Below are 57,671 nucleotides of genomic sequence, written 5' to 3'. Positions count from 1 at the left end.
CAAGGGCGGCCGCGGCCATTGCCACGGCCAGATCGCAGGTGCTTGGCGCGCAAGCCGATGTGGAGGCGACCCGGGCGATGCTTGAGCGAATCCAGGCTGACCTTGATGACAGCGTGCTGAAGGCGCCGCAGAAGGGACGGGTGCAATACCGGGTGGCCCAGCCCGGCGAGGTGCTGGCCTCCGGTGGCACTGTCCTGAACATGATCGACCTCACCGATGTCTACATGACCTTCTTCCTGCCGACGAAGGCGGCCGGACGGATCGCACTGGGTACCGAAGCGCGTCTTGTGCTCGATGCCGCCCCGCAATACGTCATCCCGGCCGAGATCTCGTTCGTCGCCGACGAGGCCCAGTTCACCCCGAAAACGGTGGAAACAACGGAAGAACGCCTGAAGCTGATGTTCCGGGTCAAGGCGCGGATCGCCCCGGATCTGCTCAGAGAGCACCTCCTCCAGGTCAAGACCGGCCTGCCGGGCATGGCCTATGTGCGGCTCGACCCACGGGTGGATTGGCCGCCTGAACTGCAGACGAGGCTGCCGCAATGAGCCGGGACATACATGCACAGATCGAGGATGGCGTGAGTGCTGCCGCACCGGTTGCCCGCCTGCGGGATGTGTCCCTGCGCTACGGCAAGGTGCGTGCGCTCGACGAGGTCAGCTTCGATTTCCCTGCGGCCTGCATGGCCGGGCTGATCGGCCCGGACGGGGTCGGCAAGTCGAGCCTGCTGGCGCTGATCGCGGGCGCCCGCGCGGTCCAGACGGGGCAGGTTGAGGTGCTCGGCGGCGATATGGCCGATGCGCGCCATCGGCGCGCACTCGGCCCGCGTATCGCCTATATGCCCCAGGGTCTGGGAGGAAACCTCTATCCGACGCTCTCGGTGGCCGAAAACCTCGACTTCTTCGGACGGCTGTTCGGGCAGGATCGTAGCGAACGGACGCGCCGCATCGAGGCCCTGACCAAGGCCACCGGGCTCAGGCCGTTTCTCGCTCGCCCGGCGGGCAAGCTCTCCGGCGGCATGAAACAGAAACTCGGCCTCTGCTGTGCACTGATCCACGATCCGGATCTGCTCATCCTCGACGAGCCGACCACCGGCGTCGATCCCCTCTCGCGCCGCCAGTTCTGGGAGTTGATCGCCGGCATCCGTCGTTCCCGGCCCGGCATGAGCGTGCTGGTGGCCACGGCCTATATGGAGGAGGCGGCCCGCTTCGACTGGCTGGCGGCGATGGACGGTGGGCGGGTGCTGGCCAGCGACACGCCCGAAGGCCTGCTGCAAAGCACGGGGGCGGCTTCGCTGGAGGCGGCCTTCATCCGGCTGCTGCCGGAAGACAAGCGCCGGGATTATCGGGCGGTCGAGATTCCGCCGCGGCCGGAAGACGATGGCGATACCGCGATCGAGGCCCGGGATCTGACCATGCGCTTCGGCGAGTTCACCGCGGTCGATCATGTGAACCTGCGTGTCCCACGGGGTGAGATCTTCGGTTTTCTCGGCTCCAACGGCTGCGGCAAGACCACGACGATGAAGATGCTGACCGGTCTCCTGCCGCCGAGCGAAGGCCGGGCCTGGCTGTTCGGACACGAGGTGGACCCGCACGACCTCGCGACCCGCCGCCGCGTCGGCTACATGTCGCAGTTCTTCTCACTCTATACCGAACTGACGGTGCGACAGAACCTGACGCTGCATGCCCGGCTGTTCCACGTGCCCGCTGCCGAGATTTCAGGGCGCGTGGACGAAATGGTTGAACGCTTCGATCTGACCACAGTGATTGACAGCTTGCCGGGCCGGCTGCCCCTCGGCCACCGCCAGCGCCTGTCGCTGGCAGTCGCCATGATCCATAAGCCCGAAATGCTGATTCTCGACGAGCCCACCTCAGGTGTCGACCCGGTGGCGCGCGACACCTTCTGGCGCATGCTGGTCGAGCTCTCGCGCCGCGACGGGGTGACCATCTTTATCTCCACCCACTTCATGAACGAGGCCGAACGCTGCGACCGCATTTCGCTGATGCATGCAGGTCGGGTACTGGTGACTGACGCGCCTGCCACCCTGGCAAGCAAACATGGCGAGAACAGCCTGGAAGAGGCTTTTATCACCTATCTGAAGGATGCCGAAGCGCAGAGCGCTGGCGAGGCACGCCAACCGGACGCAAGCACTTCGCTCGATTCAGTCGAGGCCTCGCCAAGTCATGTCGAACCACAGGGCTGGCGGCGCCGATTCGACCCCCGGCGCATGATCAGCTATGCCCGGCGCGAAGGGCTGGAGCTGCGCCGTGATCCCATCCGGTTGACGTTGGCCCTGCTCGGCAGCGTCATCCTGATGTTCGTGATGGGCTATGGGATCAGCCTCGATGTGGAGAATCTCACCTTCGCGGTGCTGGATCGCGACCAGACCACCGTCAGCCGCGATTATACGCTCAACCTCGCCGGCTCCCGGTACTTCATCGAGCGGGCTCCGATTACCGGTTATGCTGATCTCGACCGGCGAATGCGCGAAGGCGACATCAGTCTGGCGATCGAGATCCCGCCGGGCTTCGCGCGCGACATCGCACGGGGCCGGCGGGTCGAGATCGGCGCCTGGATCGACGGCGCCATGCCGACACGGGGAGAGACCATCCGCGGCTATGTGCAGGGGATTCATGCCCATTGGCTGGCGACCAAGGCGCGCGAGGCTGGGCACGGCGAGGCTTTGGCGGGGCTCGTGAATATCGAGACCCGGTTCCGCTACAACCCGGATGTCAAGAGCCTGGTGGCGATGGTGCCGGCGGTGATCCCGCTGCTGCTCATGCTGATCCCCTCCATGCTCGCGGCGCTCAGCGTGGTGCGCGAGAAGGAGCTCGGCTCGATCACCAACTTCTACGTCACGCCCACCACGCGGCTCGAGTTCCTGCTCGGCAAGCAGTTACCCTATATAGTGCTGTCCTTCCTGAGCTTTCTGTTGCTCACCCTGCTCGCTGTGACCGTCTTCGGCGTGCCGCTGAAGGGCAGCTTCCTGACCCTGGCGGCGGGTGCGTTGCTCTATGTCGGCGCCGCCACGGCCGTGGGGCTGCTGATTTCCACCTTCATGCGCAGCCAGATCGCGGCGATCTTCGGCACGGCGGTACTCACCATCCTGCCGGCGGTCAACTTCTCCGGCATGATCGATCCAGTCTCATCGCTGGAAGGAGCGGGCCGGCTGATCGGCCAGATCTACCCGACCGCCCATTTCCTTACCATTGCACGCGGCACCTTCTCGAAGGCGCTCGACTTCTCCGATCTGCAGGCGGCCTTCGTCCCGCTGGCGCTGGCCGTGCCGATCCTGATCGCGCTCGCCGCCGCGCTGCTCAAGAAGCAGGAGCGATAGTCCATGCGCCCGGCCAACATCCTTCATCTCGGAATCAAGGAGTTGCGCAGCCTGATGCGCGACCCGATCATGCTGGTGCTGATCGTCTATGCCTTCACCATTTCGGTCTACACGGCGGCAACGGCCATGCCGGAGACCCTCAACAAGGCGCCGATCGCGGTCGTCAACGAGGATCGCTCACCGCTGTCGTGGCGCATCGTCAGCGCCTTTTACCCGCCTTATTTCGTGACCCCCGAAATCATCGACCACGCGGAGATGGATGCCCGCATGGATGCCGGCCTGGCCACCTTCGCCCTGGATATTCCGCTGAACTTCCAGCGCGATCTGCTCGCCGGGCGCCAACCCACGATTCAGCTCAATGTGGACGCCACACGGATGAGCCAGGCGTTCACCGGCAGTGGATATATCCAGACCATCGTGAGCGACGAGGTGCGCGCTTTCGTGCAGCGTTATCGCGAGGTGCCAGCTCTGCCGGTCGATTTGGTGCTGCGCGCGCGCTTCAATCCCCAGCTCAACAAGTCATGGTTTGGCGCCGTCATGCAGGTCATCAACAACGTGACCATGCTCTCCATCGTGCTAACCGGCGCGGCGCTGATCCGCGAGCGCGAGCACGGCACGGTCGAGCATTTGCTGGTCATGCCGGTCACGCCATTCGAGATCATGACGAGCAAGGTGTGGGCGATGGGGCTGATCGTCCTTGCCGCCACTGCCACGGCACTCACCGTCGTCGTGCAGGGCTGGCTTTCCGTACCGATCCAGGGCTCGCTCGCGCTGTTCCTGGCCGGCACGGCGCTGCATCTGTTCGCGACCACCTCGATGGGCATTTTCCTCGGCACCGTCGCCCGCTCCATGCCGCAGTTCGCCTTGTTGCTGTTGCTGGTGCTGCTTCCGCTACAAATGCTCTCCGGCGCTTCGACGCCGCGCGAGAGCATGCCGGAGGCCGTCCAGTACATCATGCTCGCCGCGCCCAACACGCATTTTGTGATGTTGGCTCAGTCGATCCTGTACCGGGGCGCTGGCCTCACGGCGGTCTGGCCGCAGTTCGTCAGCCTGGCCCTGATCGGAACGGCATTGTTTGGTTTCGCGCTTGCGCGATTTCGGAAAACCATCGAGACCATGGGATGAGCAGAATGACGGCAGCCCCGATGCTCACCATAAATCCCGGAGTGATCCACCCGGGAAGGAGAATCGCCGCCATCCTGATCGGCATGCTTTTGCTCGCGCCCACGGCGGCCTTCGCCGCCGAGAAGGCGGAGAAGGGCATCCTCAGCCTGGTCCTGGAAAACGACCTGTTCTACAATACCGACCGGAATTACACCAACGGGGTGCGTGTATCCTGGTTGTCTGCCGAAGACAAAACTCCGGAGTGGGTGTTGCGCCTGGCCGACAAGTTCCCTTTGTTCCCTGTCGGCAAAGCCGTGCGGGCGAGCTACGCGGTCGGCCAGAACATGTATACTCCGGAGGACATCACTTTGCGGGACCCCCCGCTCGATGACCGCCCTTATGGCGGCTGGCTCTATGGTTCCGTTGGCTTAATCGCCGAAACCGGGCAACGTCTTGATCAACTCGAATTGACCGTGGGCATGGTAGGCCCCGCCTCGCTTGCTGAACAGACCCAGAAGCGCGTTCATTCATTCGTGAACGCGGATGAACCGCGAGGCTGGGACACCCAACTCAAGAACGAGCCAGGGTTCATCCTGGCCTATAGCCGCAGTTGGCGTAGTTTGGTTGCGGAATCACTGCTGGGCATTCCCTTCGACCTGACTCCGCATGCGGGTGGCGCCCTGGGCAACATATTCACCTACGCCAATGCCGGCTTAATGCTGCGCTACGGCAAAAACCTGCCGCTCGACTATGGCCCTCCCCGAATCCAGCCCAGCGTGCCGGGCTCAGGCTTTTTTATTCCTCGGCACGGTTTCGGCTGGTATCTGTTTGCAGGCATTGAGGGCCGGGCCGTCGCCCGCAACATCTTTCTTGACGGCAACACCTTTCGCGACAGCCGCAACGTAGACAAAGAACCGCTGGTGGGAGACCTCCAGTTCGGTATCGCTATTACCTGGCGGAACCTGCGTTTGGGTTATACCCATGTGCTCAGGACACGGGAGTTCAAAGGCCAGGGCGACCGCCGCGATGATTTCGGGGTGCTCAGCCTTTCACTACAACTTTGATAGTGCGCGTTACGAGTAATGGATCAGTTGGTTACTTCGCTATCCTGCCTGGTCTTTTTGAAGCCCGACTGACGGGCACACCAAAGTAGGCGAAATGACCTTGCACAACAGATCGTAGCCATCTCCATCTGGCAGGGGCTGCGGAAGAAAGAGGATGCGCTGGGAAACGAGATGGAGCAGGAACTGGACGTTCGCGCCATGCCCATCCGCCGTGCGGTCTTCTGGTTGGTGGTGGGGCTGGCGCTTTTAATTGTCAGCTCCCGTGTACTGGTCTGGGGCGCGGTGGAGATCGCCCATGGATTCGGAGTCAGCGATCTGATCATCGGCCTGACCGTGGTCGCGGTCGGCACCTCGTTGCCGGAACTGGCTTCATCAATCATTGCAGCCAGGAAAGGCGAACACGATATCGCTCTCGGTAATATTCTCGGCTCCAACCTGTTCAACACCCTGGCGGTGGTGGGGATCGCCGGTACGATTCACCCGCTGGCCGTTGGGCCGGAAGTCTTCAACCGGGACATGCTGGTGATGGCCGCACTGACCCTGTCGCTATTCGTGATCGGCTATGGATTCCGGGGACCAGGACGTATCAACCGCATCGAGGGCGCGGTGCTGTTGGTCTGTTACGTGGGCTATACGGCCTACCTGATCAGCACGGTTTTTGGCGGGCAGGCATAGGTCAATTCGATTCCGTTTTGGGAACCGAACCGGCGTCCGAAAACTGGATTCGAAGTTGTTGCTGCTCGACGCCAGGTATCCGGTTTTACTGCAAACCCGTCACCCTCGTCCGGTGCCGGGAAATCAGGGGAGAAAATCGTTTCTCTGGTCGGGTTGTTGGGAAGTGGTTGTGTAAGATGACTTCGGCGTTTATTATCAAGGAGTTACGAGGAGCGCGGGCTTTGAGACTGTTTTGCGGTAGGTCGGCGTTCCCTCCACCAACAACAAAAATTTGCCCACGAAAGTGGGCTTTTTTTGTGCCTTCATTTCAATACTAGGGATAAGTCTTGGTTCTGCTCGAATTTTTACACACTACCTGACATCCACCCCGCCTTGACTGCTTCGGCATAAGGTCTCGATTATGGGCAAGGTGGACATGAATGGGCAGCCTAATGTGCGCAGTGTCGTATCATCCTGCAGTTCTCCTCCCTCGAGACTGGAATGGAGGTGGAAGGGCAGACCTTCCCACTGGTCGGCTATGTCGGGAACAGCCCGCGGACGGGACACGACCCTCAAACGCATGAAGGAGAGCCGGGCTCTCCTTCATGGTGTGCGTTGCGTCCTGCACGAGGGTTCGGAACCATCACGCGAGAACAAACTGGACACTACACTTTCTTGACTTGTTTCTCATTTTTTACTTGAACTTTTTTGGTATCCTTGGCCGCTTTCTGCTTCTGCATTTTTTCCTTGTCCTTCTTTCCGCCCTTGTCTCCCATGATACGCTCCTGGTGTTGAAGTTCGTAAAGATGTGGCGACCCGGAAGTACCGGCCGGCAAAGCCGGACCTGCCACGGGTCAAACCGGCTCGAACGGGACTGTTTGCAGATGGGGATAGCACGTTTCGCGGGCGTCTGCAACGTGGAGGGCCATGCCGCGGCGGATATCTTCAATCATTCGAAGGGTTGCCGCGGGACGCCCGAGACTGCGCCGCCGCAAGCTGCTCGAAGACATGCGCGACGTATTGGCTACTTCGCACGGGCGCCACGGCAGCCAGGCATTCGGCTGTCCCGGCTTCATGAGCCAGGGGACGGCCGTAAGCGATTTCAAGGGTGCATGGCTTCGAGGGCGACGCGCAGCACGTCCCTGATGTCCATGGGTTTGGCCACGTAGCCGTTCATGCCCGCGGCCAGCATCCGTTCCCTGTCGCCGGTCATGGCGCAGGCGGTCAGGGCGATGACGGGGATGTTCCGGACCGCCTCTCCGGCGTGGCCGTCCCGGATGCAGCGGGTGGTTTCGACACCGTCCATCCCGTTCATCTGCACGTCCATGACCACGAGGTCAAAAGACTCGCCGTGCAGGGCGGACAAGGCTTCCTGGCCGCTCCTGACGTGGGTCACCTCGGCCCCCTGTCTGCCCAGAAGGGCAACTCCGGCCAAGGCGCTGACGGCATCGTCCTCGACCAGCAGGACGCGCGTGCCCCGCAGGGATGCTGCGCTCCCGGCGACCCGGGATTCCTTGTCGGCCACTGCCCGGCAGTCTCCGGCGAAGCTCAGGGTGAACGCGAAGGTCGTGCCGCGCCCGGCCTCGCTGCTCACGGACATGTTCCCGCCCATGAGGTCCACGAGCCGTTTGCAGATGGACAGGCCAAGCCCGGCCCCCTTCCGACCGCGGACGCAGCCTTCCCCGAACTGGGTGAACGGGTCGAAGAGCGACTTGAGCTCTTCATCAGGGATGCCTACGCCGTTGTCCGTGACGGAAAAGTACACGCGCGCCGACCCGGGACTCAGCTCCGGCAGGGCCCAGGCCTCGACGCTGATCCGACCGGAGGTCGTGAACTTGCACGCGTTGTCCACGAGATTGATGAGAATCTGCTGCAGCCGGACCGCATCGCCGTCCATCCGCCCAGGCAAGGCCGGGTCCAGGTCGAAACAGAGCTCGACCCCGCTGCCGGCGACCAGCGGCGCGAACAGCTCCCGGACCTGACCGAAGATGTCCGCAAGGCTCATGGGCGCGGCCACGATGTCGAGCCGGCCGGCCTCCATGCGGGAAAAATCCATGATATCCGTCAGCAGACGGACCAGACGGTCGCAGGACCGCACGGCCATGTTCACGAAGGAGGCCTGGTCCGCGCTCAGGTCCGAGGACTGCAGCAGCTGGAGCATGCCCATCACTCCGTTGATGGGCGTGCGGATCTCGTGGCTCATGCTGGCTAGGAAGGCCGACTTGGCCCTGTTGGCGTTTTCGGCCTGCTCTTTGGCCTTCTGCAGGGCCTCTTCGAAGCGCCGACGCTCCGTGATGTCCTCGCCCGAACAGACCACGTACTCGACCTCTCCGTCGGGCCCGAGCTTGGGAGATTTGAGGATGGACAGTAGCCGGCGTTCGCCGGAAAAATGCGGCACCCACTCATCGGTGCGTACCGGACGCCCCGTGACGAAGACCTCGCTGTTGCCCTGCCGGCAAACCTGGGTGACATCCTCCGGGTAGATGTCGCCCAAGTTCCTGAACGCCATCTCTTCGATGCTGCGACCGTTGAAGGCCGCATGGGCCTCGTTCACGGCCCCGTAGGTCTGTTCGTCCTTCAGGTACCAGACCTGCGTCTGGATATGGTTGAGGAGGATGCCCTGCTCTTCCGCCGCCTTGGCCAGCAGGCTCTCGCTGCGTTTGCGCTCGGTGATGTCCATGGCGATCCTGACCCTGGCAGGGCGGCCGTCGAGCCAGGAGACATGGCGGTCGAAATACAGCCGCCATGTTCCGCTCACGGGATCGAGTTCCTCCCAGGTCGTCACTCCGTCGGGATGCGGGCAGGCTGGCGCAGCCGTCTTGAAACCGGAGGTGCCCCATGCGCCGAAACAAAACTGGTCCGGGGCATCGGGTCCGAGGCTCTCGCGCAGGGATGCGTTCACGAAGAGGATCGCCTGCGTCGCCTCGTCAATGACGCAGATCTCCGCAGGGACGCTGTCGAGGATGGCCCGCAGGGCGGTGTTCCCGGCTTCGAGTTCCCGCTCCATTCGCTTCTGCACGGTCACGTCCCGGGCCGATCCGACGGTCCCGATCATGACGCCCGCATCGTCGACCAGCGGCGCCTTGCGCACGTCCAGAAACAGGAACTTGCCCATGACGTTGCCGTACTCGTCGAACTGCCTTTCCGTCCCGCAGTCCATGGTCATCTGGTCCGTATCGCGGCAGATTTCCCCGAAGCTATGCCAGTCCGGATTCTCGGGATGCCGGGCTCGTTCGCGTTCGGCAAAAAAAAGGTCCGTCCTGCCCACGGGCTCCGCCGTGTCCGAGGCCCCCAGCAGCTTCTCGCAGATGGCCTTGTTGGCGAAAATATACTTCTTACCCAGATCCTTGGCCCAGATCATGTCCGGCACGTTGTCGCAGATGAGCCGCAGCATCGTGTCGAGCTGCTGGCTCTTGCGCTCCATGGCCTTGCGAGCCGCGACCTCCTCCTTCTGCTGCGTGACGTCCGTGGCCACGCCATGCATCACCAGCCCGCCGTTCTCGGCGACCACCACACCCCTGTCGTGCAGCCATTTGTAGCTGCCGGACCCGTCGAGCACGCGGTATTCGACGTCGTGCCCCCCGGGTTGGGCCCGCTTCTCCAGCGATTCCCTGTACAAGCCGACATCGTCGGGGTGAATGCGGTCGCTCCAGAAGCCGCTCTCGGATTCGCCAGGCGGGAGCCCCAGAACATGCCGGATCTGGGGCGAGCAGTAGTGCCCCCCCGTCCCGCTCAGGTTTCTGGAGTAGACGATGGCCGGGATGGTCCGGATCAGGCGTTGCAGGTCCTCATGAGCCCGCTGGGCAGACCTCTCCGCTTCATGACGCAGCGCCAATTCCCTGTTCGCTTCGGCCACGGCCATCGAAAGGGCGGCGGTCCTTTCCCGGATGGTTTCGCTCAGGTCCAACTGGGTGCAATGAAACAGCCGCTGGGCCTCGATCCAATCCGTAATGTCCCAGAAGACGATGCACGCCGTGTCGCCTCCATTGGAATTCAGGATTTCGGCCTGAACCTGCATATCCCTGCGCACACCCTCCTTGCGCTCCACCTCGACCACCATGGGTTCCGGCGGGTCGCGGTCGAGCACGCGCTGAAAAAAGTCGCGGAAGGCGTTCGCCCCGGCGTCGCTCACATGCCGGGAAAAGTACTCAAGGGACGGGAGGCGGACCGATGAGTGGCCGAGCATCCGGCAAAAGGATCTGGACCATGTGTGCCGCCCGGTGCGGATATCGACGGTCCACAGCCCGCACCCGGTGAGGGGCTGGAATTGCCATGCGCCGGCGGGGTTTGACTTGGGGTCGATTTCACCAGGGGCTTGACCATGGCCGAGAAAGAAATTGGCCACAGGGGTGTTCAGGGCTGTGGCCGCCTTGGTCAGAAAATCCAGCGACGGCTTGCATTCCCCGCGTTCGATCTGACCGAGATGCTGCTTCGAAACGCCGATGGCCTCGGACAGGCCCTCCTGAGTCAGGCCGCGCAGCTGGCGAAACAACCTCAGCCGTGTCCCGACACCTTTTCGAACCATGATACCTCACCGCATGCGAACGACCTGTGGAGAACGAAATTCCGGGGCAATCCTGGGGACCGCCCTAACCTGCCAACATCCCAGCTGAAGATTTACCCGACGCGTGGAGATATTTGAACAAGGCTCCATCTTGCTTTTGCAAAAAAATTTAGGATTGGCGTTTTGCAGACAATATACGTGAAGAAGCGGGCACGCGTAATGTCAAAAAATGTCTTACACGAACCTTGCAGTGATACGTTTTTTGCCGACGTCATACAGTCGAGCGAAACGTATTAAGAATACATGACTTTGAACGAGCAGAGCGGATTGTTTCACGAAACATTGCCGCAGAAATTTCCACGCGGCACGAATGCACAAGACGGGTGGAGACTCGGGAGCGCTGTTCAGCGCAACCGGGGAGCGGATTCGGGGCAGGAGGCTGACAGGAAGACGACGAGGGCCGAAGCCCTCGTCGTGGGGGCAGGGCAGGCTATTTCAGTGCGTCGACAAAGGCGCGGGCGGCGCGATGCAGGTTCTCGGACCAATCTTCGGCCAGGGGGTCCAGACGCACGACAGTGGCGCCGATCTGCTGGGCGATGACTGCCGCGCTCTTCTCCGAAAACTGCGGCTGGACAAAGACGACCTTCGCACCCGTCTCCCTGCCCATGGCGATGATACGCCCCAGATCCTTGGGACTCGGCTCCTTGCCCTCCACTTCGATGGGCACCTGCTCAAGTCCGTAGGCCTTGGCGAAATAACCCCAGGAGGGGTGGAAGACGAGGAACGCGCGGCGGTCCGGGGGAAGGACGGACAGCGTCGCTCGTATTTCGGCGTCCAGACGGTCGAGTTCCAGCATGAAGGCCTCGGCGTTGGCGGCGTACTCCTGCGCTCCGGCCGGGTCGGCCTTGGACAGCCCGTCGCGGATGTGGCCGACCTGGATCTTGACCAGGGCCGGGTCCAGCCAGATGTGCGGATCGAGGGTGCCGTGCCCGTCCGCATCGTCAGCCCCTGCGCGGCCGGTCTGCGCCGCATCGTTATCATGCTCACCGTGACCGCCATGGGCGTGCCCTTCGTCTTCGGCGTGATGATGGGCGGTCATGGGGATCTTCTCGATGCCATCGGCCGTGTGCACGACGGCGATCCCCGGACTCGCCCCGACAATGCGCCCCAGCCAGGTCTGGTCGAAGGCGTCCCCGATAGTGAAGTAGACGGACGCGCCGGCAAGGGCGGCCATCTGCCTGGGACGCGGCTCGTAGGCATGGGGGTTGGCGCCGGGCGCGACCATGACCGAAACGGACGCCTTGCCGCCGCTGACCTTGTCCACGAAATACTTCTGCGGCGCGACGGTCACGAAGACCGACGGCGCGGCCAGGGCCGCTCCCGCGCACAGGACAAAGGCAAATGTCAGCAGCCAGATGCGATTTCTCATATTTCCCCCATGATTTTGCAACGATGTTTATGCAACAGACTTGCATCCAGTCAAGGGGAGCGCAACCCTGTTGCATAACGTCAATTCAGGCCGGCCGCGGGATGGGCTTCTCGGGAAAGCCGATCAAGGGGCGCGCCGGACCGCAGCCGCCGACGCGTGGGCTGCATGGCTGCGGCCTGCCGGTCTAACGCAGTTCGTTGATGTCCACATGCCGCCCGCAGCACGGACAGCGCATGGGTGAGCCGAACCGGGCGTTGACGCTGTAGACGTGCAGGATGCCCCGCTTCGTGATCACGTACGCCACCAGGATCGGATGCCCGCATTCACAATAACGCTGTTGCATGGGATACCTCCTTGAATTCGTGAATTAACATTTGTTAATCATGATGACAAAAAAAACTACGCGTAGTCCCGGCCGCACCACAGCACGCGCCCGATGACCCGCAAGGTGTCCATCTCGTCGCCCTGCAGGGTGACGGGGGAATAGCGCTGGTTGGTGCTGAAAAGGATGACGAGACCCGGCCGGACCTGGACCCGCTTGACCTGGATGGTTTCGCCCAGCCCGATGACGTAGAGCCGGTTGTCGGCAACGTGGGACTGACTCTGGTCGATGAGGATGGTGTCACCGGGTTCGATTTCCGGGGACATGCTGTCGCCGACGACGTCCATGGCCACCATCCTTGCCGGGTTGCCCTTGCGCGCCAGCCAGGAGCGCTCGAAGGGCAGCTCGTCCACCACGGCGTCGCCGAGCTCCAGGGAGCCGCCGCCGGCGCAGGCCCTGGCCGCGACCTTGGGCACGAACACCGTCCGCCCCTGCTCGTGCTGGTGCACGGGCCCGGCGCCCGAACGGAGCCACTCGGGGTTGAGTCCGAACTTCGCGGCCAGGCTCAGGCCCCAGGACTTGGGCACCCCCCGCGACTTGGCCAGGGTGATGGCCGCAGGGTCGATGCCCAACAGGGCCGCCAGTTCCTTCTGCGTCCCGATGCCGGTGGCCCTGACCACTCTCTGGAAGAATTCGTCGAATTTCATGCGTGCTCCGTGCCTGCATGATTAACATAAGTTAATTACACGTCAAGCAAAAAACTGCATACCTGTCGGTAACAGCTGTGATTCTCAATCCTTTCAGGATGTTCGAAAAAACACTTGACCTCGGACACGACCGCGCCTAGTAAGCGATCTCCCGATGCGCCCGTAGCTCAGTTGGATAGAGTGCCTGACTACGAATCAGTAGGTCGCATGTTCGAATCATGCCGGGCGCACCACGAATTCAAGGGAGCTGGCCGCTCCCACCCCCTGAAACCCCCTTCCCGCGAAAGCGGCTGGGGGGTTTTCGTTTTCCGGAACCCCACGAGCGCCTTGCCGACCTCGAGTCCGGCGAGAGCCAACGACGAAAGGTCCTGTCGCCCCCCGCTCGTTCCGGAGGGCGATGGACGAGCCTTGCAGAAGCGCGTCCGGAAAAGCTATGTGGGCACGCGACCGGTCAGGCAACGTACCGGCGTCGCGCACTGTGCACACGAACGCTGTGCCAGGAAGTTGCGCTCGGACGCGGCTCGTCCGCCCCTTTATCCCTTTGAAGGAACACTACGCGATGACGAATGAAACGCCTGAGCCCGGTCCGACCTCACTTTGCCCGACCGGCCCCTTTTCGGAAGCGGACCTGCCCATCGACGCCGACGGGCGCATCTACCATCTGCAGCTGAAGCCGGAGCAGCTCGCCCCGGACATCCTGCTGGTCGGGGATCCCGGCCGGGCGGAGTTCATCGGGTCGTACCTGCTGCGCGAGGTGGAGGTCGCCCGGGAGCATCGCGGCCTGATCACGGTGACGGGAACGGCGGAGATCACGGGCGCCCGGACGACCGTCATCTCTCCCCTGCGGACCACGGTGGCCACGTCGGGCATGGGCACGCCGTCCCTGGAGATCGTGCTGAACGAACTGGTCGCCCTGCACGAGATCGATTTTGCCACGCGCAGGCGCAAGGACAGCTTCCCGACCTTGAACGTCATCCGCGTGGGCACGTCCGGCGCACTGCAGGCCTCGACCAAACTCGGCACGCCCATTGTCACGTCATACGCCGTGGGCATGGACAACACCGGGCTGTTCTACGAGGCGCCCTGCCCCGACGATACATGCGCGCGGCTGGAGCGGGAGCTGACCGCGGCCGTCCGGGAAGCCATGCCCGCAGGCTCGCGCTTCCGCGGCCACGTCCGGCCCTACGTCTCCCGCGCCGAACCGGTCGTATGCGAAGCCCTGACGCAGGCCGCCACAAGCCTCGGACTGCCCGTCCGGCGAGGCCTGACGGTTTCCAACAGCGGTTTCTTCGCCCCGCAAGGACGCGACGTGTCCCGCCTGCGGCCCAGCGTGCCGGAACTGGACCGCCTCTTCTCGGACTTCGACCCGCGCCTCGGCGACCAGCGCATGGAAAACATGGAAATGGAGACAAGTTTCCTCTGCCACTTCCTCGGCGCCATCGGCCACCGGGCCGGGGCCATCTGCCCGGCTCTCGCCAACCGCCGTACGCAAACCTTCGACCATGACTATCTGGACGCCGTGGAAAACGCGACCCGGATCGCCCTGCTGGCCCTGGCGAACCTGCGGGCGTCGTGCCCCGGAGCGGACTGAAAAATCTCTCCCCCTGCGCCATCATGCGCCGGAGCGTTCTTCTCCCGTGCGCCAAAACCGCAACCGGCCACCGCCGGTCCCGTCCACGGCGATCGGGCACCCGGCTCCGCAGGAGTTGTCACCTCAAAAATCCCGCGCATGTTCCGCCTCCGATTCCCCTTCGGCCCCATACCTGCTATGCGGTAACCCTGCCGAACCGCGACCGGGCGGGGGCAAGGCTTTGGCACACGTCGTCGGCGCATGGTGGCGGCAACAGCTCGCGGCAAGGAGGTCGCCATGAAATTTTTTTCCCGCAACAGCGCGCAGGACAAGGACCCCATCGTGACGCGCATCGCCAACCGTATCGGCGCCGACAACGCCCTCGACATGTCGGATGCGAAATGCGCCGACGCGCTCGCCGAGGCGGTGCAGGCGGCCTGCGCCTACGTCCGCGCCATGGTCGACGAACTGGGCGAGCCCTTTGCCCTGGACCGCGCCAAGGGAACCGGCAGCGCCCTTGGCCCCATTCTCTTCGACTCCCGACAGGATGCCGTGGGCGCCTTGCGCAGTGCATCCAAAATAAGGCAGGTTTTTGCCGATCCCCGTGTACGCCAATGCGTCTTTCTCCTGACCATGCACCGCAGGGAATACGTCATCTTCGGCACGGAAATCGAGGGGGAAATGGTCCGGCGGGATGTCATGCAGGACGCGGTGGAATTCAGGGACCACCATTTCTCCGCGGCAGCCCCGTCACTGGCGGAACTGCGGGATCTGCTGACGGAGAACGTGGTCCTCTTCCTGGCCGACCTGGCGCCAGAACGCCTGCGGCGGGACGAGAGAGTGCGGACCGAAATCCACCATTCCGAAGAACTGCTCAAGGCGCAGATGAAAACGCTGAATTACGCGCTGCGGGAAAGCAGGCCCTTCGCCGCGCCCGCGCCCCTGCAAGCCAAGGTTTCGCAGGGGACAAAGGAGATGGAGGGGCTTTTGGCGAAGCTTTCGGCCCTTTCAGCCAAACCGGATCCGGAGAAATGCCTGCAGGAAATCCGCGACATCCTCCTCGCGCCGCAACGCCATGTGCGCCTGGAACAGGTGGAAATGCGGGTGGGTGATTTCGGGGTCAAGTCGAAGACCGGAAAATTCGTCCGCTTCCATGAATGCATCCTCGGCAACGAGGAGCGGCTCGCCGTCTTCCTGGCTTCCATGGACCGCGACAATGCCCTCTATCTCTGGCCCGACCTTGAGGAGAGCTGATTCCACAATACCAAGATCTACTGAATACCCTCGTGCTCGTTCACGATCTCTTGCACTGAATGCACCTCAGTTCGTTCCAAAGTTCGAACGTGCCTTACGTGCGAACAGCATTCTGCAGATACTCACGTAACGCGATGGCATGATTGAATTCTTCATTTTTGCTCGCATATAGGAGCGTCACCTTCCCACTCCGAACCAATCGGACAATCCTGTCGACGGATTCAGGGCGGCCATCCAGCTCGGCAAAATATCTTCTCGTGAACTCCGGCCACTTCTGAGGCTGATGGTCGAACCACTTCCGCAACTCGGTGCTCGGGGCGATCTCCTTGACCCAAATCCCCTGCAGAGCCTCCTTGCTCACGCCGCGCGGCCAAAGACGGTCCACCAGGATGCGCGTCCCGTCGTCACCAACGGGATCATAAACCCTTTTGACGGCAATACCCATATCGAACACACCCGGATCGCATGGAGGGGCGAGCATGTCGCCCCTCCATGCAGTTTTACGATTGTATCAGGGAATTCGAACGGACACAGCAGAAACGGCAGCACCGAAAAGACCTCACCGCAAAAATCATATCCGTCAGCATGCCCTGTCAATCGCGGAAACCGCTTTCGCGATGCTTCGCGGCAATGGCGTCCGCCATTCTGTTGAGCGCTTCGAGGGTTTCCTCTTTCGGCAGCCCCTTGCAAAGCACCGGCTCCAGCACCTCGACCTTGAGGTTCGGGATCATGCCGGCCAATGTCTCGACGGTCTTGCCGCCCCATCCGTAGGAACCAATGATGGACAGGTACTGCGCCTTGGGCCGCAGGGCGTTGGCCAGGAAGGCCGCATAGGCGGCCAGGGGGTGTGGCCCGGCCAGTACCGTGGGCGCGCCGACGATGATGGTTCCGGCATCCACCAGGGACATGGCCAGCTTGCCGATGTCCGTCACCGCCAGGTTGAAGAGTTCGACCTGCACGCCCCTTTCGGCCAGAGCCGCGGTCAGGTGGTCGACCATGCGCGCCGTGCTGCCGTGCATGGACACGTACGGCAGGGCCACGAGATTGCGCGGCGGAGCCGAAACCCATTCCCGGTAGGCCTCGATGATCCAGCCCGGACTGTCGTAGATCTGCCCGTGGCTTGGCGCCACCATGGCGATGTCGTACTCCGCGAGCTTGTCCAGATTCTTGGCGAGGATGTGGCGGAACGGCATCATGATCTCGGCGAAATAGCGCTTGGCGGCCTCGTGCACCCGGCACTTGTCCGTGACGAAGAGGTCGCTGCTGGCGATATGCGACCCCAGAAAGTCGCAACTGAAGAGAATCCTGTCCTCGGCCAGATAGGTGGACATGGTCTCGGGCCAGTGCGCCCAGGGCGTGTGGATGAATTTGAGGGTCTTGTCGCCCAGGGACAGGGTTTCCCCGTCGGCCACGACCACGAACTTGTCTTCCGGGATGTTGAGCAGGTCCATGAGCATGGGCTTGGCCTTGGCGGTGACCATGACCTTGGCCTCGGGAAAGCGGGCCAGCACCTGCGGGATGGCGCCCGAATGGTCCTGCTCGGCATGCTGGGACACGACATAGTCGATGCGCTCGACGCCATCCAGGTACGTCATGAGCGTCTGCACGAACTCCGGGTCGACAGCGTCGATGAGCACCGTCTTTTCAGACCCCTGGACCAGGTAAGCGTTGTACGTCGTTCCATCCGGCAACGGGACAAGCGAATCGAACAGCCTTCTGTCCCAATGGACCACCCCAACCCAATACACCGACTCTGCGATTTTTCTCATTTTTCACTCCGTTGACGTGTGTCACCATCAAAAAACAGATTTACCCATTCCAGTTCTTCCATGACAAGCATTTTGGAAAAAATAAACCAATATCGGAACAATGGGATTTCGCGTCGGCTTCCACAACCCGACCAAGACCATTTATGAACGATATCAGGATGCTGATTGAGCAAATGGCGAGAGCTTGCTTCGCCAGGGCATGTGAAATAGCATTTTATGCAGGAGGACGACCTCCCCCGCTTCGGGAAGAATGCCCAGGACGGCCTGGCCCTTGGAACAAGGAGGGCTCATGTCCTGGACGTATCTGCTGCTTGCCGGAGTTCTCGAAGTGGTCTGGGCCTCTTCGATGAAGCTGTCCCACGGCTTCACCCGGCCTATCCCGTCACTCGTCACGCTGGTCACCATGGCAGGCAGCTTCTGGCTCCTGGCCATCGCCATGCGCGCAATCCCCCTCGGCACCGCCTACACTGTCTGGACAGGCATAGGCTCGATCGGGGCGTTCATCGTCGGCGTCACGTTCCTGGCCGAACCGTTCAACGCGGTGCGAATCCTTGCGGCCGGACTCATCGTGTCCGGCCTCGTCCTGATGAAGCTCTCAAGCTCCTGAATTCCAGAACATCGTGCATTCAAAACAGCGCTCGACACTTGAGGCCCGCCGGCAGGGCCAGCTTCGGGTTGGGCAGCTCCAGGCGCACGCCGAAAGTACCGCTGGCCGCGTCGACGACCTTGTCGACAATGACGACCCTGGCTTCGTATTCGCCGCCCACGGGTTCGTCCGGCAGGATCTTGGCCGTCATGCCTTCCTTGATGGCTCCGATGAACTGGACCGGGATGACCAGCTCGACGTTCAGGGGGTCGATCCGGGCCACGGTCAGGAAGGGTTCCTCGCCGACATACCCGCCCGGAGCGCCCGTGCGCTTGACCACCACCCCGTCGACGGTGCTGCGGATGACCCGCAGCTCAAGCTGCTCCCGGGCCTCGCTGACCTGCAGCCTGGCCAGCTGCAGCTCCGTCTCGATCTCGTCCTTCTCGTGCACGGAGATGAGCTTCTTCTTCGTCAGCTCCTCGTTGCGCTGGGACTTGCGCTGCCCGAAATCCACCTTGGCCTCGGCCGACCTGAGGGCCGCCGCCTCGACGCCGGACTTGAGCCTGGCCAGAACCTGGCCCGTCGAGACCCTGTCGCCGCGCTCGACATAGACCTTCTCCAGGATCCCCGGCACCTGACTGCCGAAATTGACGATCTCCCGGGGTTCGATGAGCCCCTCGAAAGCTGGCATCCCGCCGGCGTGGACCGCCGGGGCCAGCAGGAAAAACAGCACGAGCACGAAAGCCTGTCTCATTGTCCGCTCCTTGCAGTGTTGCGCCGTCCCCGGCCGCGGCCGTATGCCGCGGTCCGGACGACCGGCCCTATTCGAAACGCCCCGCGAACGACATCAGGCTCCCCTGGGCCTGGTCCCGCCGGAAAAGATCACGGCGGATGCGGGCGTGATGCCTCTCGACCTTCCGCTGCATGAGCCGCAGCAGCCACCTGGCGGCGAACTGCGGCGTCCCGGTCCGGACCACCACGATCCGGAGCACGCGGATGAACGGGTCCCCCCATTTGCCCTGGAACAGAAAGTCCTCCAGCGAGAGGATGCCCTCGAAACTGCCAGGGTCCCCCTGGCGGCCGCAGCGGCCGGCCAGCTGTCTGTCGATGCGCGCCGCCTCGTGACACTCGGTGATGATGACATGCAGCCCCCCAGCCTCGCGCACCCCGGGGGCCAGGGCGATGTCCGTGCCGCGTCCGGCCATGTTGGTGGCGATGGTGACGATTCCGGCCCGGCCCGCGCCCGCGATGACCTCGGCTTCGGCGGCGTCCTGCTTGGCGCTCAGCACCCGGTACGGGACTCCGGCTTCCCGTGCCTGCGCGGCCAGTTCCTCCGCGGCTGCCACGGTGCGCGTCCCGACGAGCACGGCCCGTCCCTGGCGGCGAAGTTCCCCGAGCCTGTCCACCACTGCGGCCCACTTTTCCAGACGAGTCGCGTGAATCCTGTCTTCGAACCGGCGACGGATCACCGGCCGGTGCGTCGGCAGGCGCGTCGTGGCCAGCCCGTAGACAGCCCACAGTTCGTCCCGCACTTCCCGCGCCGTCCCGGTCATGCCGGCCAGTCGCAGGTAGCGCCGGAAGAAACGCTGATAGCTGATCTTGGCCAGGGGTTCGCGCCGCTGGGTCAGTTCGCAGCCCTCCTTGAGCTCGATCAGCTGATGCAGGCCCTGTTCCCAAGACCGGTCCGGCATGACGCGGCCCGTGAACTCGTCGATTATCTGCACCTTACCGTCGCGCACCAGGTACTGCTCGTCGCGCCGGAACAGGTGCAGGGCCGTCAGGGCCTGATGCACGACGCCTTCGCGCCGCACCATGCCGCTCCACAGGGCGCCCAGACGCCTGGCCGACTCTTCGATCCGCCCGCGCCCCACGGGAGTGAGGAGGATCTGCCGGCGCGCGTCGTCCAGAAGGAAATCCTCGCCGCGCACGAAATCCTCGGCCAAGGCCAGGGCCTGCTCCAGAAACTCCCGTTCCTCCCTGATGCCCGATGAACCGGAAATGATGAGCGGCGTCCTGGCCTCGTCGATGAGCACGCTGTCGGCCTCGTCGACGATGGCGAAATGCAGGCCGCGCATGAGCAGACGATCGGTCCGGCCGCCCCGCCCCCCCAGGACCTCCGCCTGCACCATGATGGGGTCCGGCCTGTCGGCCAGGGTCAGACGGTCGCGCAGGTAGTCGAAGACCAACTCCTTGTTCGTGGCGTAGACGATGTCGCAGCCATAGGCCTGCCGCCGCTCGCCCGGGCTCTGGCCATGCACCACGCAACCCACTCGCAGCCCCAGGGCCCGGTACAGGGGGCCCATGCCCTCGGCGTCGCGGGCGGTCAGGTAATCATTGACGCTGATGATGTGTACGGGCAGCCCGGCCATGGCCGCCGTCGCCGCGGCGAGGGTCGCGGTCAGGGTCTTGCCCTCGCCGGTCTCCATCTCGGCCACCATGCCGCGCAGCATGACGAGAGCGCCCATGACCTGGCTGTCGTGATGCCTCATGCCCAGCACGCGCCGGGACGTTTCGCGGATCAGGGCGAAGCTGTCGGCCACATGCGCGGGCAGCAGCCCGTCGGTCAGAAGCCGCACCCGCAGGCCCAGCCTCTCCTCTCGCAGCCCGTCGTCGGTCATGCCGGCCAGACGCCTCCCGGCCTGCTCGACAGCCTCCGCTTCGCGCCGCACCCACCCGCTCCCGGACATCCGTCCGATGCGCCCGTGCAGCCGGTGCACCTGCCGTTCGAGCCACGTTTCCACCCGGTCGGGCCTCTCGGCCCGCACGTCGCGGCTGGCTGGGGGATGGGTCAGATAGAGCATGGGTGTTTTCCGATGTTCCCGATCACCAGGCGAAACGGCTGAGCAGCAGCCGCCTCAGGGCCCGGTACGCCCGCCACGCCAACGGCTCGGGACTGTGCTCGAACCGGACGAAGACGCGTTCCTCGACGCGGGCCGCGACGGGTTCGTCGGCCACCAGATCGAACTGGAAGAGACGCTCCAGCACCTGCGGGGCGTCCTTTTCACGCGGGTCCAGCGCGAACTGCCCGCCGCCGTCCAGGCTGAAGGCCAGGCTCGGCAGCACCCGGCTGGCCGCAGGCACCTCCCGCTCCACGTGGGCGCCCATGACCCGTCCGATGCTCTCGGCCAGGCGCACCTCGACGCCCCGAACATCCGTCCGCACGCGCTCTATGTCGGCCTGGGCGACCAGCACCCTGATCCGCATGCGCCCCGGATCGACGATGTAGCCCACGGGCTCGCCGCGCCGCAGGTAGCGTCCGGGCAGGTCAGCCTCGTCCTGCAGCGCGAAGGTTCCGGCCGCAGGGCTGCGCGTGACCAGGGCGGCCCGGCGTTCCAGGGCGTGGGACAGTTCCGTCTCGATGCTCCCGAGTTCCTCGTCCAGCATGGCCGTCTCGGTCCGGTCCCTGTTCATGCTCAGCTGGCGGCGGGCCCGGTACTCCTCGCGACGGGCCAGCAGCCCCCTGATCTGCGTCTCCAGCAACGGGTCGGAACTGCGCACGAGCGGGTCGCCGGGCTCGACGATGGACCCTCCCGGCGCGACGACGGCCTCCACGAACCCGGCGGCCGAGGCGAAGACCCGCGCATCGTCGGATACCCAGACCACGCCCTGGCAGCTCGTGTAGAGCGGCACGGGCACCGCCGTCAGGCCGGCCGCCAGCAGCAGGAGCGGGACAAGGACAACAAACGTCACGCGCATGCGTCTGCGTTGCATATGCACATCCTTGAGAAGAAAAAGGCCCACGCGCCACGTGGGCATGACGAGCATCATCGCCAGGGCCCACAAGGCCAGGAGTATGCCGATGAAGAAGAACCGGCCGGCGACGAAGATCACGATCTGCAGCGAGATGATGATGCGGTAGCAGAAGGAGGCGACGGCGTAGGCCAGCAGCCAGCGCGCCTCCCCCGGGTCGAGGGTCGGCGGCTCCGCCTCGCTCACGCCGAGCAGGCGGCGCTTCAGGACATACCCCAGATATGCCCTGCTGCGCTGGGCGAGGTTCGGTATCTCCAGCCAGTCCGACAGTACGTAATACGCATCAAAGCGCAGCAGCGGGTTGCCGTTGAACAGGATCGTCGACACGCCGGCCACGAGCATTGTCTTGTAGGCCAGGGCCCGCACGGCCCCGGGCTCGACGTTCAGCCACACGAAAAGCATGACCGCGGCCACGAAGAGCTCCACGATGATGCCGGCGGCGCCGACGAGCATGCGCCGGTGCTTGTCCCGGAACGCGGCCGATGAGGACGCATCGACATAGGGCAGGGGCATGAAGACCAGGAACATGACGCCCATCTCATGCACCTCGCCGCCCTCCTTCCGGACCAGATAGGCGTGACCGAGTTCGTGCAGGACCTTGAGGACGGGGTAGATGAGGCTGATCAGCGCCAGGTTTTCCATGCCCAGCAGCGCGTCGGAGAAATCGCCGCGCAGCCCGTCCCAATGCAGCACGGCCAGAATGGCGGCCCAGCCCACCACCACCGCCCACACGGCAAAGGCCTGCCAGCCGAGAAGCGGGCGCACGTACGGCAGGGTCCGTTCCAGGAAGCGGTCCGGGTCGAGGAGCGGGATGCGCAGGGAAAGCGGCGAGGCCAGAAGCGTGAGCAGACGGTGACGCCTGCCGCTGACGCTGCGCCGGTGCAGGTCCGAGAAGTCCAGGTTCGCGCCGGTCTGCAGCAGGTCGGCCTGATAGAGCCTGGCCAGGAGGTCGATGACCTCGTCCTGTGTCGGCATGTGGTCGCCCAGGCGGGCACAGGCCGCCTCCCAGATCTGGTCCAGGGTCCTGCGGCCGTCCATCATGCCCACCAGCTGGTAGGCCTCGGCGGAAAAGCGGTGGTGACGGCCCGTGAACCTGTCCTGGATCACGTACCAGTCCTGGCCGCGGTACTCGTGGCGGTCGATGTGCACGTGGCTGCGCAGGCGCGGCGCGAGGGGCGCGACCCGGTACCAGGACGGACTCAGCAGCGAAACGCTCATCCTACCCGCCCAGGCGCCTCAAGGCAGCCACTTCCAGAAGAAGAGGGTCAGCCACTCCCGCATGTCCCGGACCCAGATCCCGGCCAGCCTGCGGCGGTCGACGTCGACCTTGGCGACGCCCTCCATGCCGGGCCGCAGCGTCGCGTCGACGCTGTCGAGGGCCGCCTCGACGCGGAAGAAATTGCGCCCCTCCTCGGCCTTGGCGATGGGCGTGACCTTGGTGACCGTGAAGCGGTATTCCTGGCCGGGCAGGGAGAAAAGCACCAGTTCCCCGCGCTGCCCTTCCCGCACGTCGGCGATGCGCCGCTCGTCGACCTTGAGGATGACCCGGTAGGAGTCGAGGGGGGTGAGTTCGAAGAGCACGTCCCCCTGCCTGACCGCGCTGCCGAGGCGCTGGCTGAGGTCGCCGCTGACGATGAGACCGGGAAACGGCGCCGTGAGGCTTGTCCGCGCCAGCTTCGCGTCGGCCAGGTCCAGCTCGGCCTGGACCTGCTCCAGCTGCGCACGGACGATGCTCGACTGGGCCCGGTCGTGGACGGACATTGCCTCCTGGTACTGCTGCTCCAGCTGCCGGTACCGGCTGGCCGTGACCATGCGGTCCAGGCGCAGGTCGCGGTCGTCGAGCCGGCAGAGGAGATCCCCTTCCCCCACCATATCCCCGGCGCGGCGCTGCGCCTGCTGGATGAACCCGTCAAAGGGCACGGTCACCGCCCGCCGCACGGCCCCCTCCAAGGCGAGGTCAGCCCGCAGCCGGTACTCGCCCTCGGCGAAGAATAGGAACAGCGCCAGACAGACGATCCCCCCCAGGGCGAGCTTGCGGCCGTAGTGCAGGGGGCCGAACAGCCGGCCCGCGGCCTGGCGCAGGCTGGCGCGCAGGTACTCCGCCAGGGAGAGGCCGGCCTGCCGCCTGGCTTCCAGAATGGGGCCGACCAGGGCCGCCACGGCCCGGAAAAACTCGACGTCGCGCTCCGTGAACGGCTGATCCGCCCCCCTCTCCGCGGTCAGCGCCCCGTAGTAGCGGCCCTGGCCGTACAGGGGCAGCGTGACGACCGAGGCCATGCCCTGCTGTCTGGACAGGGCCTCGTGCTCGCGGCAGATGAGGGTCGCGTCGTCTGAGGGGTGCACGATCTCGCGGCGCTGGAGCAGGGCCTCGTCCATGACCCGCTCGATGGCGCGGGTCAGGTTCATCTTCAGGTTGACCTCGGCGCTATGGGAAACGGCCTCCAGGGTCACGGACCTCCCGCGCACCAGGCCCAGGCTGACGCGCTCGCAGCCCGAGGCCGCGGCCAACTCGGTGACGAAGGTCATGGCCGCCTCGCCGCACGACGAGCGGTCCAGGGTCAAGGCCAGCATGTCCACGGCCGTCCCAAGGCGCAGCAGGCGGGCCTTGTCCTCGTCGGCCTCCTGGCGGCGCAGCAGCAGCTCCAGCCACGAGGAACCCCACTGCAACTGCTCCATGGCCCGGTTCAGGTCGGCCTCGCCTTCCGCCGCCAGCTCCATGGCCACCACGGCGAACAGCCTGCCGTCCACCCGGACGGGGTAGACCATGGCGTACCGGTCCGCAGCATCCAACTCCAGCACCAGGCCGCGCCCGTCCTCAATGACCCGCTCCAAAGCATCGGCCAGCCGGACAGGGTCCGCACCGCCGTACGGCCACACCGCCGCGGGGGTGAACTGCCCGTCCTCCCCTGCAGTGACCAGAATCCCCTGGATCACGCCCGGAATCATGGCGCTCTGCAGCCCGATCCAACCCTGGCAGTATTCCCGCGTGCTCGAAGCAGAGGAGAATTCGGCCCATGGCAGGGCTTGGGCTGCATCGGCCGGCGCGGAACCCTGTATGGTATTGTTGCTGCTCATAATGGTGAAACCTGACCAAATGCAACGGAGAAACCGGTGCAGGAAGAATGCCCAACCCCTTTTACGTACTTAGTTAACCAGCTATCTAGTCAAAAAACAAGGGGAAACCCGACATCAGACGCATCAGGCCCGACACGCCACCGTGCCGGGCCTGATGCGAAAGGCTGCGTTCCCACCTATTGCGGCGTGACGTCGGGCATTTCGAGATTGATCACGCCGAAACGCTTCTCGTACTCGTTCATGGTGTTGGCCAGGAGAATGGCCAGGCGCTTGGCCGCGTAAGGGTTGATGATGATCCGGTCGGAAAGCTCGATGACCAGGTCCTTCTGCGACGGGTGCCAGTTCTTGTTGACACCGAACATGAGCGCCACTTCCTCGCGCGTGCTCGATACGTTGCAGACGTTGGCGTACGTGGTTTGCATGCGGCTCCCGTCCCAGCGGATCTGGGCCGCCTGTTCTTCCGTCTTTTCCTGGGGCGTCCTGTCTTCCATAGTCACGTGTGCACTCCTTGTATGTTGCGGGCTCCGTATGAATAAGGGCGGACTATGCGTCCGCGTCCTGAAGTTTCTTCTCGAACATGAATTCCGTTACATTGACCAGTCGCACGGACGAAGAGCCAGTCTTCTCCTTGTCGCGCAGCCTCTCCCCGTCCCAACTCCAACTGCGCGCCTTGGGCCTGGCGAAACGCTCCAGTTCCTCCGAGGCCAGCCGGCGCTTTTCATCCCTGCTTCGAGACGACAGCGCGCCCATGCAGGTCAGGCCGGCCACGGCGCCTTGGAGGCCCGTCGACTCAAAGATTTCCCGGACCGCGGCCAAACCGGCCCGGTCATCCGCCAGCGCGGACGGCTCGCCTCCAGGCTGGCGCGGGCCGAAAACGGCGGGTCGCGGCCCGGCCGCATCCTCCGCCGGAGCCCCTGGCTTCGGGGCCGGACCTTGCGTCGGGGCGGCGTCCTTTCCGGACTGCGCCCGGACTGCCGGAACCGACTGGCCCCCATGGTGGCTCACACGACGGGCGTAGCTCGATTCGGACCGCACCTGTTCGATCTCCAACGCGTCGGACGCGGGTTCCGGGGTGAGGGACACGCCTGGCGCGACCGTGCGTCCCCTGGACTCGCCATGCGTTTCCTCGACGCTGTAGAGATCGACCATGGTCATGCTGATGAGGTCGCCCATGGCGACAACCTCGTCAACCTTGCCGCCGCTCAGGGTGACCTTGCCGAACTCGCCGGCCATGACGTCCTCGGACAGGTCGCCGTAGAACAGGTCGCTGCCGCCGCCGCCGAACATGAAGTCGTTCCCCGCGCCGCCGACGAGGGTGTCGCTGCCGTCTGAGGAACTGTACCGTCCCAGCGTCCCGGCCTCGTGCAGGGCGCCGCTTCTGAAGGTCACCCGGCCGGCGTCGCCGATAAGGACGTCGTTGCCTGCGCCGCCCTGCAGTTGATCGTCTCCGCCGCCGCCGACAAGGATGTCGTCGCCGAGACCGCCGATGAGAATATCGTTTCCGTCACCGTCGGGCGCCATGGATTCCACGGAAAGCAGGGTTTGCGGAGTCTTCGACCCTCCTCCCGTGTCCGATCCGCCGTCGCCGAAGAGGATGGCCCCGTTGCTCCAGGCCGAAGCGTCGAGAACATCGGAGCCGCCCTCGCCGAATGCGATCAGCAGTCCGTCGCCGCCGGCGACGGCGTTGTTGGCCGTGACCGTGTCGTCGCCCGCGCCGGCCCTGACCGTGACAACCCTGCCGGACAGAACGCCCTCGACGGTGATGTCGTCCGCCCCGGACCCGAAGAGGAGATTGACGCCGCCGCTGAAGCTGCCGTTGAAGGCGATGACCCCGGAACCGCCCGCGTCGCCGGTCATGCCGGAGATGTCGTGGTCGGTGACGACCACGCCGGTGCGGCCTGTGGTGTTGCCCCGGTCGCTCGCGTTCAGGGTGTTTGTCCCCCCGCCGCCGTCGAGGACCAGATCGCCCCGGATGCCGTCCAGGTTGCCCTGGTTGACCGGCGCGTCGGAGGAGATATTGAAGGTGTCGTTTCCATCCCCCATGGTCAGGAACGTGGTGGACCCGGCTGCCGTGCCTCGCACATTGACGACGTTGTCGCCGCTGCCGAAGGCGACGTTCAGATTTTCGATCTCCACGTACCGGATGGACCCGGCCATGCCGGTCATGGTCAGCGTGGTCCCGTCGAGAATGCAGCTGTTGCCGCCCGTATTGCCGGAATCATCGATCACGAGGGTGTCGCCGTGCCGGTGGTCGCCACCGTATATGTCGAGCAGGGCCGTGATCCCGTCCATGGTTCCGCCCGTGCTGCCCGACGCGGTGGCGTTGCTGCCGGTGTAGATGACGTCGTCGCCGCCGCCGGTGCGGATCGTGGTCGCGACCGCGATACCGGGAACGACCACCGTGTCGTCGTCATCGCCGACTTCGAGCAGCACGGATTGAGCGGTGATGGTTCCGTGCAGGTCGATCAGGCTGCCCGCGCCGGAATCCGCATCGCCGTGATCGCCGACGATGCGCACGGTCCCGTCGGCCATGATGACGCTGCCGCTGTGCAGGATGACGTCATCGCCGGAGAGGAGAGTGACATTGCCGCCGACGCTCTGGATGATCGCGCCGGAGAGGACGGTGATATCGTCTCCGGGTCCCGCGTGATCCGTGGATGTGATGGTGATATCCCCGTCGTTGGTCACACCCGTCGAGACGACGTCGGCCTCGATGGTCACCGGACTGCTTGCCGTTATCCGGATGCCGCCGCCGGCCGAGGTCAGCCCGCTGGTGCCGTCGCCGGCGTTGCCTACGACCAGTGCGCCGTGGTTGTGCACCCACATGTCGCCCGATACGGACCCCTCCAGACGTTGAACCTGAATGTTCAGGGCGTCGTCGGACTGTCCGATGTTCTGGTCGGAGCGGAAGATGACCGCCCCGGCGATCACGGCGTAATCGCCAGAGGAATTGGCGCCGAGAATGCTGCCCTGGGCCGCGAGATAGGCCTTCTTGTTCAGTGCCGTCAGCAGGACCTGCTCGAGGCGCAGGTCGCCGATCGTCTCGATCAGGTACACGTTTTCGGCCGAGGAGATGTTGACCAGGCCGTCGGCCGTGACGGACGAATCGATGTCCAGGTCGTTGCCGGCTGCGCCGATGCCTCCGAGCTGGGTGTTCAGGGTGATGGAGTTGGCGATGACATCGGGGTCCGGATCGTCGTTCGCGTCCAGAATGGACACGGCCGCCGCCAGGGAGGCAGTGCCGCCGGCCCGGACGCGGCCGATGTTCATGTCGCCGCTGACCTCGTTCACGAAGATGTCGCCGCCCGCGGTCATGTCGATCACGCCCAGGCCGGGCTGCGCGGCGTCGAGCAGAGGCAGTTCGGTGTTCAGGGCGTTGCCGTCCTGGCCGATGGACCCTGCGGCGGTCAAGATGACGGAATTGGCCCGGATGTTCCACTCGCTGTCGTTGTTGCCGTTGAAGATCGAACCTGTGCCCGCGACCACGACGGAGCCATCCTGCGAATATATCCCGTCGATGAACAGATCGTGCCCCACAGCCGATAGATGGATGTCGCCCGTGGCTCTGGCGGTCAGATTGCCGGCCTGCAGGTCCACGGAGACGGGCCGGGCGGAAGTGCCGATGGCGGCGTTCGCCCCTTCGAGAATCACCCCTCCATTCGTCCCGCCGCCGGTCACCGCGGTTCCTCCGCCCACGGAGTAGATGCCCTCTGCGCCCTTGATGCGGATGGCGTCCCCGCCGGACACGCTGTCGATGTTGATATCCTGCTCGCTGCCTAGGTAGACATGAGTATCGCCCGTGATGGAGATGCTGCCCCTGGCCGCAATATCCACATCGTCATGAAGCAGAACCTCCAGGGTCTTCGCGTTGCTGCCGGGGTCGAAGATGTTGACGATATTGCCGGCCGCATCGCGGGCGATCATGTCGTCGCGCTCGGCGGCGGCCAGGATGAGCCGCTGCTGTTCCGTCAGGGAATCGGCATTCATGGGCAAGGTGAACGTCGCATGACCGCTGATGCCTCCCATGCCGCCGTTTTGAACGACGACGGAAACGTTCCGGGCCGTGATGTTGGCTTCCTCTATCTTCGTCTCCGTGTCCGTCTTGGCCCGCAGCAAGGACGGATTGAAGGTCGTGCCCAGTTCGGCCTCGGTCCAGGCATGACCGGCCATGAGGGCCTCGTATTCCGAACTGCCCACGACCACTTGGTAGGCATAGCCGGCGATGCGTGCATCGCCCAGGGCGCCGTAGACCGCGTGCAGATCGTGATACTCCAGCGTCCGCTTGGCCACCAGATCCGCGAGATCCTCATCGGTCCAGCCGACGGACCGGTAGTAGTCCAGTTCCAGATCCGACAGCCGGACCTCGAAGGCAGAGTCGTAAACCGACGGAACGGCCTGCTGCTCGCGGTAGTTCCAATAACTGTGGTATTCCCTGGTCTTGAGTCCCTCGTAGGCGGCGATGTTCTGCTGCGCGGCTTCGCCGGCGCCCGTCGCGAGGGTCAGGCGCATGCTGCTCCACAAGGCCTCCAGGTCGGCGATGGCCCGTTCGTCGCGGGTGTCGTTGCCGTTGGCGTCGGTCAGGTTGCCGTCGAGCACCTGGATATACACGTCGCCGCGCACCGATCGCACCGTGTTCAAGCCCAGGTCGCCGCTTGTTTCCGCAAGATGGACGTCGTCCATGGCCGAGACCGTCAGGCTGCCCGACCCGGAGATGCCGCTGTCGATGCGCAGAGACTGGACGGCCGAACCGATGCCGCCCGCCCGGGAGGACAGGTTGATGGAGTTGCCGCTGACCAGCGATACCCCGCCGGCGGCGGTAATGGAACCATAGGCGCCGATGGTCACGTCGCCGTCGGACGCGTCGACCGTGCCGACGTTCAGGGCGCCGGTGAATCCTTCGATGAAGATGTCGCCTGCGCTGCTGACCGCATCCAGAACTCCTCCCGCAAGATCGACCTGCAAAGCCCTGTCGGAGGAGCCGATGCCCGTGTCGCCGACCAAGTCGATGTCCTTGCCCTGAACCTGGCCGTACTCCGTGCTGGTGACCGTGCCGTCACTGGTGATGGCCGTCGTGCCGGCCACGTTGACGAGGGAGCCGGCCACGATGACATCCGTCGCGGAGTTGATGGTGATGCCGCCCGCATCGTAACCGATGAACTCGATGTCGATGGGATAGTCGGCTTTCATACTGTTGTTTGAATACGTCACAGATCCCTGCGCGTAGACGAGGACATTGTGGTATTCTGTAGTGGAAAAGATCCACCACCCGGTCGTCGTTGTGTAGCTGTAACCGTACAGATACTGCTCAGCAGCGAGGTTGACGCTCAGCGGGGTGATCTTCGTGGGCGTGCCGGTCAGCGAGGTGTTCCATTCCACGAAAGTTCCGCTTCCTGTCGGCACAGGCCCCCCCACGTTGACGGTCCAGACCTTGTCAGGCTGCTGGCCGGGATCAGGCGACAGCCAGTCGATGCCCCAGAAACTCGACGTGATGTATTCCTTGTAGATCTGACGCAGTTGCGTCTGCCCCGTCACGTATACGTAGCGCTGTCCTGCCGCAGGAGTGTAGCCGTCGGTCAGCGTCCTGCCGCTGGAGTCCGAGGTCGAAAGCAGCGTCCCGCCGCGGGTCACCGTCTTGCTGATCGTGTCGCCGATCCGGGTGTACGTGGTCACGGTGGGCTCGACACCAGGTTGAAAGACGCCGGCAGGAGAGTACGTATCGACCGTGTCGACGATCTTGATGATGCCCTCGATGCCGTCCCCGCCGGTGTCGATATCGTTGACGATGACGGCGTAGCCGGTCTTATTGTTGATGGTGACGCGACCGAAGCCGTCCACGGACTTCAGTACCGCGTTGGCGTTGGTGTTCATGATCTGGCCGGTCAGCAGCATGAAACCGCCCTCGATGGCGACGGAGTCGACGACGATCGAGTCCGTATCCCGGTCATAGCGGACCTCGATGCCCTGCCCCTTGCCGTCGTCGCTGGTCAGGGTCAGGTACCGCCCCGCCAGGGCATTGGCCTTGAACGCGGCGATATCATCATCAAGGGAGGTGTCCAGCGTCACGGAGCGGTCGGGTCGACCGCTCTGCACGATGCCGTTCAAGTTCAGATAGCGCGCGGTGAGGAAGATGTTGTTGCCGGCGACAGTGGGCGTGTTCTGCGAGCCGTAGGGCTCTCCGGCGGTATTGTAGAACCCTTCGCTGGTCAGCACGAAATCGCGGCCGGCGGAAATGTCGATGGTCTTGGCCGCCACGGCCGTCTTGCCGGCCTCGCCTTTGATGAGCACGCTGCCCTTGGAGTCGTGAATGGTTACGCTGCCCAGGCGGTTCACGATGCTGCCCGAAATCTCGATGTCCGGAGCGGTGATGCCGCGGAATTCCTCCTGCTCCGGAAACGTCGGATTGAAGGTACTCCTGATGGAGATGGCGGGTTCGGTTTCCCCCGCGTCCGTGCCGATGGCCGCGAATTGCGGAGTTGGACTGACTTGGCCGGAAGCGTACAGGAAATCGTAGACACTCTCGATGTCCGCGTTGCTCGTCACCGGCAGAACGTTGAAGAAGACCATACCTCCCTGGTTCGTGGGGATGATCACGTCGCCGACACGTAAATAGTACGGGCTGGCATTCTCGATGACCACGCCGGTGTCGTTGTTGGCGTAGAGATTTCCGGTGCCGGTCAGGGTTCCCGCCAAAACCTCGATGTTTCCGGAACTGGCCTCGATGTCGGACACGACGATGTAGGTAACCAGCAATTCCTGCTTCGGGGACAGAGGTGTGTTCTCGTTCAGCAGCCCGGGATCACTCGCGTCGATCAGTCCGAGTTCCAGCGCCTGCATCTTGAGCTGGGTGATTTGGGCGTTGTAGCCCGCGATGGCCGCGCTATTGCCGTAATGCTCGGCCTTGAGTTTCTGCAGCCGGTCGATCTCCTTGGCGATGTTCACACCCAGATCCTCGACGCTCAGCGAATACGAGACGCCGGAGGAAATGCCGGAGCCGCTGACGGACACCCCGCTCACCCCGGATGCCGAGGCGAGCGTGTCTTTCATGGACAGTCCGAGGGTCAACCCGTCGGCGCTGATGGTGGCGATCTGATACACGCCGTCGTTCGCACCTGAACCGGAAACCGTGATGGTCTGCCCTTCCAGGAAGCCGTCGGCCAGCCAGCTGCCCGTCGAGCGGGTGATGGTGTCGCGCCCGCCGTAGACATTGGCGAAGGTCAGGTCAGGAGCACCCTGCACGGTGGTGGTGTGAATGGTGATGGGCCGTGGGTTCGAGCTGGTGATGGCCACCTTTTGCGCGGTGCTCTGCGCAGCGGAAAGGGTTTCGTTGATCAGCGTATGTTCTTTGGCCAAATACAGGGTGTTGCCCGATATGCTGTCGATCCTGAAGGAGGAATTATTGCTGGTCGTGTTGCTCACATTGATGAACATGCCTGCTTCGAATCCGTCATCCGCCCACGCCGCGTCCTGGCGAGTGATGGTGTCCCGTGGATCGGTGTGTGTCAGGCCGAGGTCGACGGTGGTCACGATGTCCTGCAACGTCGCGGCCACGATGGTCACGCCGAAAACCTGGCCTTCATCCGTCAGGGAGTCGGTTTCCACCAGGGTGAGGATCGAACCGCTGACCCCGGCGACAGTGAAGAAGCCGGCATTGTGCTGCGAACCCGTGACCTCGATGATCTGCCCTGCGGAAACGCCGGACCAGTCCAGTCCGTCGTTGCGAGTGATGGTTCGAGCTGCGGCGTCAAAGGACATGGTCCGGGAACCGAGCTGGACCGTCGCGTAGTCCTCATAGGCCTTGATCGCGGATGAAACGACGCCGGATGCGTCGGCCGGCAATGGCTCGTTGAGCGTGAGGACATTACCGGCAACTTCCTTGATCGTGTAGATCCCGGCATTGGCCGTGCCGCTGACGATCAGGGTTTGACCCGCGGCAAATCCGTTGCTCACGAAAGTCTGGTCGCTGGTGGAGCGCGTGATGGTATTGGCCGATGCGTCGAAATTCAACGTCACCGAATCCGTCGCCATGACCGTCATGGCCTCCGCATACGCGAACATGATGCCGGGATTCTCCCCTGACGAATCGCTGAACCAGTCGAAATTGCTCGAGAATATGGTCAATCGGGTGTCGGTCACCCCTGTTATCAGATAGGTGCCGTCATTGTCGCTGTCCGACGAACCGGATATGCGCAGATGCTGGCCGACTTCAAAGCCGTCGTCGATGAAGCTGCCGCTGCCGCCAGGTCGGTCAATCCATGCTACTTCCCCTTGGGACTTAATATCCAGCAACGGATAGACACTGCCCTCAACCGCGACGACGGGTTCGGCCGCTCCCCGGATCGTCGCGCCGAACACGTTCTGCGCGTTAGCTGCGAGCTGCGACGATGACGCGTTCAGATACATGATCACACCGTCGCCCGAGAACCCGGAAATCTTGTAGAAGCCGCTGTTCGCTTCGACACCTTCAACAAAGATCCACTGGCCGGCCAGGAACCCGTCCTCGACGAAGCTGCCGGAGCTGCGGGTGATGGAGTTGTCCGCCGTCTTGATCGTCAGTTTCGGAGCACCGGTCATGACAAGGTGCGAAATGGTCACGCCGGACGCGGACACGGTCCCGATCACAGGTTCATTTTCGCCGCCCAGGGGCGTCTCGGCGTTCAACGTGATGGTCGAACCCGTGATGCTTTTGATCAGGTAAGCCCCGTCCAGATTTTCGGCTCCGGAAACCTGAATGTACATACCGGCGCTGAAACCGTCTGTAGCCCAGTTGCCACCATCGGTGCGTTCGATGCTGTCCTCGCCCGAGGTGCTGGTGAAGACCAGCCCGGGGGTTCCGCTCATGGCAGGATTGTTGGGCTCGCCAAGAGACCCGTCCACGACCAGGAACTGCTTGTTGTTCAGCCCCGCCTCGACCGTGCCGTCGATGTTGACGTTCCGGTCCAGATTGTCCTGCTCGCTGCCGCCGCTCTCCTTCAGGGACACGGAACCGCTCGAACCGGTGAAGAGGGAGATCAGACCGTTGGCGATGTCCTCGGCCAGGCCCATGTAGGCGTCCTGATAGTTCCAGTTGCCCGATACGGAGCGTGTCCCGCCATCGACCGTCAGCAGCACGTCCTGATTGCTGCCGATCCATGCATCCTCGGCCACATCGATGCGGGACTCCTGATTGACGACGGCGTCGGCCGTGGGGTTGGACCTGATGGGGAAGGCCGTCTTGTTCCAGAGATCGGTACGGGCGGAGACGGAGATGGCCGAGCGCCGCAGGTTGTCCGCGCTGCCGCCGACCGTGATGGCTATGTCGCCCGCGGCCTCGATGGCTGCCCCGTCCATGATGGTCACGATGTTCTTCGGAGAGGCGTGCGCCACGGAAATGCCCTGCGCATAACCGGCCGCGCCATAGGTCTTGGCGTCGGCCTGAGCATGCAACTCCAGATCGGTCCAGTTGGACACGGCGATGCCGCCGCCGGCCTGCAGGGTGGCGTCGCCGACAACGATCTCGGCCGTGTTGGTATCGTTGTAGATGTAGGACTCGGTCCTGGCCGTGGCCACCGCGCCGCCGGCGTCGATGGTGGCCTTGTCCCTGGCCGTGACGTCGTTGTGCACGGAAAGTCCGATATCGCCGCCGCCCGCTCCGTCATTGACCAGGACGCTCGCATTGTCGCCGATCCTGACACGCGTTTCGTTGGCGATGGTGGTCGTGCTCGCCCCGGCCGGGAAGGCCCCGACTCCGCCCGAGGCGGAAATCAGATTGTAGCCGAGCAGCCAATCCTTGAGCACCGTCGTGTCGGCCTCCACGGACAGGGCCTTGGCCGTGACGGCCGCCCCCTCGCCGATCCGCGCTTCGACGTCGATGTCCGTCGTGTTGCCGATTTTCGCGCCGGGAGCGTCGACAACGCCGCCAGACGAACTGTCGGCGGATCCGTTGAAGAGAGCTTCATGGTCGGCGATGATGGTCAGGCTGCCCACGTTGATGCCGGTTCCGCTCCCCTTGGCGCCCACCGCGGCCAGGGTTGTGTTCGTGCTCGAGGTGTGGACTTCGGATGCGGACACGGAGACCACGCCGCCGGAGCCGGAAACGGCCGCGGCCAGATTTTTCTCGGTGCCCCCGGCGTCGACGGACAGCGCGCCGCCCGTGACGCTCACACCGTCGGCCAGATACGAACCGACGTTCGTGTCACTGGAGGACGTGGCCGTGTTCCCGCCGACTGCGACGATGCCGAATGACTTGCCGTTGGCCGTGCTCGTCTGGAAACTGTCGAGATCAGCCTGAATGTGCGCCGAGCCGACTATATTCAGAACGCTGTCCGCATCGAGGTATGCCGCGACCTGCCCGTTGCCCCTGGCCGTCGCTTCCGTGGCGTTCACCCCGAGAAGCAGCCCGCCGCTGGAGCCCGTGGCCGACGCCGAAGCGGACGTCCCACTGCCGGGCAACTCCTGCCGGGCGCTTAGCACGAGATTTTCAGCCGCGATCCGGGAGCCTTCCCCGGCAAAGGCTGAGATGACCGGTGCGACCGTGGCCGTAGCCGTCGACCCGCCTGCGGCCGCGCCGCCGACATTGACACCCGAAGTCGCGGCTACGGCCTGCGGCGTCGCGGACGCACCGACCGTCACGGTTCCACCGGCCTCGACCTCGGCTCCGGGGGCAAGCTTGGCTGTGACCACCGGCGTGACGGTCGCAGTGGCCTTGTTCACGCCGACCGAGACCAAACCACCCGTTGCCGCCTTGACGTCGGCATCGGCCGAGCCGTGGGCATCGGCCTCAATGGTCAGATTGTCATGCGCGAAGACGAGAGAGGAATCGACATGCGTGGTCACGCTACCGCCGCTGACCGCCGTGGCCACCATGGCCCCGACCCCGATGCCGCCGATGGTGACGCCGTTGCCGTTTGCCCCGGATTTGTTGTTGGCTGCGGAGGAAACGACCAGGTCGCCGCTCGTGGTCGTGACCTCGGCCCCGGCGGCAATGCCCGTGTCGACGATGGCCGCGGCCGTGGCCGTGGCCACGGCGCCGTTGCCGGCGACCAGGCCGCCGCCGGAAGCCCCGGCATACGCCTCGGCGCCCTGATCGACGAGACTTCCGTCGACGTTCACGTTGTGGCGTGAGCGGAGTTCGATGGAACCGGCTGTGACGTCGGCGCCGCTACCGATGTACGTACTGATCTCGGGCGAAAGCTCCGCGTCGGCCAGGATGACTCCAACTCCGGCGATGCCCGCGGTGATTCCCTCGCCCTTGGCCTTGGCCTTGCCCGTGGACGCCGACGTGACCGATAGCAGGCCGCTGACGGCGATGATGGCGCCGTCTTCGACGAAGGCTTGTATCACGGGCGTTACGACGGCATCGACATCCGCGCCGTTGCCCGCGAGGACTCCGCCGCCCGAGGCGTTGGCGTAGGCGTTGGCGTCGGCAGTAGCCGAGGACTGAACGGACAGGCTGGCCGCCGTGATGTCCGCATCCCCTTCCACATATGCAGAGACCGCGGAGCTGATTTCTATGTCGGACAGGGAAGCGCCGATGGCCAGCCCGCCCACACTGAGGCCAAAAGCATCGGTTTCCGCCGTGATCGTGGCGCCGGCAGCGACGCCGACCGCACCCGCGACATGGACGTCGGCGTCGCCGATATGCGCGTCCACGGCCGTGCCGACGGTCGCGTCGGCGGAGTTCACGCCGCCGGAGAGGATGCCGCCGCTCAGCCCGTAGGCGCTGGACGACACATCCACGGTGGTCTGCGCGCTAATGGAGACGTTGCCGACCGTTCCGCCGATGTCGGTGTAGTCGCCGATGTACGCGGAGGTCGTGCCGCCGATGGAGTTGGAGACCACGGAACCGCCGGCAGCCGCAACGCCCACGGTCGCGCCCAGACTCAGGCCCGAGACCGTGTAGTCCGAAGTCGCCGTGACGCCGAGCGTGTCGGCGGCGGTCACCGCGGCCTTGAGGCTCGCGGAGGCGCCGTCGATGCCGGCCAGGACCGTGTCGGCGACGGTGTTGACGACCACCGCCCCGCCCACGGCGGCGTACCCACCGGCCAGGCTGAAGGCCAGGGCGTCGATGGCGGCCGTGTCCGAGGCGTCGACCGTGACGTCGCCGTCCGCGGAAAGCGTGGACTCGCCGACGATGCCCGCCTGGATCGTCGAGGTCAGCGTATTGTGCACGGCCGAGGCGTTGGCCGCGACGCCGGCCGAGGCGCCGAAACCGGCGGCCAGGCTGGCGATGGCCGTATCGGATGCGGCCGAAACCGTCACGGATCCGCCGGTCGAGGTCGCCGTGGAATCGACGATCTCCGCCGTGACGGTGCCGTGGATGGCGTTGTCGGCCACGGCCGCGCCCAGGGCCGCCACGCCGCTGACCGAGATGCTGCCGGCGAAGGAGACGATGTTGGCGTTGGCGTTGACCTCATTTCCATTCAGGGCAGAGGTCAAAGTGGAGACCATGCCCGCCGGAGCGGCGATGGCCGAATTGAAATCGGGCACCACTGCGGGAGCCTTCTCCGAAGCCCAAAGCGAGATGTCGCCCCCGGCGGTGACGGTCGAATCCTCGACCTTTGCCGTGACGGTGCTGCCGAGATCGTTCAGGGTCAGGGAAGCGTTCGCCGCCCCGAGCCCGGCGCCGGCCACGCCGATGGCGTAGGAACGGATGATGTCCGAGGATTCCGCCTCAAGGGAGACCGCGCCGGAGGCCGTCACTTCGGAACCCGAGATGGTCGCGCTCACCTCGTTGGCGATGAGGTTCTTGGAAATGGCCGCCCCGCCTGCCGCAAAGCCCGAGGCCGACAGGCCCATGGCCACGGAGTCGATGGTCGAGGCGTCCGTGGCGGTCAGCGACAGGGAGCCCGCGGTCACCGTGGAGCCTCCCGCAGCGTCGTCGACAATGGAGGCGCTGATCGTGTTTTCGATCTCGTTGATGGTCAGGGACAGTTGCGCCGCAACCAGGCCCGAACCCGCCACGCCGCCGACGAAGCTCAGCACGTCGGCTTCCGATGCCGCCAGAAGACTGGCCGCACCGTTGCTGGTCAAGCTCGACCCCGACACTTCGGCGGTGATGGAATTGGTGATGAGGTTGTAGCCCACCGTGCCGTTAATGGCCACGCCGCCGGAACCCGCCAGGCCGAGGCCGATGGAGGTGATGGACGAGGAGTCCGTGGCCGACAGGGAGGCCGTGGTGTCGGCAGTGACGTTCGAGCCGTTGCTGATGGACGCGTCCACGGTGCTGACGATGGCGTTGCCGAACCCGGTGATGTTCAGGGCCACGCTGCCGCTGACGCCCACGCCGGCGGTCAGGGCGGTGATGCCGGACGAACTGGATGCGTCCAGGGTCACGCTGCCCGCGCTGGAGGTCACGTCGGCGTCGTCGATTTCCGCCTGCACGCTGTTGGTGATGACGTTGCCGGTCAGAGCGCCGCTCGCGGCCACTCCGCCGCCGGCCACACTGACGTTGACGGCCAGGATGTTGGCATCCAGGTCGATGGGGGAATCAGCAAGGCTCGCAGCAAGAACCGCCTGGTCTTGATCAGGAACGATCCAGGGAAGAATGTCGCTCGGCGCAACGTCCTGCGCGGAAACAAGGATATCGCCGGCGGCCGTGACAGTGGAACCCGTTATGGCCGACCTGACATCACTGGTAACCGTATTGCCGAGAACGCTGAGATTGACGGCCACACCACCAGCACCCACGTTGACGGCCAGGGAGCGGATGCTTGCCGAGGACTCGGACAAGACTTCCAGCGAGGCGGCATCGGTCACGGTCGAACCGCTGATCAGGGCCTCGGTGGTATTGACGATGACATTGGCGGAGAGCGCCGCGCCGACTCCGACACCACCGGCTCCGACCCCAAAGGCCAGGGCGTCGATGGTGGAGCTGTTGACCGCCTCGATGGTGGTGACGCCGCCGGACTCAAGTACCGACCCGGCAACCACTCCGGCCATGGTGGTGCCGGTGATGATATTGGCGGAAAAACTGACATTGATTTTTTGGTGGCCTATCCCTAGGGCTCGAATGGCCGCCTCGTTTTCGGCGGTGATCGCCACCGCTCCGCCGGCATCAATGACGGAACCATTTTCAACCGTTGATCCGACGATGCTGGTGATCACATTGCCGTAGCCGACCACGTTGACGGCCACGGCGCCGCCCCCCACGCCCACGTTGAACGAGGTGATGCCCGATTCGGAGGCGGAACCCAGCGCCACCTTGCCGGTGGTCGAAGTGACGCTGGAGTTGTCGATCCTCGCTTCTGTGGTGTTGACGACGAGGTTGCCCACCAGGGCCACGTTGACACCGACGGCTCCAGCGCCAACGTTGATCGTGGCCGAGAGGATGTTGGCATCCAAGTCGATGGGCGTGTCGTCAAAAATCGGCTCAAGATCCGCCTTGTAATCAGCCGGAATGATCCAGCCGGGAATGCTGCTTGGCGCCTGATCCACGGCGGAAATGACAAAATCCCCGTCTGCCGTGATGGTGGAATCCTCGACGGTCGCCCGGACGTGATTGGTCAGCACATTGCCGAGCACGTTGACGTTGACGCCGACGGCGCCCGCGCCCACGTTGACGGCCAGGGAGCGGATGATCGCCGAGGACTCGGCCAGTACGTCCAGCGAGGCGGCATCGGTCAGGGTCGAATCGCTGATCAGGGCCTCGGTGGTATTGACGATGACATTGGCGGAAAGCGCCACGCCGACTCCGACAGCGCCTGCTCCGACACCAAAGGCCAGGGCGTCGATGGTGGAGCTGTTGACCGCCTCGATGGTGGCGGCACCGCCGGACTCGAGTACCGACCCGGCAACCACTCCGGCCATGGTGGTGCCGGTGATGATATTGGCGGAAAAACTGACATTGACCCCGACCGCGCCCGCGCCGACCGAGCCGGTGAGGGCCAGGATATCCATATCCGAGTAGGCGCCGATGTCCAGGGTCGTGCCGCTGGACATCTCAGAGGCATCGACGCTCGCCGCTGTCGAACTGACGATCAGGTTCCCCGCCGCCATGACGCCGACGGCGACGGCGCCACCCGCGACACCGATCCCCAGGGCACGGATGGTCGCGTTGTTTTCGGCGGTGATCACCACCGCTCCGCCGGCATCAATCACGGAATCATTTTCAACCGTCGATCCGACGATGCTGGTGATCACATTGCCGTAGCCGACCACGTTGACGGCCACGGCGCCGCCGCCCACGCCCACGTTGAACGAGGTGATGCCCGATTCGGAGGCGGAACCCAGCGCCACCTTGCCGGAGGTCGATGTGACGGTGGAGTTGTCGATCCTCGCTTCTGTGGTGTTGACGACGAGGTTGCCCACCAGGGCCACGTTGACACCCACGGCGCCGGCGCCGACATTGATCGTGGCCGAGAGGATGTTGGCATCCAAGTCGATGGGGGAGTCGTCAAGTATCGCCTGGTGCTCGGCCGGAACGATCCAGTCGGGAATGCTGCTTGGCGCCTGATCCACGGCGGAAATGACGATATCCCCGTCTGCCGTGACGGCGGAATCCTCGACGGTCGCCAGGACGTGATTGGTCAGCGCATTGCCTTGAACGTTAACATTGACGCCAACGGCGCCCGCACCCACGTTGACGGCCAAAGAACGGATGATCGCCGACGATTCGGAAAGAACACCGAGTGATGCATCACCGGTGACAGTCGACCCGCTGATCAGAGCTTCCGTCCAATTCACGATCATATTGGCGGAGAGCGCCACGCCCACTCCGACGGTCCCCGCCGCAACACCAAAGGACAGAGCATCAATGGAGGTGTTGTCCGTCGCTTCCACGGTGATGGCGCCAACGGTCACGATGGTTGCATCTTCAGCCTTGGCCGTTGTCCTGTTGGTGACCACGTTGGCCGAGAGCGAAGTCATGACCCCAACAGTCCCTGCTCCGGCCACACCTCCGGTAAAGGCCAGAATGCTGGTCATGTTCGAGGCGGACAGATCCAGGGCGTCGCCGCTGGATACGGTGGAACCGAAAATGAACACGTTCACATCGTTGACGATGACGTTGGCGCCGACCAGCACGGAAACGGCCACGCTGCCCGAGGCCGCCACGCTCAGGGCCAGGGAGCGGATCTGGGACTGATCCTCGGCGGTGACAAAGGTATCGCCGCCGCTGGCCAGACGTGTCGTCGTGGCGTTGGCCGTGAGGTCCTCGACCAGGGCCGAGGTCCGGTTGGTGATGACGTTGCCGAAGCCGCTGGCCTGCACGGCGACGCTGCCCGAGGCTCCCACACCCACGCTGAGGGCGATTATGCCGGCGTCACTTTCGGCCGTGACGGCGATGTCGGATTCAACGTCGAGCACTTCTCCGTTGTCCGCCCTGACGCCGGCCAGGACCGTGGCATCGCTCGAAACCTTGGCCTCGACCGTGTTCTTGACCACGTTGCCCATGACCGCCGCGCTGACCGCCGTGCTGCCCGAACCGGCCACGCTGACGTTGACGGCCAGGATGTTGGCGTCCGGATCGATGGGCGATCCGTCCAGGGCGTCTGCTACGGCCGCAACCTTGTCCTTCGGGAGCATCCAGGTGGGCAGGCCCGTCGGCGCGATGTCCCGCGCCAGAACCGTCACGTCGCCCGCCGCACGGACGGTCGCTTCGTCAACCGTGGCCGAAACCGTGTTGGCCACGCCGTTGCCCAGGGCGGACACGGAAATGGCGCCCGAGCCCCCGCCCGAGACGCCCAGGCCCAGGGCGCGGACGATGGCCGAAGATGTGGAGCCGATGAGAATGGCCGCGTCGTCCCCGTCCGTGGCGATGGCCGTGCCGGCATCGTTCAGGCCCGCGCTGACCGTGGAACCGTCCACGAGGGTAGTGATGGAATTGGCGATGACGTTGGCCGAAACCGCCCCGCCGCCGGCCCAGGAGCCCGCTCCCGCTCCGCCGAAGGCCAGGGCGTCGATGACGGAGGAGTCCATGGCGGTCAGGGCCACGCCGGTCAGGGCGCGGACAATGGAACCGTTCGTGACGCCGGCTTTCAGGGTGTTCTTGACCACGTTCACGGAGATGCCGATGCCGCCCGCATACTGGCCCGATCCGGCCCCGCCGACAGTTACGCTGACGATCTGCGAACTGACGCTGGGCGGCAGGTCGATGCCGGAAACGCCCAAGGGCAGGTCGGCGAGATTCATGGACGAACTCGGGGGAGCGATGCCCGCGGACAGCAGCACCGCACCTCCCGTGGACGTCACGGTGGACGCGTCGATATCCACCTGCACCGCGTTGCCCTCGTAGACCGTGGACAGGGCCGCGCCCACTCCGGCTTTGGCCGCTCCGGCGAACCCGCCGGCGATCATGACAACGGTCGTGCTGTCGGCGGCCGCAATGCCAATATCCTTGGACGCGGTCAGCGTCGATCCGGAGATAACTTCGGCTTCCACCGTGTTGGCGACGATGGACCCGGAAACGGACCCGCCCAGGGCGAACTTCTCGCCGCCCGCTCCGCCGAGGGTCACGCTGACCATGGTCTCCCGGGCCGAGGCGTCCAGGTCGACGGTCGAGTCCGCAGACGTGATGTCCGAAGCGCTGACCGTCGCGGACACGGTGTTGAAGGACAGGTTCAGCCCGATGGCCGCACCGATGGCCGCCTGACCGGTGGACACGGCCATGCCGCCGGAGAGTGCCGCGCAGACTTCCGTATCCGTGGCCGAGATCGTGACCGCATTGCCCGCGGTGACGGCGCTGTTGACGATCTCCGATTCAATGGTGTTGACGAACAAATTGAAGGCGGTGGAACCGGCCAGGGCCAGTTTCTCCGCCCCGGCGCCGGCCACGGTCACAGCCACGACCACCGCCCCCTCTTCGGCCTCGGCAGTGAAAGCACCGCTCGTTTCCAGGTGCGAATCCTCGACCCTGGTTCGCACCGTGTTGGTCACCGTGTTCACCGCGATGGACGCGCCGCCGCCAAAGGTCTTGCCCACGGCCAGCGCGCCGGCGAAGCTGAAGATGCCCGTGAAATCCATGGCGCTGATCAGATAATCGCCGGCCGAGGCCAAGGTTTCCGTGGTATCCAGAACGTTGGCCTCGACCGTGGCGTTGACCACATTGACGGACACGGTGCCCGCGCCGCCGAACGTGGAGCCCGATCCGGCCGCGATGCCGGCCGAACCGGTCACGGCCACGATGGTCGTGGCGTTGTCGGCCTGCACGGTCAGGTCGCCCCCATGCTGAAACTTCTTCACACCGTCGATTTCCGAACGCACGGTGTTGTCGACCACGTTCACGCCGATGGCCAAGCCCACGCCCGCCTTGCCGCCGAACCCCGCGGAACCGCCTACGGCCACCAGGACCGTATCGTCCTTCGCGTTCAGGATCACGCCGGATTCCGCCACGGTTTCACCGGTAATGTCACGCAGTCCGGTTTCCGTGCTGTAATCGATGACGTTCACGCCCACGGAACCGCCGATGGCCACGCCCTTGGAACCCGTGGCCACGCCGATGCCGGCGGCCATGGCCACGGTCCAGCCCGTGCGCACGGCGTCGAGAACGAGATCGTCGACATCAAGGGTGGTCACGCCGTCGATAAAGGCGTTCGTGGATCCTTGGAGCACATTCAGACTCAGAGCTCCTCCGAAGCCCACGGCCGTGTTCGACCCCTTGCCCAGGGCCACGGCCACTCCACCAGCCGCGGAAATGACGCCCGTGCTCGTGGACGCAGCCACGGCCAGGTCCGCACCGTCCGCCAGCATGATCGGGCCGGCGTTCCTGATGTAGGCGAGGGCGTCCTCGTCGACCCAGTTGACGGCTGCGGACGCCGAGACGCCGATGCCGCCCTTGGACTGGGAGTTCTTGGAAACCGTGTCGGCCGTGTCCGAGGCCAGCTTGGCCACGTCGCTGTTGACCGCGGCCTTGCCGCTCTTGACGAATTCCTGCAGCACGTTGCCGTACCGACCCTGCCAGGATGAAAGATCTGCGTTGCCTTGCGTGGTGCCGTTGGAACCCTGGGTGCCGCCGGTGCCGGGGTTGGTCGCCCCACCAGCGCTCGTGCCGTTGTCGGAGGCGGCCTTGCCCGTGCCGACCGCGCCTGATGCGGCCACGGACAGGATCACGCCGGAATTGGCCGCGCGCACCCGCACATCCCCGGCGGAGGAGATGAAACCGCGCGCACCCGGCGAGGTTTCGCCGTCCAGGTCGCCCATGACGGCCTGGGTCTGACGGACCACGACGTTCGTGCTGACCGATGCGCCCACGCCGATACCGCCGCCCACGCCCACGCCGCCCATGATGTCGAACAGGGAGGTGGAATCCGTGGCCGAAACAAGCAGGGAACTGTCCGCGTCCGCCGCGGTCGTCCCGGAGCCGACGGTGATTTCGGCCCCGTTCTCGATCCGGGCCAGGGTGGCGTTGCGGACCACGTTGACGCCCACGGCGCCGTTGACCCCGACATTTTCCGCTTTGCCGCCCGAAGCCCCGACCGTGACGCTCATGACCTCGTTATGGGCCGTGACCGCCAGGGAATCGGCGTACAGCTTCACACCGTCCGCGATCCGGGCCGTGACCGCATCTGCATAGTCCACGGCCACGATGGCCACGCCCACGCCGGACTGTCCTTCCGTTCCGAAACTCGGCAACAGTGTGGGTTTTTTGAGTTTCAGCGAATTGAATTCCGTCCCCGCGACCTTATGCGGATTGCCGGTGACGTTGACGATATTGGGCAGGTTGATGTTGCCGGTCAGGTTCACGGCCTGGTTCACGCTGAGCGCGGAAACGACCACGTCCTGATCTTCGTTGCGCATGTCGGCGTCCTGGTTGATCAGGGCGCCGTCGAGAATTGTGGCCGTAGCCGTGTTGGCCAGTTCCAGGAAGGTCACGGACCCGGCCACGGACAGCTTGGCCCCCTCGGCCGTGGCCTGACTCCAGGAATTGCCGATCCAGTTGGAGAATCCAAAATCGCCATTCAGGTATGTCCACAGATTTTCGAAGAACAGGGACGACCGATAGGAAGCGGGGCTCGTCGTTTCCCACAACGAGGTGTCGAAAAAATCCTCACTCTCCAGATCCACGGTATGCGGATTGGTGCCGACATAGACGTACCAGGACCCGACCTCACCCGCGTCCGTCGTGCTTTCGACGATATCGCCCGCGGTCACGTCGACTCCGTCCACGTCGTCCAGGGTGTACGTGGCCTGCTCGCTCCAGGGCGTGACCAGATTCGCGATCCAGGAAAACTCGTACTGGTTCAGGGTCTGGGCATCCACGGTCAGGGCTGCCCCGGCATCGACCGCGGCTCCGGAACCGACGAAGGATTCGGCCGTGTTCAGACAGACACCCACAGACACGGCCAGGGATCCGGACAGCGTGGTCGAACTCGATTCGTCCGCCTTGGGGTTCTTGGCCGTGGAGGCGTTGGAACTGACGTACGGCGCGGACACCACCGAACTGAGGACATCGACCTTGCCGTCCGCCTTCAGCGAGCCGTTCAGGCTGTCCCCGTCGCTGCCGCTGTCGCCGATACGCGCTTCGGTGGACTGGATATTGACCACCACGGCCACGGACCCGGCCAGATCGACCTTGGCGTTGGCATCGGCGGCCGTGTCCGCTTCGTCCTCCGTGTCCTCCTTCTGCTTGGAAAGCACCCAGTTCTTGATCTTCCCGCCGACCAGCTTGGCGACGCTGACGCCGTTGGACGTGATCCGATCCTTGACCACATCGAGGACATCCGTCTCGGTCTCGTCCCCGGTGCCGGATGTGGCCGAGGTTCCGATGCTGGAAGATTGCAGAACGTAGGCTTTCTTCGCCGGCACCACGTCCTGGGTCATGGCCGCCTTGATCTGGGCGTTGCCGCCGACAACGGCCGTGCCGTCCATGAAGGCGTTGGCTTGCCCGGACTCGATCGTGACGGCGACGGCCACCCCGGCGATGCCGTCCGTGCCGGAACTGGCATTGGCGCTGGTCAGGATACCGTCCGTGTTGTCGGCCAGGACATACAGGTTCCGGCCCACGGTCAGGACAGCCTCGTCGGTGACCTCGGCCGTGGCATCGGACACGACCACGCCCGTGGCCAGCGCCACGGACACGCCCTTGACCGCGCCGGGCGAGGCCGCTGTCGTCACATGTTGATCCGTGGTGGCCCGGATGATCATATCCGTGGCGCTGGACACCGTGCCGGAGATGGTCACATCGGCTTCAGCCACCACGACGCTGGCCGCCAGGCCGACCAGCCACGCCTTGACGGGCGAAGCGCTGGTCGAGGAGTTGGTCGAGGCATGGGCCAGGAAATTGTCGGAAACAATGGTCGATCCCGCCTGCACGTCGATGGTGGCCGAAGACACGACCACGGACACGGCCAGTTCCACCTTGGCCAGATCCTCGATCAGGCCGAGCACCGTGTTGGACAGTGAGGTCAACGCACCCAGGCTTTCGATGGTGCCTGTAGAGGAAATGGAGGCGCTGTTGTCCACGCTGGCCAGCAGGGTCACGTCCCGACCGGTGATGACGCTGCCCGTGGAGACGGTCACCTTCGTGGAGGCGATGTCGATGTCCGCCAACGGCGTCCACATGGAGGTATCGTTGACCGCGCTCAGGGTGATGTCGCCATCGGTGACCACCACTCCGGGGGACGTCACATCCTTGGCCAGCAACTGCGCGTTCTGGCCAAGGGTGATCCAGTGACCGTTGAAGACGATGTCGCCGGCCTGCGCATCAAGCCCGGCGATGGTACTCGTGGAGACCTCGGCATCCTCTTCCACGCTGATGGTTCTGGCGTTGACCGTCACATCGCGGCCGTGAAAAAGGCTCTCCCCCTTGAAGGTCACTTCACCGGGGCTGTAGAGATTCGTGTTGAGCTTGCCGGCATTGACCGTCAGGGCAAAATTGACCGTGCCCAGGCTGTCGATGACCACACTGTCGCCGGCCCAGGCGTAGCTCATGCCCGTGTTGATGGTCAGGGAGCGGGTGGGCAGCACCGTGACCGTGCTGGATGACAGCCAGTTCGTGTCCGAAATGCCGATCTTGCCGCCGTCGAGCCTCACCTCGACGGCGTTGGGCGTGCGCCGGATCACGTCCGTGACCGCGGTTCCGGCCAGGCCGGCCACGACGGCCACCGGGCCGAGCACCGGCCCCAAAAGGATGGCGGCAGGCAGGGCGGTCAGCGACAGGTAGCCGAAGGCGATGTTGTCGTCCGCGCCGTAGGCGTTGAAGACCACATCCTGAATGCTGCCGCCGCCCGTGACGTTTTCCACATCCGATCCGAAGGCCAGGGTGGTGAAGTCGTTGTCGACAGAGCCCAGATCGAGCTTGTCGTCTCCAAGACCGCCGGACACGGACAGGGCCGAGGCAAAGGACGTTTCCAGAGCCAGGGTATCGTTGCCACGGCCCAGACGCACCGTCAGGGAGCCTGTTCCGAGATCGTCAAACGCCACGTCGCCAAGCGTATAGCGAGAACCGGACGCGGCCAGGGTCAGGTTGTCGGCAGCGCCGGAAGCGGTCACGATCAGGTTCCGGGCGTTCTCCACATGGGTGTAGGTCAGGACCGTGGCGCCGTTCAGGCTCAGGGTGGAGTCGGTGTAGACGATGTCCAGGGCGGAAGCGTCCGGCGTGTCTGCGCTGACGGACGGCACGCCGTTCAAGGACGTGACGATGACGACGCCGTCCTTGAACGTGGCCGTGTATCCGCCGACCGCGTTGATCCGGCCGGCCAGATCGGCCAGCACCTGGGCCATGGATTCGTAGCCGGAAACGATGTGGGAGTAGGTCTCGCCGCCTACGGTGATGGTCCAGGTCTGTCCGGGTTTCGCCGTCCCGCTGAGCCATACCAGCTGCGAAGCGGCGCCGCTGTCGGCAGCGGCCTGCCCGCCGGCCCGCAGCTCCGCGGCGACCTTCTGCGCTCCGGGAGTGACTACCAGCAGATACTGGGCCTTGACCGCCGTGGCGTACCCGGCGGCCTCGATCTGCTCCTGCAGCGCAGCGACCACGCCGATCCAGGTTTCACCGCCGCTCACGGTGTGCGAATACGCGATGCCGCCCACGGAAATCGTCCATGCCTCCCCTGCCCGCGGGGTTCCGTTCAGATCGACGACATGAGTGGTCGAGGCAAAGGCATCCACCGTAGCCCCGGCGCCGGCCGGTGCGGAGGCGGTGACGCGCAACGCCTCGCCGGACAGCTGCAGGACGGTGATGGCGGCGTCCATGGCGCCGGCCACATAGGCGTCATTGGCGTTGATCAGCGCGGCCAGAGCCGCGCTGACGGCCGTCAGATCCTGACCGTTTGTGACGGTGTGTGCATAGACCGTACCATCAACGGTCACGGTCCAGACCTCACCGGCCGCGGGCGTGCCGCTCAGCGTGACGCGGGTCGAGGAGGCCACCGTCTTGTACACGTCGCCAGGGGTCGCGGCCCGGAGGTCGGTCGTGATGGTCATGGCCATGCCCGCCATGCTGACGACGGTCAGCGTGCCGTTCTCCACGCCGGCCGCAAAATCCGCGGAACCGTTGATCTGCACGGCAAGGGCCGCGACCACATCAGTCAGGCCCTCCCCGGCAGCCACGATATGGCTGAACTGCGTTTCGACGGCGGTGGAGGCTACATTCACAGCAATGGTCACTGTCCAAACTTCACCCGCGTGGGGGGTGCCGCTGAAGATCAGGGATCCCGTCGTGGTCGCTCCCACGGTGGCCGACGTGGCCGCCGGCACGTCATAGGTGATGGTGTCGATTCCGCCTTCGCCGTCGATGGACAAGGACGCGGGCGAAGTGAACGCGCCCACATGGAATGTGTCGTTGCAGACGCCGCCGCGCAGCGTGAAGACGGAGGTCGGGTCGGCCAGCTGGAAATAGCCGAAACTGGCGTTGAGACTGTACACGTTCAGCATGCCGGACAGATCGTCGCGCCCCACGCGCAGCCCCGCATCCGTGGCCCCGGCCAGTTCCACGGATACCGACGCGCTGCCCGGCAGTGTGGAATTGCCGGCGGCATCGACCGTTTTTACGGTCATGCCGCCGAGGGCCCGCGACGACAGGATCAGGGTGTTCCCCTGCAGGATTGCCAGATAGCCCCTGGCCGTCAGCTGGCCGGCCAGATCGGCCATGACATCGGCCAGGCTCTCGTTGGCGCTGACCGTGTGCGTGTACTCCTCGCCGTCGACCACGACGCCCCAATCCTGGCCCTCCGAGAGCAGGCCGGCCAGGGAGATGAGAGCCGTCTGGTCAGCCACGTAATCCACGGTCCGCGTATTGGCTGCCGACGCATCCGTGATCAGTTCCATCCCCGCATAGTAGAGCTGGACGCCGTCCCGGTCGATGACGCCGGAATCCAGATTGGAGATCGCATAGAGGACGTTCGAGGATGTCCCGCCGGCAACCTGTATCCTGTCCAGCCCTGAGGCCTCGTCGCCCGTACTGCCGACCAGCGTGCCGTCGAAACCCGCGGAGACAGCCAGGGTGAACGTATCCGCATACTCGTCCTGGCCGACCAGGGTCTCCACTGCCGAGAACACCAAGGTCCCGTTCAGGGTGCCGGCGTCCGATCCGCTGATGGCCCAGATGTTGTCCCGGTTCATGCCGATCAGGATATCCGCGTCCGAGGATCCTCCGATGACGGCCTGGATGCCGTTGATGCCGGCCACGCCCGTGGCCAGCCCCGAAGCCACCCCGCCACCGGAGCTCACGGTGTCCATGTCCGTCAGGTCGACGGTCACGGCCGTCGTATACCGCGAATAGTCGAGGGTGTTCGTGCCGCCCGCTCCACCGACGATATACCCGCCGAAGCCCCCCCCGTTCTCGAAGACGAAGGTGTTGTTCCCCTGGCCGCCGATGATGCGGTCAATGCCGGCGGAAGCGCCCAGCGTGTTGCCGTGGCCGTCGGTCACGGACACCGTGCCGTCGCTGTGCATGGTGAAGGTCAGATCGACGGTCGCGGCCGAAAAATCCAGGACATCCCTGTCCGTACTGCCCGCGTCGGAGATGGTGTACGCACCCCATCCGTCGTGGAAGACGAAGGAATCGTTCCCGGTGCCGGTCATGAGCACGTTGACGTTGTCGACGCCGTTCACGGCATTGCCGTTGCCGTCCGCCACGGACACGGTCTGCGTGCCGCCCGCGTTGAATGTCACCGTCAGGTCAGTGGTCACGGCCGAAAAATCGAGGATATCGCTGTCCGACGTCGAAGGATCAGTGACCCTGTCCACGCCCCAATCGTCCGCAAAGGAAAACACGTCATTGCCGTCAGTACCGGTCCAGACATCGCCGCCCGAGCCGCCGACAACCTGTTCGACGTTGGTCGCGCCCGTGGTCCCCGAGGCGCTCCCGGCCTGCAGGTTGACCGCCACGGCCGTTGTGTATGCGGAATAGTCGAGGGTATCCACGCCTCCGCCCGCAAGCTCCGTGACCGTCACGGTGCCCGCGTCCGGCTTCATGATGTAGGTGTCATCGCCATCACCGCCGATCAGGCCGTCGGCGCCACCGCCGCCGGTGATGCTGTCGGCCCCGGCGTTGCCACGAATGACGTTAGCCCGGCTGTCGCCGGTCAGGGTGTCGTCGCCCGCGCCGCCTGTGACATTAACGATGTTGCGGATTCCTTCCGTGCCCGTGGCAGTGCCCAGGCTCAGATCCACGCTCACGGCCGTGGTGTAGGCCGAATAATCCAGGGAGCCCCTGCCGCTGCCGCCGTCCAGGATACCCGCGAATTCGGCCCCGTCCTCGAAGACGAAAGCCGTGATGCCGGACCCGCCAATGATTCTTTCGACGTCGGAGGTCGTGGCCATCGTGTTCACGCCGTCCGTGACGGCAATGCCGCCATCGGCCCGGATGGTGACGGTCAGGTTCGCCCCAACCTGCGAGAAGTCGAGGGTGTCCGTTCCACGTGCCCCCAAGTCGCTCACGGTATCCGTTCCCCAGGAATCCGCGAATACAAAGGTGTCCGCCCCCTCCCCCCCGGTCAGGACATTGGCCGCGCCACCGGCGACGAACCGGTCGTCGGACGCCCCCCCCGTGACATTGGCGATATGGCTGATCTGCGCCGTGACCACGCCGAAGGCCAGGGTCGCGCCGATGATGGACGAGGTGTCCACGTTCTGGACCAGGCCCAGATCCGTGGCCGCGGTGCAGCCGTTCAGATTCATGATGCTGAAGTGACCGCCCCCACCCGAGGCGTCGGTCACGGTGATGCCGCCCGCGAGGTTGATGGTCGCGGAGAGATGGGCATGCGCGTCGGAAATGGCGTCGAGGATATCCTGCACCGTATCGCAATCCCCGAGGTTGACGTCGACCGTGACACCGCTGCGCAAGGTGATGCCGATGGTCGGCAGCAGGGACGCGCCTACCAGCGCGGAGCCCGAGCCGCTGCCTTCGATGCCCAGCTTCGTGGCCGCGCCGGTGACGGACATATTCTCCACGCGTAGATCGCCGGAGCCGTCGGCGATATCGGACAGTGCGAAGCCGTTGCCGCGGTCATTCAGGTCCGCCGCAAGCAGGCTGCTGGCGGCGTTGATGCGGTCCAGAGCGTCCTGGACCGTGGTCAGACCGGCCAGGCTGACCGCGAGAAGCGATCCGTCGCTCAGGGTGATGCGCAGATCATTGACCAGGGTGCGGCCCGCCAGGGTTCCGACAGTGCATATGCCGTCCAGACCGAGATCCGTGGCCGTGGTGGAGCCTCTGAAGTTGTCCACCATCAGGGCGCCCGTGCCACCGGCGCCGTCTGTCAGGGCAATGCCATTGGCGCAAGCGTTGATGGCGGCCACGACCCGGCCGGACCCGGCGCTGTTGATGGCGGCGATCACGTCACCGACTGTTGTGGCCGTGCCCACATCAACGTCCACCGTGTCGCCGGAGGACAGCGTGATGCGCAGATCCGTACCGAAAACCGTATCGACGCCTGCGCCCTGGTTCAGGGAACTGAGCAAGGTCGAGGGGGTGATCGTAGCCGCGCTCACGCCCAGGGAGGCAAGCGAGGTGACGCCCGTCATGGTGGCCGTGCTCACGCCCGCGCCCCGGTTCAGGGCAGCCACAGTGGTGGCGCCGGAAAAACCGGCCATGGACGCGCCGACAATGGTTCCGCCCACGGACATGGTGCCGGAGGCCAGATCGACCAGAACCGGGGTCTGGTACGCGGAGAAATCGAGGCTGTTGATGCCCGCGCCGCCGTCGATGGCTCCGGCGTAGGTCGCGCCGTTCTCGAAGACGAAGGTGTCGTTGCCCGCGCCGCCGGTGAAGGCGGCCAGAGAGCCCTTGTAGGTCACCGTATTGGTGCCGTCCACAAGAGTCAGGCCGCCGTCGGCCTTGAAAGTTGCGGTCAGATCGGCCGTCGCGGCCGAATAATCGAGGGAGTTGGCGCCCGTGCCGCCCAGGATGGAGGCGACGTTGCCCCGGTACGCGACGGAGTTCGTGCCGAGGACTAGGGCGAGGGTGCTGTCGTCATGAAAGGTCGTGGTCAGACCCGCGGCGGACGACGAAAAGTCGAGGATGTTGTCGGCCGTGCCGCCGTCGATGGAGCCGACGAAGGACGCGCCGTTCTCAAAGATGAAGGTGTCGTTGCCCGCGCCGCCGGTGAAGGCGGCCAGAGAGCCCTTGTAGGTCGCCGTATTGGTGCCGTCCACAAGAGTCAGGCTGCCGTCGGCCTTAAAGGTTGCGGTCAGATCGGCCGTCGCGGCCGAATAATCGAGGGAGTTGGCGCCCGTGCCGCCATCGATGGAACCGGCGTAGGTTGCGCCGTTCTCGAAGACGAACCGGTCGTCACCCGTGCCGCCCAAGATGGAGGCGACGTTGCCCCGGTACGCGGCGGAGTTCGTGCCGAGGACCAGGGCGAGGGTGCTGTCGTCATGAAAGGTCGTGGTCAGACCCGCGGCGGACGACGAAAAGTCGAGGATGTTGTCGGCCGTGCCGCCGTCGATGGAGCCGACGAAGGACGCGCCGTTCTCAAATACGTAGCGATTGACGCCCAACCCGCCGATGAACGCGGACATGCCGCCGGCCCGCGTCAGGATGGCGTCGGTGCCGGCCACCGACAGGGTGCCGTCGGCATGGAGAGTGACCGTCAGCTTCGCGCTGCAGGCGGAGAAATCGACCGTGTTGACGCCAGTGCCGTCACTGATGGTTCCGGCAAAGATCGCGCCGCTCTCGAAAACGAAGGTGTCGTTGCCCGATCCGCCGACAACCCTTTCCATCCCTCCGACATGGTTCAGGCTGTTGGCCCCGTCCGTGACCGACAGGGTGCCGTCCGCGTGAAACGTAACGGTCAGGTCCGCGGTGACGGCGGAGAAATCGAGGGTGTCGCCCGCGCCGCCGGCATCGGAGAGGGTGTCGGCGCCCCAGTCGTCGGAGAAGAAGTAGGTGTCCGGGCCGGAGGTTCCGGTAAAGCTCTCGTCTGCGGACGTGCTTGTGTAGCCGGACATGAGGCCGTCGTACGCGCCGAAGGACAGGGTTTCGGCCTCGACGGAACCGACCGCGTGTTCCAGACTCCAGTCCCCGCCCAGGGCCGCGGCACCCGTGGCGTCGTCGGAGGCGGCCACGTCGGCTCCGGTCAGAGCCGCGAGGGAAGCGACGAGGGAAACGCCGTCCGGCCCGGCGGCCGCGTTGCATCCGTAGAGCAGGAAGTCGCCGTCCGGCCCGAGGGCCTCGCCCCATCTGCCGAGTTCGGCGGCGTGAAGGCTGGCCGTTTCGGCATTCAGGACGCTGCCGCCCAGCCGCACCTCGCCATCGGAGCCATGTGAGAGGAGGTGCACGGCCCCGACGTTGCTGCAGTCCTGCAGGATTTCGCTGACCTGCGCGAAGCCGTCCCGGCCGGCGTCGAGCACGTGAATATCGTACTGGGCGAGATTTCCGGAGGGGGAACGCAGGCTGTCCAGAAGGGACTGGTAATCGCCCACGGACGGGTCGACGAGTACGACCTCCGTCTTGCGGTCCAGGCCGGGGCTGTCCGCGGCCGACGTGTCGTCGGAGGCCGCCACTGCAGGGTCCGGGGTCTGGACGAGAGGCTGCTCGATGGCTACCGCCGCGGCCTGCTCCTGCGCCCCGAGATCGTGGTGTTCCAGGCCGATGTCGGCCGAGAGCAGGATGCGGGGCTCCAGCGTCTCGAACTTCATCTTGCGGCGAGGTTCCGTATGGGGAGCGACTTCACGCCGCAGGCCGGCGATCTTCTTGCGCAGCAGCTTCAACATGCCCAAACCCTCCCACCGCCCCTGCGAGGGCGGCAAAGCGGTGAACGGTTTACTTCACGAGCCAGTTTTCCAGATTCCGCAGGTCCTTCTCGGCCAGGGTGCCTACGGCCTGCTTGAGCCTGAGACTGTTGAGGATGTAGTCATAGCGGGCCTGAGCGTGGTCGATGCTGACCATCGCCAGGTCGCGCTCGGCATCCAGGACGGCCAGGCTGGTGAAAAGCCCGGACATGAACCCTTCCTGCTTAGCCTGCAGGGCCAGCTTGTTGGCTTCCACCGACTCGGCCAGGGCGTCGACGCGCTTCAGGGAACTGTCGACTCCGAGGAAGGCCGCTCGGGTCTTGCGGTCCACCGACCGCTCCTGCTTGATCAATTCCTGGCGGGCGACGCTCACTTCGTGCCTCGCCGAACGCACCTTGGACGCCACTTCTCCGCCCTGGTACAGCGGCACTTTCAGCTGCACGCCGACCTTGTACGTCTCCACCTCGCTGCTGCCGCCGAAGAGGGAGTCTTCGGTGTCCTCGTTGTCAAAAGAGCTGACGAGGTTTAGGGTCGGGTAATGCCCGGCGTTCTGACGCGAAACCTCGAGTTCGGCCACCGCTACGGCTTTCCGGCCCAGTTCTATGGCCGGATTTCCGTCGACGGCGCCCTTGAGCCACGAATCCATGTCCGCCGGCTCGGCGCCCTTGAAACGCACATTGGGCCCCAGCTGAACCAGGGCATCCACCGGTTCCCCAGTGACCTCACTCAGACCCTGCAGGGCGTCGGCGAGCTTGTTGCGGGCCTCGATGGTCTGGGCCTCGGTGGCGGCCAGGCGCGCCTTGGCGTCGTGCAGGTCGGTTATGGGAACGAGCCCCATGTCCAGGCGGCTCTGGGCGAGCTCGAAGTGCTTCTCCACGGCGGTCTGCTCGATGACGGCGTATTCCAGCCTGTCCCCTGCGGCCAGGGCCTGGAAGTAGAGGTCCGCGACGCGCGTGATGAGTTCCTGCCCGGCAAGCACGTATTCCATCTCGGACCTGGCCCGGACGACTTCGGCCTGTTTCCATCCGACGTACGCCCCCCAGTCGAACAGGGGCTGGGTCAGGGTCACCGCATACGTCGTGGTCCCGTAATCGGCAGTGCCGGCATCGTAGACTTCGTTCTCGGTGCTGACGATGTCCTGGTTCTGATGCACGTAGCCCGCCGTGGCGACGACAGTGGGCAGCATGGCGGCCAAAGCCTGCCGCTTGCCCTCAGTGGCGACAAGTGTCCGGAATTGATAGCTTTGAAAGGTTGGATCATTCGCGATCGCCTGCCGGTAAACATCCATGAGACTCGCTGCACGTGCAGACGTTGAAAGAAAAAGGAGAGCTGCCAATAACAGCATGGTCTTTCTGCACTGAACCGCGATGGAACCCTCCGGGAACGCGAAAACCCACTTCATTGCTTCCTCCTGGAAAATCATGAAGGTCGAAAATTTTCTATTATTTTCAAAAAAACGAAATACACAACATACAATCAAAACAGATAGATTACATCTTTACATAAATTAACATGGCAAGCGCACGATAGAACATATCGTTATCTCGTATACAGTTTAAAAAAAACACCGAACTTTGAAAAATAAGTACATACAAAACGTGCAGTTATTAGCAGAAAACCGTACATATTCGCAAGACATTTTATTCCCTGGCTGCCACCTTCATTCAGCATTTTCGTCTCAAGGAATATTCAGAAATGCCCCAAAAACTTCCGGGCCTTCGAACATTGCCCAGTCTCCGCATCTCGCCTGGACTGGACGCAGGAGTTTCGTGTATGCTCAAAAAGCTGCCCGAGATTCTTCAGTGACCATGATTGTGATAAATTGAAGCGCATGCAGTGCGAGATCAGTTTGCTCGCGGACCGCGAGACCGACATCGCACCGGAGCCAAGGCCGCTCCCGACTATTCCGATTGATTTCTCATCCCCGTTCGTTTTTTTTAGAACAAACCAATAAGGTGATCGACACCCTGGGGAATATGAAAAAGGGTGACTTTTGAGGTGACATGAGGGGTCCGCGAATCGTTAGACAGGAGTTTCGAAAAAATCTCCTGATCCAGGCCCATTTTCTTCATAATTCCAGACTATTACCCTTACATTTCCTGTAAGACCCCTTCCTTTCCCGTTTTTCCACGACACAACTTGCTGATTTTTTACCAAAAAGAATGATTTTTCTTGCACATGTAAGACCCTTATGATATGGCCGAGACATGGCGCACCTTCATAAGAAAATGAAAAACGGAAGACCCTACTTCTACATCCGTGAGATTGCCCGTGTGAACGGCAAGCCCAAGGTTGTGAATCAGGTCTACCTCGGCACAGTGGAAAAGATTCTCAGCTTGGTCACTGGGCAGAAGTCTACGGACCTGAGTCGCATTCAGGTCCAGGAGTTCGGCGCGTTGTGGCTGGCAAACGAGATCGAAAAGATGGTTGGCGTGACCGGGATCATTGACGAGATTGTCCCGCAGAAATCCAAGGATTCCGGGCCAAGCGTCGGTGAGTACTTTCTCTACGCCGCCTTCAACCGCATGGTCGACTCCACGTCCAAACGAGCGCTGCCGGAATGGTTCTCCCATACCGCCATCCAGTCCATTCGAGCCACCGATATCCAGGTGCTGGATTCAGATGGCTATTGGCGCAAATGGGGATTGGTCGAGGAGAAGCATCTGCGCGACATCGCCCAGAAGCTCTTTGCCAGGATTGCGGAACTGCGCCCTTCGGCCTCGGGATGCTTCTTGTTCGATACCACCAATTACTTCACGTTCATGGCCAGCGATACCGAATCGGAACTGACCAAACGCGGCAAGAACAAGGAAGGACGGGACTGGCTCAGGCAGGTCGGACTGGCCCTGCTGGTGGATAGGCAAACCCGGCTGCCGTTCTTTTACCGCGAATACGAAGGCAACCGGCATGACTCCCGGTTGTTCCAGTCGATCATCGACGAGGTCTGCGCGACAATGCAGGGTTGCGGACAAAAGGACGTGACCATCGTCTTTGACAAGGGAATGAACTCTCCGGAGAACATCAGCGCCATTGACGCCACGGAAGGCGCTCACTTCATCACCACGTATTCTCCATATTTTGCCGAAGATCTCATTCATGCCGGGCGCGATCAGTTCTCGGTAGTCGAGACGGTGCACAACCTGGAACTCAAGGCTCAGGGCCGCGAGGACGACCTTCTTTCGGCCTGGCGCACGACCGGCGAATACTGGGGCCGGGAACGCACCGTCGTCGTGACGTACAACCCGCTCACGGCAACCAAGCAGCGGTATTGACCTGCCGGGAAACTTCGGACCACTCAATTCTTGAGGGTTTCCCCACGGTTCATGTTTTTTCCATACTGCCGACAGAAATGTTCTGGCGTCATGTTGTTCAGGCTTGAATGCGGGCGAACGGAGTTGTAGTGCCGCCTCCATTCCTCGATCACAACCCGCGCCTCGGCCCGACACCGGAACCATTCCATCGACAGA

At 64.2% G+C, this 57,671-nt stretch carries 22 protein-coding genes, 1 tRNA gene and 1 pseudogene (1 of these 24 running past the window's edge); 10 read left to right on the top strand and 14 right to left on the bottom strand.

What is annotated here, in order from left to right:
• From G394_RS0109680 to G394_RS18735, 5 genes are all read left to right on the top strand, one after another.
• Nucleotides 1–545, top strand: partial view of an HlyD family secretion protein gene (locus G394_RS0109680; RefSeq protein WP_028577482.1) — the 3' portion only. It extends 529 nt beyond the left edge of the window; the window shows 545 of its 1,074 coding nt (coding positions 530–1,074); its start codon lies off the left edge, out of view; its stop codon occupies nt 543–545.
• The gene (gene rbbA / locus G394_RS0109675) at nt 542–3,334 is read left to right on the top strand and encodes a ribosome-associated ATPase/putative transporter RbbA (protein WP_028577481.1); all 2,793 of its coding nucleotides are present in this window, start codon (nt 542–544) and stop codon (nt 3,332–3,334) included. The genes G394_RS0109680 and rbbA overlap by 4 nt, the downstream gene beginning before the upstream one ends.
• Nucleotides 3,335–3,337: 3 nt before the next feature.
• Entirely contained in the window at nt 3,338–4,459 is a 1,122-nt protein-coding gene (locus G394_RS0109670; protein WP_028577480.1) for an ABC transporter permease, read from the top strand.
• Complete coding sequence (locus tag G394_RS0109665) at nt 4,456–5,502, top strand: lipid A deacylase LpxR family protein (protein WP_211226251.1); 1,047 nt, start codon at nt 4,456–4,458, stop codon at nt 5,500–5,502. The genes G394_RS0109670 and G394_RS0109665 overlap by 4 nt, the downstream gene beginning before the upstream one ends.
• 171 nt (nt 5,503–5,673) lie before the next feature.
• The gene (locus G394_RS18735) at nt 5,674–6,177 is read left to right on the top strand and encodes a sodium:calcium antiporter (protein WP_200907021.1); all 504 of its coding nucleotides are present in this window, start codon (nt 5,674–5,676) and stop codon (nt 6,175–6,177) included.
• Nucleotides 6,178–7,258: 1,081 nt separating this feature from the next.
• On the opposite strand, the gene G394_RS20190 is transcribed toward G394_RS18735, so the two are convergent.
• From G394_RS20190 to G394_RS0109635, 4 genes are all read right to left on the bottom strand, one after another.
• On the bottom strand, nt 7,259–10,681 hold the full coding sequence (locus tag G394_RS20190) for a PAS domain S-box protein (protein ID WP_084435521.1): 3,423 nt from the start codon (nt 10,679–10,681) through the stop codon (nt 7,259–7,261).
• Nucleotides 10,682–11,150: 469 nt separating this feature from the next.
• A complete protein-coding gene (locus G394_RS0109645; RefSeq protein ID WP_028577478.1) occupies nt 11,151–12,089 on the bottom strand; it encodes a metal ABC transporter solute-binding protein, Zn/Mn family in 939 nt (312 codons plus the stop codon).
• Between the two features lie 184 nt (nt 12,090–12,273).
• A complete protein-coding gene (locus G394_RS21390) occupies nt 12,274–12,432 on the bottom strand; it encodes a hypothetical protein (protein ID WP_169725552.1) in 159 nt (52 codons plus the stop codon).
• A 56-nt stretch (nt 12,433–12,488) separates the two neighbouring features.
• Complete coding sequence (locus G394_RS0109635; protein ID WP_028577477.1) at nt 12,489–13,118, bottom strand: LexA family transcriptional regulator; 630 nt, start codon at nt 13,116–13,118, stop codon at nt 12,489–12,491.
• Nucleotides 13,119–13,274: 156 nt separating this feature from the next.
• On the opposite strand from G394_RS0109635, the gene G394_RS0109630 reads away from it, so the two are divergent.
• The 3 genes from G394_RS0109630 (at nt 13,275) to G394_RS0109620 (ending at nt 15,942) form a co-directional block, all read left to right on the top strand.
• Nucleotides 13,275–13,351: transfer RNA gene (locus G394_RS0109630), tRNA-Arg, on the top strand.
• A gap of 326 nt (nt 13,352–13,677) precedes the next feature.
• A complete protein-coding gene (locus G394_RS0109625; protein WP_051307095.1) occupies nt 13,678–14,709 on the top strand; it encodes a nucleoside phosphorylase in 1,032 nt (343 codons plus the stop codon).
• 276 nt (nt 14,710–14,985) lie between these two features.
• A complete protein-coding gene (locus tag G394_RS0109620; RefSeq protein ID WP_028577475.1) occupies nt 14,986–15,942 on the top strand; it encodes a hypothetical protein in 957 nt (318 codons plus the stop codon).
• Between the two features lie 94 nt (nt 15,943–16,036).
• Here G394_RS0109620 and G394_RS0109615 read toward each other — a convergent pair whose 3' ends face one another.
• Together G394_RS0109615 and G394_RS0109610 are read right to left on the bottom strand one after the other, a co-directional pair.
• Nucleotides 16,037–16,423, bottom strand: a complete 387-nt coding sequence (locus G394_RS0109615; RefSeq protein ID WP_245578308.1) for a DUF488 domain-containing protein — start codon at nt 16,421–16,423, stop codon at nt 16,037–16,039.
• A 112-nt stretch (nt 16,424–16,535) separates the two neighbouring features.
• Nucleotides 16,536–17,711, bottom strand: a complete 1,176-nt coding sequence (locus G394_RS0109610) for an FprA family A-type flavoprotein (RefSeq protein ID WP_028577473.1) — start codon at nt 17,709–17,711, stop codon at nt 16,536–16,538.
• A gap of 289 nt (nt 17,712–18,000) precedes the next feature.
• Between G394_RS0109610 and G394_RS0109605 the strand changes: the two genes are divergently transcribed.
• A complete protein-coding gene (locus G394_RS0109605) occupies nt 18,001–18,318 on the top strand; it encodes a DMT family transporter (protein ID WP_028577472.1) in 318 nt (105 codons plus the stop codon).
• A gap of 19 nt (nt 18,319–18,337) precedes the next feature.
• On the opposite strand, the gene G394_RS0109600 is transcribed toward G394_RS0109605, so the two are convergent.
• The 7 genes from G394_RS0109600 to G394_RS0109570 all read right to left on the bottom strand — a co-directional run bounded on the left by G394_RS0109600 (nt 18,338) and on the right by G394_RS0109570 (nt 55,549).
• Nucleotides 18,338–19,051, bottom strand: a complete 714-nt coding sequence (locus tag G394_RS0109600) for an efflux RND transporter periplasmic adaptor subunit (protein ID WP_028577471.1) — start codon at nt 19,049–19,051, stop codon at nt 18,338–18,340.
• Nucleotides 19,052–19,118: 67 nt separating this feature from the next.
• On the bottom strand, nt 19,119–21,098 hold the full coding sequence (locus G394_RS0109595; protein WP_028577470.1) for a preprotein translocase subunit SecA: 1,980 nt from the start codon (nt 21,096–21,098) through the stop codon (nt 19,119–19,121).
• Between the two features lie 22 nt (nt 21,099–21,120).
• Complete coding sequence (locus G394_RS0109590) at nt 21,121–23,265, bottom strand: HlyD family efflux transporter periplasmic adaptor subunit (protein ID WP_028577469.1); 2,145 nt, start codon at nt 23,263–23,265, stop codon at nt 21,121–21,123.
• Nucleotides 23,266–23,283: 18 nt separating this feature from the next.
• Nucleotides 23,284–25,122: a GAF domain-containing protein gene (locus G394_RS0109585; protein WP_028577468.1), complete on the bottom strand. Its 1,839-nt coding sequence runs from the start codon at nt 25,120–25,122 to the stop codon at nt 23,284–23,286.
• Nucleotides 25,123–25,298: 176 nt separating this feature from the next.
• Complete coding sequence (locus G394_RS0109580; protein ID WP_043775373.1) at nt 25,299–25,613, bottom strand: DUF3467 domain-containing protein; 315 nt, start codon at nt 25,611–25,613, stop codon at nt 25,299–25,301.
• Between the two features lie 52 nt (nt 25,614–25,665).
• The gene (locus G394_RS0109575) at nt 25,666–54,186 is read right to left on the bottom strand and encodes a DUF4347 domain-containing protein (RefSeq protein ID WP_028577466.1); all 28,521 of its coding nucleotides are present in this window, start codon (nt 54,184–54,186) and stop codon (nt 25,666–25,668) included.
• A 49-nt stretch (nt 54,187–54,235) separates the two neighbouring features.
• Nucleotides 54,236–55,549, bottom strand: coding sequence for a TolC family outer membrane protein (locus G394_RS0109570; protein ID WP_245578307.1), 1,314 nt, complete (start codon nt 55,547–55,549; stop codon nt 54,236–54,238).
• A gap of 862 nt (nt 55,550–56,411) precedes the next feature.
• Between G394_RS0109570 and G394_RS18725 the strand changes: the two are divergent.
• Nucleotides 56,412–57,473, top strand: a pseudogene (locus G394_RS18725) (IS1634 family transposase); the annotation flags it as partial.
• A 26-nt stretch (nt 57,474–57,499) separates the two neighbouring features.
• Here G394_RS18725 and G394_RS20780 read toward each other — a convergent pair.
• Nucleotides 57,500–57,671: integrase core domain-containing protein (locus G394_RS20780; protein WP_156902562.1), on the bottom strand; the 172-nt coding region annotated here is incomplete at its 5' end.

Source organism: Desulfomicrobium escambiense DSM 10707 (genome assembly GCF_000428825.1).
GTDB lineage: Bacteria > Desulfobacterota > Desulfovibrionia > Desulfovibrionales > Desulfomicrobiaceae > Desulfomicrobium > Desulfomicrobium escambiense.
Note: the sequence above shows the minus strand (reverse complement) of the source record. Positions and strands in the feature narration are given on the sequence as shown.

What these genes read in the sequence shown, in the direction of transcription:
- rbbA (WP_028577481.1), top strand. Translation starts at nt 542, where the DNA reads ATGAGCCGGGACATACATGCACAGATCGAGGATGGCGTGAGTGCTGCC.
- G394_RS0109670 (WP_028577480.1), top strand. Translation starts at nt 3,338, where the DNA reads ATGCGCCCGGCCAACATCCTTCATCTCGGAATCAAGGAGTTGCGCAGC.
- G394_RS0109665 (WP_211226251.1), top strand. Translation starts at nt 4,456, where the DNA reads ATGAGCAGAATGACGGCAGCCCCGATGCTCACCATAAATCCCGGAGTG.
- G394_RS18735 (WP_200907021.1), top strand. Translation starts at nt 5,674, where the DNA reads ATGGAGCAGGAACTGGACGTTCGCGCCATGCCCATCCGCCGTGCGGTC.
- G394_RS20190 (WP_084435521.1), bottom strand. Translation starts at nt 10,681, where the DNA reads ATGGTTCGAAAAGGTGTCGGGACACGGCTGAGGTTGTTTCGCCAGCTG.
- G394_RS0109645 (WP_028577478.1), bottom strand. Translation starts at nt 12,089, where the DNA reads ATGAGAAATCGCATCTGGCTGCTGACATTTGCCTTTGTCCTGTGCGCG.
- G394_RS21390 (WP_169725552.1), bottom strand. Translation starts at nt 12,432, where the DNA reads ATGCAACAGCGTTATTGTGAATGCGGGCATCCGATCCTGGTGGCGTAC.
- G394_RS0109635 (WP_028577477.1), bottom strand. Translation starts at nt 13,118, where the DNA reads ATGAAATTCGACGAATTCTTCCAGAGAGTGGTCAGGGCCACCGGCATC.
- G394_RS0109625 (WP_051307095.1), top strand. Translation starts at nt 13,678, where the DNA reads ATGACGAATGAAACGCCTGAGCCCGGTCCGACCTCACTTTGCCCGACC.
- G394_RS0109620 (WP_028577475.1), top strand. Translation starts at nt 14,986, where the DNA reads ATGAAATTTTTTTCCCGCAACAGCGCGCAGGACAAGGACCCCATCGTG.
- G394_RS0109615 (WP_245578308.1), bottom strand. Translation starts at nt 16,423, where the DNA reads ATGCTCGCCCCTCCATGCGATCCGGGTGTGTTCGATATGGGTATTGCC.
- G394_RS0109610 (WP_028577473.1), bottom strand. Translation starts at nt 17,711, where the DNA reads ATGAGAAAAATCGCAGAGTCGGTGTATTGGGTTGGGGTGGTCCATTGG.
- G394_RS0109605 (WP_028577472.1), top strand. Translation starts at nt 18,001, where the DNA reads ATGTCCTGGACGTATCTGCTGCTTGCCGGAGTTCTCGAAGTGGTCTGG.
- G394_RS0109600 (WP_028577471.1), bottom strand. Translation starts at nt 19,051, where the DNA reads ATGAGACAGGCTTTCGTGCTCGTGCTGTTTTTCCTGCTGGCCCCGGCG.
- G394_RS0109595 (WP_028577470.1), bottom strand. Translation starts at nt 21,098, where the DNA reads ATGCTCTATCTGACCCATCCCCCAGCCAGCCGCGACGTGCGGGCCGAG.
- G394_RS0109590 (WP_028577469.1), bottom strand. Translation starts at nt 23,265, where the DNA reads ATGAGCGTTTCGCTGCTGAGTCCGTCCTGGTACCGGGTCGCGCCCCTC.
- G394_RS0109585 (WP_028577468.1), bottom strand. Translation starts at nt 25,122, where the DNA reads ATGAGCAGCAACAATACCATACAGGGTTCCGCGCCGGCCGATGCAGCC.
- G394_RS0109580 (WP_043775373.1), bottom strand. Translation starts at nt 25,613, where the DNA reads ATGGAAGACAGGACGCCCCAGGAAAAGACGGAAGAACAGGCGGCCCAG.
- G394_RS0109575 (WP_028577466.1), bottom strand. Translation starts at nt 54,186, where the DNA reads ATGTTGAAGCTGCTGCGCAAGAAGATCGCCGGCCTGCGGCGTGAAGTC.
- G394_RS0109570 (WP_245578307.1), bottom strand. Translation starts at nt 55,549, where the DNA reads ATGCTGTTATTGGCAGCTCTCCTTTTTCTTTCAACGTCTGCACGTGCA.